This window comes from Micromonospora sp. CPCC 205558, assembly GCF_036902955.1.
GTDB lineage: Bacteria > Actinomycetota > Actinomycetes > Mycobacteriales > Micromonosporaceae > Micromonospora.
On sequence record NZ_JBAKHR010000009.1, the window covers coordinates 1 to 56,347 of the forward strand.

Genomic DNA, 56,347 nt, shown 5'->3' on the forward strand with positions numbered 1-56,347 from the left:
GGGGCAGGGCGCGCGGCGCGGGGGCAGGGCGCGCGGCGCGGGGGCAGGGCGCGCGGCGCGGGGGCAGGGCGCGCGGCGCGGGGGCAGGGCGCGCGGCGCGGGGGCAGGGCGCGCGGCGCGGGGGCAGGGCGCGCGGCGCGGGGGCAGGGCGCGCGGCGCGGGGGCAGGGCGCGCGGCGCGGGGTGGCGGGGTGTTGTCCGGGTCAGGCTGGGACGGGGTCGTCGGCGCGTCGCGCCCGGCGCAGGCCGTACAGGGTCAACAGTGCCGCCGCGACCAGGGGGCCGCCGTCGCGGACCAGGCCGTCCACGCCCAGCAGCCACCAGCACAGCGGCAGGTCCACGGCGAGCACCGCCACCGTGACGGCGACCAGCAGGCCGCGGGCCCAGTCCTTGCCCCGCATCAGGAACGCGGTGCAGAACAGCACGGCGTAGCTGGCCGCGACGCCCGCGCCGAACCAGAACAGCACGGCCGGCACTGCGGTCAGCCGACCATCCAGGATGGAACCCCCGGCCACCAGGGCCGGCACCAGCATCAGCGGGCTGTAGGTGAAGGCCGCCACCCGGCTGGTCAACAACCAGGCGCTGGCCTGCGGTCGCCGTGGAGGAGTCTCCCGCCAGGAGATGCCGTCCCGGTCGATGACGAGGCGTGGTCGGTGCCGGACCAGGTGCCCGGCCAACGCCGACGAACGGTAGAGCAGCCAGACGACCGTCACACAGAGCGCCGTGAGGATCGCGAAGCCGAGCAGGCCGGGCAACGGCGGCACCCCCTGCCGGGGCACGATGAGCCGGCCGACCGCGAAGATCGTGGTGACCGCGAGGATCAGCCCGAACGGGCGGGCCACCATCCGACCCCGTTGGACGTGCCCGATCAGCAGCAGGAAGCCGAACGAGCGCAGCAGGGCCCAGCCGGTCCGGACGGCCAGCCCGAAACCCTGCTCCGGGGCGTACCACCAATTGAGCAGCTCGACCACTACGGTGGCCGCCGCCGTCGTCGCCAGCAGGATGATGAGCACCCGGACGGCGGACGGCCGCCGGACCTGGGTCTCGGCGGCCGTCGTCATGAAATCCGATGTTGCCCGCGAAGGGCCTCGTTCACACCTACCGCTGTGGCTGTTCGGCGTCGAGGCGCGCGCGCAGCGCGTCCAACTCGGCCCAGAGCACGCCGGGCAGCTTGTCACCGAACTTCTCGAACCACTCGGTGATCATCGGAAGCTCGTTACGCCACTCGTCCGCGTCCACCTTGAGCGCGATCCGGACATCCTCCGGGGTCATGTCCAGGCCCTCGACGTCCAGGGCGTCCGGCGCGGGGACCATGCCGACCGGCGTCTCGACCGCGTCGGCCGTGCCCTCGATCCGCTCGACGACCCACTTGAGCACCCGGGAGTTCTCCCCGAAGCCCGGCCAGAGGAACGAACCGTCCGGGTCCTTGCGGAACCAGTTGACGTAGTAGATCTTCGGCAGCTTCGCCTCGTCGCCGTCGGCGCCCTTGCCCATCTCGATCCAGTGCCGGAAGTAGTCGCCCGCGTGGTAGCCGATGAACGGCAGCATCGCCATCGGATCCCGCCGGACCACGCCGACCGCGCCGGACGCGGCCGCCGTCGTCTCCGACGAGAGCGTCGCGCCCATGTAGACACCGTGCACCCAGTCGCGGGCCTCGGTCACCAGCGGGATGGTGTCCTTGCGGCGGCCACCGAAGAGGATCGCGTCGATCGGCACGCCGTTGGGGTCGAAGTACTCGTCGGCGAGGATCGGGCACTGGGTGATCGGGGTGCAGAACCGGCTGTTGGCGTGGGAGGAGAGGCCCTCGCTCTCCGGAGTCCAGTCGTTGCCCTTCCAGTCGATCAGGTGCGCCGGCGGTTCCCCCATGCCCTCCCACCAGACGTCACCGTCGTCGGTGAGGCCCACGTTGGTGAAGACGGAGTTGCCCCGGTCCAGCGTGCGCATGGCGTTGGCGTTGGTCTTCCAGTCGGTGCCGGGCGCGACGCCGAACAGGCCGTACTCCGGGTTGACCGCGTAGAGCCGGCCGTCCGGGCCGAATCGCATCCACGCGATGTCGTCACCGATGGTCTCGACCTTCCAGCCCGGAATGGTGGGCTCCACCATGGCCAGGTTGGTCTTGCCGCAGGCCGAGGGGAAGGCGCCGGCGATGTGGTGGACCTTGCCCTCCGGCGAGGTGATCTTGAGGATCAGCATGTGCTCGGCGAGCCAGCCCTCGTCCCGCCCCATCACGCTGGCGATCCGCAGCGAGTAGCACTTCTTGCCCAGCAGCGAGTTGCCGCCGTAACCCGAACCGTACGACCAGATCTCCCGGCTCTCCGGGAAGTGCGAGATGTACTTGGTGTCGTTGCACGGCCAGGCGACATCCTGCTGGCCGGGGGCGAGCGGGGCGCCGATCGAGTGCAGCGCGTGCACGAAGTCCGCGTCGTCGCCCATGGCCTCAAGGACCCGGGCGCCCATCCGCGTCATGATCCGCATCGAGGCGACCACGTACGGGCTGTCGGTGATCTCGACACCGAACATCGGGGACTCGGCCTCGACCGGGCCCATGACGAACGGGATGACGTACATGGTGCGACCGCGCATGGAGCCCCGGTACAACTCCGTCATCGTCCGCTTCATCTCGGCCGGCGCCATCCAGTTGTTGGTGGGGCCGGCATCCGCCTCGTCGACGGAACAGATGTAGGTGCGCTCCTCGACCCGGGCGACGTCCGTCGGGTCGGTGCGCGCGTAGAACGAGTTGGGCTTCTTCTCCGGGTTCAGCCGGATCAGGGTGCCGGCCTCGACCAGCTCATCGGTGAGCCGGCGCCACTCCTCGTCGGACCCGTCCACCCAGACGACACGGTCGGGGGTGGTCAGTTCCGCGACCTCACGGACCCAGGCGAGCAGTTTCGGATGGGACGTCGGGGCCTGATCGATTCCCCGCACAACAGCCGGAGCAACCATGTCACATCTCCTTGTGGTCGACGCTGACCGATCTATGGGATGCACGAGACTCGGCGGCGCGAAACGTCCGCCTTCGTGGAAACCTGGGATTGGCCTCAGCGTAAACCGGGCAGCCTTCCGAGTCAGTGGGACAGGTTGTGAAGAACTGCACAAGCTACGGCCTCGCTGCGGTATCACGAGCTGATACCCGCTTTCCCGCGCAGTTTCACGCAAATCTTGTTGTGCACCCCGGCGGAACCCTTGTTGCGGTCGGGCCGTGGACCTGCCCCGCCGACCGGTGCGGGGATTCCCGTTCCGCTGCGGCTCAGTCCTCCCAGTTGGCTACGCTCTGTGCAGGGGTCACGCACGCGGCGCAGAGCCCCTCCGGGACACCGCGCCCGCTCGCCGTTGCTGCCCCTGTGACTGGCCGACAGCCGGTAGGCTCCCTCCGTGGCAGCCACGATGACCGGGGAGCAACCGGGTTCCCGGCAGACCCGCCGAGGTCTCGTCGGCATACTGCTCGACCGCTTCGGTCATCTCCTCCGCGAGATGAGCAAGTTCGCCACCGTGGGTGGTTTCGCCTTCCTCATCGACTTCGCGCTCTTCAACTATCTGACGAGCAAGTACGGCGTCGAGGAGCTGACGGCGAAGACGATCTCCACCGTGGTCGCGGCCTCCGTCGCCTTCGTGGGCAACCGGTTCTGGACCTGGCGGCACCGCCAGCGCAACAACGCGGCCCGCGAGTACGCGCTCTTCTTCTTCTTCAACGCGGTCGGCCTCGGCATCACTGTCGCCTGCCTGGCGCTCAGCCGCTACGGGCTCGGAGCCATCTGGCCGACCGTGTTCCAGACCCGCCTGGCCGACAACCTCGCCAGCTACATCGTCGGCACCGGGCTCGCCACGCTGTTCCGATTCTGGTCGTACCGGCGGTTCGTCTTCGTCGAAGCGGGAACCCCGACCCTTCCGCAGGTGAATCCCGACCGTGATCACGGGGCGTGACCTGCCGCCCATCTCGTTCGGCCGGTGATCGCCGGCCGCACCGACTGCCCTAAGGTGTTTCGCATGCGTCTTGTCCGCCTGCTGCCTGAGCGCTGGCAGAAGTTTATCCACGAGGCGCTCAAGTTCGGCATCGTTGGCGGCATCAACACCGTCATCAATTACGCGGTGTTCAATGCCCTCGCACTGACCGTTTTCGTCAATGGCCAGTTGAAGGCGACCGTGATCGCGACCATCGTCGCCACCATCACGTCGTACCTCATGAATCGGCACTGGACGTACCGCGATCGCCCGAAATCGGCCCTTCGCCGCGAATACCTCCTTTTCTTCCTGTTCAACGGCGCTGGCCTGCTCATTGAGCTGGGCGCCGTGGCGGCGGCCAAGTACGGCCTCGGCGTACACGGCCTGCTGGCGCTGAACGTGGCGAAGACCGTCGGCGTCATGTTGGCCACGCTGTTCCGGTTCTGGTCCTACCGGACCTTCGTCTTCCAACCGGTCGCGCCGGCCGCGGACGAGGCGGCGAAGCCTCAGTCCACCTGGCACAGCATTCCCCGCGACGAGTGGGACACCATGGCGGAGATGGACCCGGTCGCCGAGTTGGCGGAATCCGTGTCCGAACTGGAGGAGTCGGAGCCCGCCCAGCGCGCCGACTACCCGCCCGGCACACCCACTCAGGGCCGGCCCACGCAACTGAGCGTCAGCCCCGCCCCCGACCTGGACGCGGAACTCGCCGCAGAGCTGCACGTCAGCACCCGTCGCGCGCCCCGCCGGTGACGACACCCGACGCCCGCTCCGGCACGGGACAACCAGCCGAGCTGTTCTTCGAGGATCTCGTCCCGGGGCTCACCGTCGACCTCGGCGTGGTCACCGTGGACGCCAACGAGATGGTCGCCTTCGCCCGCCGCTTCGACCCGCAGTGGTACCACGTCGACCCCGACCTGGCTGCGGCGAGCCGGCACGGCGGTCTGATCGCCAGCGGCTTCTACACGGTCAGCCTCTTCATGCGCGCGTACGTCGACCACCTGCTGTCCCGGGCCGCCGCGGACGCGTCCCCCGGCCTGGAGGAGCTGCGCTGGCTCGCCCCCGTGCGGGCCGGCGACCGGCTCGCGGTCCGGGTCGACGTGATGGGCGCCCGACCGTCGACCGCCCGCCCCGGGCTCGGCACCGTCAGCCTCACCGGCACCATGCTGCGCCTCGGCCCGGACGACCGGCCCGAGCAGGAGGTGCTGCGGACCCGCTTCCGTGGCTGGTTCGCCCTCCGGCCGGTCGAGGCCGACACCGCCGACGCTGGAGCTGTCGAAGCCGCCCCGACCAACGCTGACCGGCCCGAACCTGCGCGGCCCGACGCTGAGGGACCCGACGCTGAGCGGCCCGACGCCAACCGGCCCGACGCTGAGCGGCCCGGCAGCGGCCCGATCGCAACGGATCCGGCCACCGTCGGGTCGTCCGAGGGCGACCCGACGGGGATCAGCGGCTCAGCCGAGGCTCAGCGACACGACTGACCCGCCCCCGACACAACGGCAGGGGGCGGGTCACAATCGGACCGGCTCAGCTCGTGGTGTCGCGCAGCCGCTTGCCGTCCTGCATGTCGGCGAGCATGTCGCGCATCTCGTCATCGCCGAGCGAGTGCTTGTCGTGCTGTGCCTCGACCAGCTCGTACAGGGTGGTCTGCACCTTTCCGACGCCCGGCACGTCGGCGAGCACCGACTGGCCGCGCTCACCGGCCGACTCGATGGTCAGCGTCCCGCAGCCGAGCAGACGCTCGATGAAACGCTGGTTCATCGAGTGGTCGTTGACCCGGGCCAGCGGAAGGTCCCGCCGGTCGCGGGAGAAGACGCCCTTCTGGAGCAGGACGCGTTCGTTCGTGAACAGGTAGTGGGTGGTACGCCAGACCAGGAACGGCCACAGGCCGAGCCAGAGCACCGCGACCAGGGCGATCGCCCCGATCACGGCCAGCGCGATCGAACCGCCGCCGCTCTCGGGCAACAGGAGCACGCCGACCACCACCGCGGCGATGGCCAGCACCAGCACCGCGATCGGCCGGATCAACGCCTTCCAGTGCGGGTGCAGGTGCAGCACGACGTGCTCGTCCTCGGTGAGCACGTCTTCAGGAAACGCCACGGGAACCTCCAACGCGATTTTCTAGACGCGCAGACGGTAAACCCCCCAAGCACCACCACAACATCCGCCACGCGGCCCGACTCCGGCCTTCGTGATCTTGGCCGTGCTCAGCGGAGGTGCAGCACGTCGCCAGCGGCCAACGTGCGAGCGCCGGTCGCGGTGGTGATCATCAGCTGGCCGTCAGGGTCCACCCCGGTGGCGGCGCCGGTCAGGGAGTCGCCGTCGGGGAGCAGGACGCGTACCTCCCGGCCGACAGTCGCGCAGGCAGCCAGGTAGGCGTCGCGCAGGCCGCTGGCCACCGCGTCACCGCCCGCCGAACGCCAACGGTCGTACCAGTCGGCGACCGCCCGCAGCAGCGCCCGCAGCAGCGGATCCCGATCGGTGGCCGTCGCGCCGGCCAACTGCAGCGAGGTGGCCGGCAGCCCGGTCGGATTCACCGGCAGCTCGTCGGCGCGCAGCGTCACGTTGAGCCCGATGCCCAGCACGATGGCCGGCGGTTGGTCCGGCGAACGTCCGGGCACCGCCTCGGCCAGCACGCCCGCGCACTTCGCGTCGCCGATCAGCAGGTCGTTCGGCCACTTCAGGGTGGCCTCCAGCTCGGCCAGCCGGGCCACCGCCTCGACCAGCGCCACGCCGGCCAGCAACGGCAGCCACCCGTACCCGGTGGGTGCCGCCGGCAGCCAGCCGCGGTCCGGCACGGCCTCGCCGGGCCGCAACAGCACGCTCGTCGCGATGCCGGCCCGCGCCGGCGACTGCCAGACCCGACCACGCCGGCCCCGCCCCGCGGTCTGCCGCTCGGCGACCACGACCAGGCCCTCGGGCTCGTCGGCCCGGGCGGCCTCGGCCACGTCGGCGTTGGTGGAGCCCGTCTCGGCGCGCAGCTCCAGCCGGGCCCACGGCCCGTTCGGCGCGACCAACGCCCGGCGCAGCCGGGCCGCCGACAGCGGCGGGCGATCCAAATCGGTGTACGGGGAGCCCGGCATCCCGTCAGCCTACGACGGTGACCGGGGCGGCACTGAGGCGTACTGCACAGCCGCACCCACCTGAACCATCGTTATATTCCGTGGGTGACTACCGAGACCGGGACCAACATGCACAGCACGGCGGGAAAGCTGGCGGACCTGGAGCGCCGGGTCGACGAGGCGGTGCACGCCGGGTCAGCGCGCGCCGTCGAGAAGCAGCACGCCCGGGGCAAGAAGACCGCCCGCGAGCGGATCGAGATGCTCCTCGACGAAGGCTCCTTCGTCGAACTCGACGAGCTGGCCCGGCACCGGTCCACGGCCTTCGGGCTGGAGCGCAACCGCCCGTACGGTGACGGTGTGGTCACCGGCTACGGCACGGTGGACGGCCGGCAGGTGTGTGTCTTCGCGCAGGACTTCACGGTCTTCGGTGGCTCGCTCGGCGAGGTCTTCGGCGAGAAGATCGTCAAGGTGATGGACCTGGCCATGAAGATCGGCTGCCCGGTGGTCGGCATCAACGACTCCGGTGGCGCGCGCATCCAGGAGGGCGTCGTCTCGCTCGGCCTCTACGGCGAGATCTTCTTCCGCAACGTCCGGGCCTCCGGCGTCATCCCGCAGATCTCGCTGGTGATGGGGCCCTGTGCCGGCGGCGCGGTCTACTCCCCCGCGGTCACCGACTTCACCGTGATGGTCGACCAGACCTCGCACATGTTCATCACCGGCCCGGACGTGATCAAGACGGTGACGGGCGAGGACGTCGGCATGGAGGAGCTGGGCGGCGCGCGTACGCACAACTCCCGCAGCGGCAACGCGCACTACCTCGCCAGCGACGAGGAGGACGCGGTCGACTACGTCAAGGCGCTGCTGTCGTACCTGCCGTCGAACAACCTCGACGAGCCGGTCGTGGTCGAGGCCCCCGCTTCGCTTGAGGTCAATGACGAGGACCGCGAGCTGGACACCCTGATCCCGGACTCGGCCAACCAGCCGTACGACATCCACACGGTGATCGAGCACGTCCTCGACGACGGGGAGTTCCTGGAGGTCCAGCCGCTCTACGCGCAGAACATCGTGGTCGGCTACGGCCGGGTCGAGGGGCGACCCGTCGGTGTGGTCGCCAACCAGCCGATGCACTTCGCCGGCACCCTGGACATCGCCGCCTCGGAGAAGGCCGCCCGGTTCGTGCGCACCTGCGACGCGTTCAACATTCCGGTGCTGACCTTCGTCGACGTGCCCGGCTTCCTGCCCGGCACCGGTCAGGAGTGGGACGGCATCATCCGCCGGGGCGCCAAGCTCATCTACGCGTACGCCGAGGCGACAGTCCCCAAGGTCACCGTGATCACCCGCAAGGCGTATGGCGGGGCGTACGACGTGATGGGCTCCAAGCACCTCGGCGCGGACCTGAACTTCGCCTGGCCAACCGCGCAGATCGCGGTGATGGGCGCGCAGGGCGCGGTGAACATCCTCTACCGCTCCGAGCTGGCCGGCGCCGAGGACCCGGCGGCGGTCCGGGCCGAGAAGATCGCCGAGTACGAGGACACCCTGGCCAACCCGTACGTGGCGGCCGAGCGTGGATACGTCGACGCGGTGATCCCGCCGCACGAGACACGTACGCAGATCGTCCGGGCGCTGCGCGTCCTGCGGACCAAGCGGGAGACCCTGCCGCCCAAGAAGCACGGCAACATCCCGCTCTGAGGCCGCTTTGCGGACCGGGGGTCAGCAGGGCGGGTTGGCGGCGGCGCACATCCGGGCCGCCGCCGCCACGGCGAGCTGCACGAGTTCCGCCTCGGTGCCCCCCGCTCGGGCACGGAGCACCGAGACGGTGTCGCCGACCCGGACGATCGCCATCAGCATGGGCGACGGATCGTCGCCGAGCGGCTGCCCGGTCTGCACGTCCCGGGGGGCGGTGAGCGAGTCCCGCAGGATGGCGGCGTCGTCCCCGGCGAAGCCCCGCTGCACCACCGCCCACCGGTGGATCGCCTCCATCGTGCGGATGCCCTCTGCCGTCCTCACCTGCCCGACGCTGCGCCACTCGGCGCAGGGTGCGACCAACTCGTCCAGTTCGGTGAAGAGCTGCGTGGCCGCTTCGGGCACCATTCGGAAGAGATCCTGCGTCAACACGCTCTTGCTCTGCGTGGCAACGCTCGGAGACTGCTTGTGCATCAGGGTCTGCGAGCGGGACAGGATGGACATCTTCCGGCCGTCCGAGCGCCCCTGGCTCGTCCGGCAGTCGTCGAGCTCGTAGTCCAGTTGGACCGGCGCACCGAGCCCGGAATCGCTGAGCCGCACTTCGACCTGCTGCGGCAGGTCGGTTGGCTGCAACAGGGCGTCGGTGGTGATCTCGTGCCGGGTCGGCGCGGCCGAGGGCGCGGCGGCCGGCAGGGCCGGCGACGGCGACTTCCTCGGCGCGGCGACCGCCACCGCGGAGACCCCGGCAAACGCCAGCACGACGGTGGCCACCACGATCTTGCGCTGGCTGCGGCGACGGGCCCGGGAGCGGATCTCCTCCGGGCCGAGCCAGCGCACGTCCTGCAGGTCGCGCTGAATCTGTTCGACGAGCGTCGGGTCGTCACGCATCGGTAGCCTCCTCCAGCTCAGAGACGGCGAGCAGGCCGGCGAGCGCGGTGCGCCCCCGGGAGAGTCGGGCCTTGACGGTGCCCACCGGCGCCGCGGTCTCCCGGGCGACCTCGGCGACCGGCATGCCCATCAGGTAGTAGAGGGCGATGGCGACGCGTTGCTCCTCGGGCAGTCGGCGCAGGGCGGTGACCACAGCGACGGTGTCGGGGCCCGGCCCGGGAACCGTCTCGGTGGCCCCGTGTCGCAGGTAGGCGCGGGCCCGGCTACGCAGGCTGCGCCACCGGCTGACGGCGATCCGGCTGGCCACCACCCGCACCCACGCCTCCGGGTCGTCGTACTCGCTGACCGTCGACCAGCGCTGCCACGCCCGGACGTACGCCTCCTGCACGGCGTCCTGCGCCTCGCCCCGATCGCCGGTGAGGGCGTAGACGAACCCGAGGAGTCGTTGCCGACTCCCCCGGTAGAACTCGTCGAACCCGTCGACGTCCGGCACCCGCTACCTCCCCGTGTCGGTCGGTGGGAACACGCACCGGGCGGGGTGGTCGGTTGCCCGGGTCAGGCGATCATCTTTTCCAGGTCGGTGAGCGGGAACGCGCCAGCCCCGATCCGCTCCCGGACCGCCCGGCGTACGGCCCGCTGCACCGCGACGTTGACCGGCGTCGGTACGCCGTGCAGCCGGCCGAGCAGCGCGACCTCGCCGTTGAGGTGGTCGACCTCGGTCGAGCCGGTGCCCCGGGCCAGGCTCTGCCAGGTGGAGCCGCCGGATCGGGCCTCCCCGTCGACCGGGCGCTGCCCCACCAGGTCGCCACGTTCGGCCTTCTCCTCCGCCGGCGAGGTGTGTGCGATGCCGGCGGCGGCGAGCGCGGCGACGCCTTCGGCGCGTACCCGCTCGGCCAGCGTGTCCGGGATGTCCCGGCCGAGCAGCGCCTGTAGACCGTTGCCGAGGTTGCTGAGCAGCTTGCCGTACTTCCAGCGCAGCACGTCGCTGCGGACCGGGGCGACAAAGCCGGCGGCGGTCAGGTCGGCGGCGATCGCCCGGTCGGTGTCGTCCGCGCCCCCGGGGTACCGCCCGATGTGGAGCATCCCGGGATGCGGGTAGCCGTTGGCGACCACCACGCCCGGGTCCAGGTGGGTGGCGGGCAACCAGACGCAGACCGGGTGCACGTCGGCGAAGAGGCGCAGCGCGGCCCGCTCGTTGGCCACCCCGTTCTGCGCGGTCACCAGCGGCAGACGTTCGCCCGCCGTGCCGCCGCCGACCACCGGCGCGTCCACCCAGTCGGCCAACGCGCTGGCGGTGTCCTGCGACTTCACGGTGAGGATCAGCACGGTGTCCGCCGGCAGCGGCTGGTCAGTGGGGCGGTCCACCGCCGCGAGCCGGGCGGTGACCTCGCCGTCGGGCTGCCGCAGGGTCAGACCCCCTGCGCGGATCGCGTCCAGGTGGGCACCGCGGGCCACCAGTGTCACGTCCCGGTCGGCCTGGGCCAGCCGTACGCCGATGGTCCCGCCGACCGCACCCGCCCCGATAATCACGTATCGCATGGCCTCATTCTGCCCGCCCGTGCGCCACCCGCCCGGTGCGCCGCCCGCCGGTTGCCGTCCGCCTCCCGTCAGCCGGTCAGGCCGGCGTCGGTGAGGAACGGGCCGGCGAGCAGGAGCGCGCCGGCGATCAGCGCCGCCAGGTTGACCAGGGCGAAGACGCTCACCCAGAAGAACGCCGGGAACGGGGTGAGCCCGCCGAGCTGGTCGGCGTCGGAGGCGGGCATCCGGCCCCGCGCGCGCAACCGTTGCAGCTCGACCACCGGCCGCACCCCACCGAGCAGCAGAAACCACACCCCGGTGTACGCGAACGCGGCCTGCACCTGCGGCGTCGCGTACCAGGAGACGGCGAACACCAGCGCGCCGGTGACCAGCACCGACACCACGCCGAAGACGTTGCGGATCATGACGAGCATGGCCAGCAGCAGCGCAACCGCCACCCAGAGCAGCAGGGTGATCCGGTTGCCGCCGAGCAGCCAGGCACCCGCCAGCCCGACCAGCGGTGGTGCGACGTATCCGGCGAGCAGGGTGAGGATCATGCCCGGCCCGGTGGGGCGGCCGGCGGAGAGCGTCAGCCCGGACGTGTCCGAGTGCAGCCGGATGCCGCGCAGCTTGCGGCCGGTGAGCAGGGCGACCAGGGCGTGCCCACCCTCGTGCGCGATCGTGATGGCGTTACGGGCGATCCGCCACGGCAGTCGGGTGGAGACCACCACCAGCGCGACCGCCCCGGTGATCAGCACCAGCAGTGCTGGCGGGTCCGGCTGCGCACCGAACAGTGTGTCCCAAAGATCGCCCAGCCCGTCGATCGACATCATGGGGCGCGAGCCTACCGGCGGCGTTCCGTGTCGCTCCCGAGGCACCGGCTCGTATCCTGTGAAACTGATCGGGTGGCGAGTGAAGCGGGAGGTGAGCGCTGATGAGTGCGGAACCCCTGGGACACCACGTCGGGCTCTGGACCGAGGCCGACTACTTCGCCCTGGGTGAAACCCCGGACCGGATCGAGCTGCTCGACGGGAGCCTGATCGTGAGCCCTGCCCCGAGCAAGCGGCACCAGTTGGTGTCGTGGGAACTCGTCTACAGCCTGCGTCGAGCTGTGCGACCACAACCCCTGCTCGTCTTCGAGGCGGTCAACGTTCGGCTCGGGGTGGATCGGATCGCCATCCCCGACGTGGTCGTCGCGGACACCGACGACGAGGGCACGGCGGTGGAGGCTGCCGAGGTGGTGCTCGTCTGCGAGATCGTCTCGCCCGGCAACGCCGCCGCCGACCGCCTGGTCAAGATGCAGCTCTACGCCATTGCGCGAATCCCCTGGTACCTGCTGGTCGAGCAGGACGGGGACGCACACTCGTTGCGGCTGTTCCGGCTGGACGGCGAGCACTACGTCGAGGACCAGGTGGCCAAGCCCGGTGAGACGCTGACCGTCGTGGAGCCGTTCCGCTGGCAGCTCGACCCGGCCACACTGCGCTGATCCGTCCCGCGCCGGTCGGCGGACCTCCACGGCCTGTCAATGAAGCTTTTTTCAGTCACCCTTGTGATCTAGGGCACTTACCTCCAAAGATGAATGTCGATAGAGCGACGTCCTTGGAGGCACTCATGGCCCGTACCTCATCATCGCTGCGCCGCGCGCTCGCGGCCGGCCTCACCGTCCTCGCCACCGCGGCGGCGGCCCTGGTCGCGACCGCCGGACCGGCGGCCGCCGCCACCACACCCGGTGTCGACGTCTCCCGCTACCAGGGCACCATCAACTGGACCAGCGTCCGCAACGCGGGCATCCAGTTCGCCTTCATCAAGGCGACCGAGGGCACCAGCTACAAGGACCCGAACTTCAACGCCAACTACGTCAACGCGTACAACGCCGGGGTGATCCGCGGGGCGTACCACTTCGCCCGCCCGAACATCTCCGCCGGCTCCACCCAGGCCAACTACCTGGCCTCCAACGGTGGCGCCTGGTCGGCGGACAGCCGCACCCTGCCGGCGGCACTCGACATCGAAGGCAACCCGTACAGCGGCGGCTACTGCTACGGGCTCAGCACGACCGGGATGCGCAACTGGGTGCAGGACTTCCTGAACACCTACCGCTCCCGCACCGGCCGGTACGCGGTCATCTACACCACCACCAGCTGGTGGAACCAGTGCACCGGCAGCTGGACCGGGCCGTGGGCGAACCACCCGCTCTGGCTGGCCCGCTGGGCGAGCGCACCCGGCGCCCTGCCGGCCGGCGCTTCGGTGTGGAGCTTCTGGCAGTACACCAGCACCGGCGCGGTCTCCGGGATCAGCGGCAACGTGGACCGCAACTACTGGAACGGCGACCGTAGCCGCCTGATCGCGTTGGCCAACAACACCTGACCGGGCCGTTGGCGGCAGCGGGATCGACGGTCACCACACGGTCGACAATCGGTCCGGCTGCCGCCACACCACCGGGTACGGGTCAGGCCCGTCGCCGGCTCAACGCCCGCGCCACGGCGTCCTGGCGAGCCAGCGCGCTCCGGCGGGTCAACCGCCAGGCAGCCGCGCCAACGCCGGCAACGATCACGACGCCGAGCAGTGCGACGAGCACCGAAAGCCCCGCGCTGACCAGCAGCAGGATCGCGTCGCCGAGCGCCACGAGCATCCACAGTGCCAGCCGGGGCCGAGTGTCCCTCCGTCGGTAACCCATGTCGTGCCTCCTTCCGTCGTCGAAGGTCAATTACCCAGGACGACGGAAGGTCATGCGAAGAGTTTCAGTCCCGGCGGTCGGGCTCGAAACCGGCGGCGATCCGGTCGAAGTTCGGCAGGTTGGCCTGCCAGTCCTTCTCGGCGATCTCCCACCGCAAGGCGTACCCCCGGTTCTTGGCCGTCACGAACCCCCGGTTACGGACGTGGATCCGCTGCCCGTCCCGAGTCTCCAGCCACTCCCAGTCAGCGCACGTCTTCCAGAAGTTGCAGCGTTCGATACCGATCTTCTGGTAGTCGTTGACGATCGTCTTGCGGTCCGGTTCGATGCGCTGCCAATCCTTGTACGCGTCGTCCTTCGGCGTCGGCGTCCACTGCACGAGTAGCTCACCCGGCCCGTTGGACTGGCCGAAGACGACCGTGTCGCTGCGGGCGCTGCGGCGCACCCAGCCGCTGGGCAGCGGCAGGGAGAAACCGGCGGGATCCTTGTGCAGCTTCCAGCCCGCCGGCAGAGCGTTCGGGTCGACCGAAGGGGTGGCCGAGGCCGACGGGGTCGGCGCACCGGTGGTGGGCGTCGGTGGCGCCGCAGCGGACGTCGGAGCGGCCCCCGAGGTCACGGCAGCACCGGTCGGGTCGGCCTGCGGGGTCTTGTCGCCGTCCCCGCTGGTCAACATCGGCACGACCACCGCGAGGCCGATCAGCAGCAGGGCCACCACCGCCCCGATCAGCAGGTTGCGTCGGGTGTTGTTCGGCTTCGTGCCATCCGAGGGCGGCACCGGCGCACGGCCAGCCGGGCTCACCGGCGGCATGAGCGACGTCGGCGTGGGCGGTTTGCGCTGCTCCGGAGCAATCGGCGGCCCGTCGACAACAGTTGGCTCGTCGTCGACGTTCGTCGTACCGTCGCCGCCCGTGTCGGGCACGGCCGTGACCTTCGCGGTCGGGTCGGCAGCGGTCGGCTCGGCAGCGGTCGGGGCAGCCTCGGACGGTCGGTCGACCGTGGCGGTCGGCTCGGCCGGCGTCGCTACGGTCGGGTCGGCTGGCACCAGCGCAGTCGGGTCGGCTGTCGCACCGGAGGAAACGACGGCCGTCGGCGTGGCATCAGCGGCCGGGGTCGCAGCGGCGGCGGCGGAGGTGGTGGCGGGCGTCGCGGCAGCCGGCGGCGGCGACACCGGCCGGTCGACACTCTCGGCCGGTCGCGGGGCCGGCACCACCGGCAGGCGCGGCTCGCGTGGACCGTTCGGGCCAGGCCGGCGTACGCCATCGAGCAGTGAGATGCCCCGCGACCGCTTGCCCCCGGCGCGGCGCAGCAACCGCTCCGCCACCTCGGCGGTGATCCGCTCGTTCGGGTCCTTGCGCAGCAGCCCGTTGAGGACGGCCTTGAGCGGACCGGCGTTCTTCGGCGGCGGAATCGGCTCGGTGGCCAACGCGGCCAGGGTGCCGATCGCCGACGGCCGGGCGTACGGCGACTTGCCCTCGACCGCCGCGTAGAGCGTCGCGCCCAACGACCACAGGTCGGCCTCCGGCCCGGCCGTGCCGTCCCGGGCCCGCTCCGGCGAGATGTACGCGGGCGAGCCGAGCACCATGCCGGTGCGGGTCACGTTGGGGTCGCCGGGGATCGTGGCCAGACCGAAGTCGGTCAGCACCACCCGGCCGTCCTCGCCGAGCAACACGTTGCCGGGCTTCACGTCGCGGTGCATGACACCCGCCTTGTGCGCCGCGCTGAGCGCACCCAGCACGCCCAGACCAATCTCCACAGTGCGGGCAACCGAAACCGGGCCGTCCTCGGCGAGAGTGTCCTGCAACGACCTCGACGCCACGTACTCCATGACGATCCACGGATCGCCGTCGGTGCGCAGCACGTCGAAGATGCGCACCACGTTGGCGTGGTTGAGCCGGGCGATGGCCCGCGCCTCCCGCAGCGAGCGCTCGCGCATCTCGCGGCGCTCCTCATCGGTGAGACCGGGCGGCGGCACCAACTCCTTGATGGCGACGTCGCGGTGCAGCACCTCGTCGCGCGCCTTCCACACCCGGCCCATGCCCCCCTGGCCGAGCGGCGACAGAAGCCGGTATCGGTCAGCGACGAGTTGGGGAAGCGCGTTCGACATCGGTGAGACGGTACCCGGACCCGCTGACGCTCACACCGCCGGCACGCCACTGTGCGTTCCCCGTAACTTCCGGCCGCGTACCCTGGCGGCATGTCTGCCGAAGAGCCGCTGTTCCGGGTCGTCCGCGGCGTGCCCACCGCCGAGGAGCTGGCCGCTCTGGTGGGGGCGATCATCATCCGGTCCCGTCCGACCACCACCCCCGCGCCGGCGGCGGCGTCCGCCTGGGTCCGCAGCGGCCGACCGGGCAACTCCCGTGGTTGGCGCGCCGCCGGCCTACCCCGCTGACCCGACCCGCCGTGCGGGGGCTGCCAGGGTGGCGGGGAGCCGTTAATCTCACTCAGGGAAACGGTGCCGCTACGGGTAGGGAGGATCCATGATCCCCGAAGAGGACCGGCCAGCACCCTGGCTACGCGGTTACGGCGGCATCGAAGCCGACATCAGCCAGCTCAGAGAGTTCGCCGACCGGCTCGCCGCCGAGGTCGAGAGCAACTATGCGCCACACCTGTCGTACATCGCCGAAGACATGTCCGCGAAGCTGCCCAACCCGTGCGACGCCTTCATCGAGCTGGTCGCCTTCCTGCACGCACATCACGAGACGCAGCAGGCCACCGCCGACATGGTGTACGCCGTCCGAGGCGCCACCGGCCACCTGGCCGCCGCCGCCGACCAGGTCGCCACCCACTACGCCGACAGCGACGCCTTCACCGCCGCCCGAGTGGTGGACGTGCAGCGAGCCCTCGGCAACCCTTTGAACATGCTGCCCGGCGGCCCCGCCTCGATGCTGACCGACCCGACCAGCCCCGACGCCGAAGGACCGGTGGTGCTGCCGTGATCGAACGGGGCACCGGCCGCACCTCCGGCCTCACCGACTGGCAACTCATGGACGTCCACAGCATGTGGGCCTGCCTGCAAGACCACGACACCGCCAACCACTGGAAGCAGGTCGCCGGCTGGCGCAAGGTCTGCGACCTGGCGCAAACCCACCTCGGCCGCCTCCAGCAATACCGACGCGGCCTCGCCGAGGCATGGCCGCCCGAAACCAGCGCCGCCTCCCGCACGTACCTCGCCGAACTCGACGCACTCATCGACAAGGTGCAGCGCACCCACGACGCCGCCGCCGCGAACTACACCGCGCTTTCCGCCGCGACCCAGGCCATCGGCACCACCCGGGCCGCACTCCGCAAGATCCACGAGGAGTACGCGACCAAATACCAGCAGAAGCAGGCGTACGAGGCGATGGCCGCCGACCCGAAAGCGGTGATGGGCAACCGGGTCACCCAGCCGCCAGTTGCTGACGGGGAGTTGGAACGGCTCAACGTTCAGGCCCGGTCGATGATGTTCAACCTCAGCGGCGAACTACAACAAGCCCAAGCAACCCTCCAAAAACCACCGCCGCGACCCGCTCCTCGCGTCGACGAGGAAGGGACTGCCACGACAGCAGCCGCAGCGCCCGTAATTCCCCCTATTGTTCCGGTGCCCATTCGATCAGCTGCGCGAATTCCGTCACCCATTGGATCTTCCGTGGACTCACCCGGCGGCCAGCCGCCGATTACAGGGGGGGTTGGCCCTGTTCTCGGTGGGGTTCTTGGTGGGGCACCAGCAATGCCACTACCCACAGTTCAAGAATCGCCGCGCGGCCAACAGATAGCGCCTGTCAACCAGCCACCCGGCATGGGATCACCCCCGAACCTCGGAGGCATTCCTAACGCCTCAAAGATCCTTAGACCGCCAACTGAGCAGCGCGGGCCGGCGGGGCCACCATTACCGAAGGAGCCAAGATCCAACGGGGGTGGTGCGCCCCCAACACCTCGGGCAATGCCATCAAGTGGCTTGATCGGTGGGGCACCCGGTCTTGGCTTTGGTCAACCTAACAGCGTCCCGGCTGCGCCGCGCCGGGTCAATCCGGTTGGAGGTGTCATTGGCGGTGGTAGCGCTGGGACAGCGCCAACAGGAGGGGCAGGCTCGCGACCAAGCGCTCCGCGCCCTCTCGGTAGCGTCGGCGGCATGTCGCCAATTGGTGGCGCCCCGGGCACTGGAGCCCATTGGCACACGGGTGCCCCACCTACCCGTCCTGGCCGATGGATTCACAGTGGCGGCGACGGCGAGTCCGACCGATGGGACCCGGATCATCCGTGGAGGACCGAGCAAGGAGTCCCACCTGTAGTACTCCCTCCCGACGAGGACGGCCCAATCGACCCGGGCCCCGCTCTCGGCCTTCCTCGGTGAAGTCATACCTCGCCTTCCCCCTCCTGTTGGCATTGAGCCTTCCGGGAGGAATTCCAGAGCCTGCGTTACAAGCACACGTCAACTACACCTGGGCCGAGCAATGGCATCTCAATTTTCTGAGAGTCACCAACGCGCACAAGGTCAGCCAAGGCGATGGGGTCGTTATTGCACTTCCCGATAGTGGCGTAGATCAACATCCGGACCTAAGAGGCAACCTACTTCCGGGCAAGGACGTAATCGCTGGAGGTAGCGGTGATGGATTGGTCGACAAAGACGGTCACGGCACAGGAATGGCCGGCTTAATCGCAGCCCACGGAAACGAAGGTTCAGGCACTCTCGGCATCGCACCAAAAGCCAAGATACTGCCGATATTCTGTTCACCTCCGGGCAAGGACGGCGATTCGGAATCGTTGGGAGCGGCAATAGAGTATGCGATCAGCGCGGGCGCTGATGTTATTAGCATTTCAATCGCCGGCGGGGTTAGCGCCCGCCTGCAACAGGCAGTCAGAATGGCCTTGCAAGCTGACATTGTCGTTGTTGCCGCCGCCGGCAATGCGCCTTGGACACAAATGGTAGGTTATCCCGCACGATACCCGGACGTTATCGCTGTCGGTGGAATCGACCGAGACGGGAAGCGGGCCGCCGTCTCCGTCACTGGGCCGGAAATTGACGTGGTTGCCCCCGCCGTCGACATCTACAGCACGAGCATCGACGGCAAGTACCGCAAAGGCACCGGAACATCTGACGCGACGGCGATCGTGGCGGGTGCGGCCGCGTTGATCAGGTCGAAGTACCCCTACCTGCCGGCCCGAGAGGTCGCGCACAGGCTTACCGCCACCGCCGTCGATAAGGGCCCTCCTGGGCGTGACGACGAGTACGGCTACGGCGTGATCGATCTTGTGGCGGCGCTGACGGCAGACGTACCGCCGCTGGGGTTTGAATCGGTGAGCGCTCCGGCCGGTGCTGGCCCGACCACGACGGCTGCCGCCCAGCCGGGCGACGATGGCGATGGCGCGACCGCCCGTGGCCTGGCCACCCTTGGGTTGATCGTGGCTGCCGGCGTGGGATGGGTCGTGATAGCGCGCCGCCGCCGGCGTGGTGATGATCCGCCGCCCAGAATCAGCCGCTGATCGATCGACGGCGCGCTGATCGACTCGGATTTCTTGATGTCGGGGTGTCCGGGACGCGCGGGGATACCGCGGTTTCCTGAAACGCGAGTGGATCAAGGAATCCCCGTCCGCCGAGCCACCGCGAACGCCGCAACCACCGGACCAACGCGACCACCGAGCCGACGAGACACCACGACCACCGAGCCACCGCAACCACCGCAACCACCGCAACCACCGAGGCGACAAGACCACCGCGACTGCCGCGCACGCCGGGACGCCGGGACCGCCGAGCCCTCGCGACCGCCCGACGCTTGGGCGGGCGCAAAGCGGGGTGTCGGTTTTGGTGGAGGGGTGGGCGGTAACGTCGGGATCGTGTCTGAGACTTTGCCGCTCCGCCTCGTGCTCGCTTCGGCGAGCCCTGCCCGTCGTAAATTGCTCCAGGCTGCTGGCGTTGAGCCGGAGGTGCTGGTCAGCGGAGTGGACGAGTCCCTGGTGGTGGCCGAGAGGGCCGAGGAGTTGTGCCTGGAGTTGGCTCGCCTGAAGGCGCAGGCGGTGTTGACCCGACTGAACGCGACCGCCGATCAGCGGACCTTGGTGATCGGCTGCGACTCGGTGCTCGCCTTCGACGGGGAGATCCTCGGCAAGCCGACGGATGCGGCCGACGCGACCCGGCGGTGGCGGCGGATGCGGGGGCGTAGCGGCGTGCTGCACAGCGGACACAGTCTGATTGATCTTGCCGAGGGGAGGCGCGCGGAGGCGGTCGCGTCGACCACGGTCCACTTCGCTGACGTCAGTGACGACGAGATCGCCGCGTACGTGGCCACGGGCGAGCCGCTGGCAGTGGCGGGCGCGTTCACGATCGACGGGCTGGGTGGGCCGTTCGTGGAGCGGATCGAGGGTGACCCGGGGACGGTGGTCGGGTTGTCGATGCCGCTGCTGCGCCGCCTTCTCGCCGAGTTGGATCTGCGGATCACCGACCTGTGGACGAAGGTCGCGCCGGGCGGCCAATCTGTCGAGCCGCTCGGTAACGTCCGGTCATGACCACCAAGTCGATCCCGCTCACCGACGAGCTGCACGCCTATCTTGTCGCACACGGCTCCCCGCCGGACGAGATCATCCGGGACCTGGCCGAGGAGACCCGGTCGGTGCTGCCGGAGCACGCCACCATGCAGGTGGCGCCGGAGCAGGCCGCGTTCCTGACGTTTCTCACCCGGCTGCTCGACGTGCGGCAGGCCGTCGAGGTCGGCACGTTCACCGGGCTCTCGTCGCTGGCGATCGCCCGCGGGTTGCCGGCGGGTGGGCGACTGACCTGTTTCGACATATCGGAGGAGTTCACCGACATCGCCCGCCGCTACTGGGCGCGGGCCGGCGTGCAGGATCTGATCGACCTGCGCATCGGCCCCGCCGCTGACGGGCTGCGGGAGTTGCCGCACGAGCGGCACCTGGACTTCGCGTTCATCGACGCGGACAAGACCGGCTACCCGATCTACTGGGCGGAGCTGGTGCCTCGGATGCGTCCGGGTGGGGTGATCGCCGTCGACAACGTGCTGCGTGGTGGGCGGGTCATCGCTCCCCAGGATGCCGGGGACCGGGCCATCGCCGCGTTCAACGACGAGGTCATCGCCGACGTACGGGTCGACCCGGTGATGCTGCCGATCGCGGACGGCCTCACCCTCGCCCGGGTCCGCTGACCGCCGACAATCGCTGACCGCCGAACACGGATATTGGGGTGCCCCCACCGGGGGACACCCCAATATTAAGGAACAGCGAGAGCCAGCGTCAGCGGACGCTGCGGGCGAACTGGCGGGCGGCCCAGTAGACGCCCAGCGCGGCGAGGACCGCGGTGATGCCGAGGCCCTGCCAGACCTTGTCGCTGCCCAGGTCACCGGCGAACAGCGCCCGGGTGCCGTCGACCGCCCAGGAGAACGGGTTCCAGTTGGCGATGCCCTGCAACCAGCCGGGTGCGAAGGTCAGCGGCAGCAGGATGCCGGAGAGCAGCAGCACCGGCTGCGCCACGGTGTTCATCAGCGGAGCCAGCGCGTCCTCGCTCTTGACCTTGAGGGCGACACCGTAGGAGACGGCCGAGGTCATGAGGGCGATCAGGGCGAGCATCAGGTACGCCAGCAGCAGGTCCCCGATGAACACCCGCAGGTCGAACAGGAGCGCGAGCAGCGTGATGATGACCGCCTGCACGATGAGGGAAACCACGTCGCGCAGCGAGCGGCCGAGCAGCAGGGCGAGCCGGCTGATCGGGGTGACCCGGGAGCGTTCGATGACGCCGGCTCGCAGCTCGGCGATCAGGCCGAAGCCCTGGAACAGGCCACCGAAGATGGCCAGCAGCACCAGCAGACCCGGTACGAAGATCTTGTAGGCGGCGGCCTGGGTGGGCGCGTTCAGTGCGGGCTTGAGCAGCGGGGCGAAGAGCAGCAGGTACATGACCGGCTGGAACACGCCGACGAAGACCCAGACCGGGTTGCGCAGCAGGAGTTGGGTTTGGCGCTGAAAGATCAGCCACGTGTCACGGGCGAATTTCATGAGAGTCGTCTCCGGGGTCAGGACTCGCGCAGCGAGCGGCCGGTCTTGGTGAGGAAGACGTCGTCCAGGCTGGGTCGGTGCAGCTCGATCGAGCGCAGCTCCAGCCCGGCGTGGTCGAGTCGGCGCAGCACCTGCGGAATGGCTGTGGCGCCCTCGTCGACGTAGAGGCGCAGGCCGCCCTCGTCGACGGTCTCCAGCTTGTTGACGAACGGTTCGCCGTCGAGCGCCTTGGCGGCTTGCGGGGTGGCGGCCAGGTCGAGACCGACCAGCACCACGTCGCCGGAGATCTCCCGCTTGAGCTCGGCTGGCGTGCCCTCGGCCACCACCTCGCCGTTGTCCATGATCGCGATCCGGTCGCAGAGCGCGTCGGCCTCGTCCAGGTAGTGCGTCGTGATGAAGACGGTCATCCCGTCGCTGCGGAGCCGCCGGATTTCGTCCCACATGTGGGCGCGGCTCTGCGGGTCGAGGCCGGTGGTCGGCTCGTCCAGGAAGACGATCTTCGGCTCGTGGATGATGCCGAGGGCGATCTCCACCCGGCGACGCTGGCCGCCGGAGTAGGTCTTGCACTTGCGGTCGGCGTACTCGGTGAGCTGGAAGGCGTCCAGGGCGCGGGCGGCGCGGAGTTGCGCGTCGGCCTTGCTGATGCCGTACATCCGGGCGTGCAGCACCAGCTCCTCGCGGGCGGTGGACTCGTCCCAGGTGCTGCCGCCCTGCGGGACGTACCCGATGCGGCGGCGCACCTCGGCCGGGTCCTTGCGCAGGTCGGCGCCGGCGATTGTGGCGTCGCCGCCGTCCGGCTCGATCAGCGTGGCGAGCATCCGCAGCGTGGTGGTCTTGCCGGCGCCGTTCGGGCCGAGGAAGCCAAAGATCTCGCCCCTGGCAACGTCGAGGTCGACGCCCCGCACGGCGTCCACCGTCTTCGTCTCTCGACCCGCGCGGGAGCGGAACGACTTCCGCAGCCCCCTGGTCTCGATCATTTCTGCTCCTGGTCGTTCGGGCCGGTCGGGCCGGCCGTCGAGTGGGACGACGCCGGACGGCGCACTCCCCCGCTGTGCCACCAGCAGGCTAACGCGATATAGCTTTTTTAGTCAACGTTGATTATTCCGCGCCGGTGTCGGGCGACTCCAGGCCGTCCCTCCACCCGGACCAACCCTGCGCTTCATCCAGTTCAGCGGGCAGGTACGACACTCCGGAATCGATCCGCTCCGCAATTCGCTCGCACCAGTTCATCTCCGCCTCGGCCCGCGCCGACCACAGCTCGAACATCCAGCCGACGTGCGCCGGCTTGCGGTTGCGCACCCAGTCCGACTCGAGCGAGGCGCGCATCGACTCCACACCGGCGCGCAGCAGATTGGCCCGGTTACGCAGGGCGGCGGCCGCCTCGGCGCGCGGCATGGCCGGCAGGAAGGAGAAGGCCGCCACGAACGGGTCGGCGGGCTCGCTGATGTTCCACCAGAGGTTGCGCAGCAGCGTCTCGAACTCGTCCTCTCCCTTGGCGGTCACCTCGTACGTGGTGCGCGCCGGACGCGCGCCGACCTGCTCGGTCGCGACGGCACGGAGCAGCCCTTCCTCGGTGAGCTTGCGCAGGGCGTGATAGATAGATCCGGGTTGCACGTTCGCCCACTTGTCGGCGCTCCAGCTCAGCAGCTCGCGGCGCACGTCGTAGCCGTGCACGGGCTGCATCCACCGCACCAGACCGAGAATCATCATTCGAGTCGAAGACACCCGATAAGCGTAATAGCCAAGTTTGACTAAACCGTGGCAGGTGCAGTGCGGCATCCCACACTGAGCGATCGTTAGGGCCACCGTGGGCGGCCGATACACTCCCCGTCAGTAACCTGCCCGGGAGGAGCCACGAAGGTGCGCAAGGTACTCATCGCCAACCGCGGCGAGATCGCCGTCCGGGTGATCCGCGCGTGCCGCGACGCCGGCCTGGGCAGCGTCGCCGTGTACGCGGACTCCGACCGCGACGCCCTGCACGCCACCCTCGCGGACGAGGCGTACGCGCTCGGCGGGGACAGCGCGACCGAGACCTACCTGCGCATCGACAAGCTGCTCGACGTCGCCGCCCGGGCCGGCGCCGACGCCGTACACCCGGGTTATGGCTTCCTCAGTGAGAACGCCGACTTCGCCCAGGCCGTCATCGACGCCGGGCTGACCTGGATCGGCCCGACCCCCCAGGCCATCCGCGACCTGGGCGACAAGGTCACCGCCCGACACATCGCCCAGCGGGCCGGCGCGCCGCTGGTCCCGGGCACCCCGGACCCGGTGGGCAGCCCGGACGAGGTGATGGCGTTCGCGGTCGACCACGGCCTGCCGGTGGCCATCAAGGCCGCCTTCGGTGGCGGTGGGCGCGGCCTCAAGGTCGCCCGCACGATGGAGGAGATCCCCCAGCTCTTCGAGTCGGCCACCCGGGAGGCGGTCGCGGCGTTCGGTCGCGGCGAGTGCTTCGTCGAGCGGTACCTCGACCAACCCCGGCACGTCGAGGCGCAGGTCCTCGCCGACCAGCACGGCAACGTGATCGTGGTGGGCACCCGGGACTGCTCGTTGCAGCGACGCCACCAGAAGCTCGTCGAGGAGGCGCCCGCGCCGTTCCTCACCGACGCCCAGCGCGCGCAGATCCACGAGAGCGCCAAGGCGATCTGCCGCGAAGCCGGCTACCACGGCGCCGGCACTGTGGAATACCTGGTCGGTGTCGACGGCACCATCTCCTTCCTGGAGGTCAACACCCGACTTCAGGTCGAGCACCCGGTCACCGAGGAGACCGCCGGCATCGACCTGGTGCGCGAGCAGTTCCGGATCGCCGACGGCGAGAAGCTGCGGATCACCGAGGACCCGACGCCGCGCGGGCACGCGATCGAGTTCCGGATCAACGGCGAGGACCCGGGCCGCAACTTCCTGCCGGCCCCCGGCACTGTCACCGCGCTGCGTCTGCCCAGCGGGCCGGGTGTGCGGGTCGACACCGGCATCTCGGCCGGCGACGTGATCGGCGGCAACTTCGACTCACTGCTCGCCAAGGTGATCATCACGGGTGAGACGCGGACCGAGGCGCTGGAACGCGCCCGCCGCGCGCTCGACGAGATGGTCCTCGACGGGATGGCCACCGCACTGCCGTTCCATCGGCTCGTGGTGCGGGACGAGGCGTTCACAGCTGAGCCGTTCACCGTGCACACCCGGTGGATCGAGACGGAGTTCCACAACACCGTGCCGCCGTTCACCGCCGCCGCCGGCGCCGCCGAAGCGCCGGCCGAGCGCGACACCGTCGTGGTCGAGGTGGGCGGCAAGCGCCTGGAGGTCAGCCTCCCCGCCGGCTTCGGCGGGAGTACGACCACCGCGGCACCCGCCTCCCGCAAGCCGACCCGGCGCGGCGGCGGCGCCAAGGCCGGTGCCCCGGTCGGCGGCGACACGCTCACCTCGCCGATGCAGGGCACCATCGTCAAGATCGCGGTGGCTGACGGCGACACCGTGGCCGAGGGTGACCTGGTCGTGGTGTTGGAGGCGATGAAGATGGAGCAGCCGCTGCACGCGCACAAGGCGGGCACGGTCAGCGGTCTCAGCGCCGAGGTCGGTGCCGTGATCACCGCTGGCGCCCCCATCTGCACCATCGCCTGAGCACCGGCGGGCAGTCTGTGCCGGACCGGCGGGCAGTCTGAGCCGGCCGGCGGCAGTCAGCGGAGGGTTTCGGCGGCGACCGCGCGGACGGCGGCGGTCAGGGCGTTCAGCAGATCGGACTCCAGCCGCCAGTGCTGCCAGTAGAGCGGGACGTCCAGGTGTCGGCCCGGCGCGAGGTCGACACAGCGGCCGGCGGCGAGGTCGGCCTGAGCGATCTGTTCCGGCACCAGACTCCAACCCAGCCCGAGCCGGATCGTCTCGCTCAACGCCGGCACCGACGGCACGTAGTGCACCGGCGGGTCCAGCGGCCGCCCGGCCACCGACCGGATGAAGCGGTGCTGCACCCGGTCCTTCCGGTCGAAGAGCACCAACGGCGTGCTGGCCAGCGCGGGGGCGGTCAATCCGCCGGCGAAGTGGGACGCCGCGAATTCCGGCGTCGCCAACGCGTGGTAGCGCATGGCTCCGAGCCGCAGCACCCGGCAGCCCTGCACGGCCTCCCGTTGGGCGGTGACCGCCGCCGTCACCGAGCCGTCGCGGAGCAGCGCGGCGGTGTGGTCCTGATCGTCCTGCCGCAGGTCGAACGAGAGGCCGGCCCGCTGTGGCAACCGGGCCAGCGCGGCGGGAAACCAGGTGGCCAGTGAGTCGGCGTTGACCACCACGGCGACCCGGATCCGGCCGCCGCCGCCGAGCGGGCCGCGGGCCTCGGCCAGCGCCTCCCGTTCGAGCAGCGTGAGCTGGCCGGCCAGGCGCAGCAAAGGGCGACCGGCGTCGGTTGCCACACACGGCCGGGCGCGGCGGACCAGCACCTGACCGACGGTCTCCTCCAGCGCCTTGATCCGTTGGCTCACCGCCGACGGGGTGACGTGCAGCAGTCGGGCCGCCGCGTCGAAGCTGCCCTCCGCCACCACCGCCGCGAGCGTCCGCAGCTGCGCCGAGTCGAGATCATGCATCAGCAAAGCTTAAGTTGCGTCAAAATCTTTAGTTGGACTGGTGGCTTTCGACGGCTCTAGCGTCGAGCCCGTGCTCACCTCCGCCGTCGCCGGCTTCTCGATCTCCATCTCGCTCATCGTCGCCATCGGCGCCCAGAACGCCTTCGTCCTGCGCCAGGGGCTGCGCCGCGAGCACGTCGTACCCGTGGTGCTGACCTGCGCCGCGTCGGACGCGGTGCTGATCATGGCGGGGGTGGCCGGGGTCGGTTCGCTGGTTACCGGCCGACCGGGCCTCCTGACGGCGATCCGCTTTGGCGGTGCCGCCTTCCTGCTCTGCTACGCGGGGCTCGCCGCCCGCCGCGCCCTGCGACCCGGCGCCCTGTTGCCCACCGAGCGGCCGCCGGCCACGTTGGGGGCGACCCTGCTCGCCTGCGCCGCCTTCACCTACCTGAACCCCCACGTCTACCTGGACACCGTGCTGCTCCTCGGCGGCGTGGCCCAACAACACCCACACCGGTGGGTCTTCGGTGCCGGCGCCGTGCTCGCCAGTGTGGTCTGGTTCACCGCGCTCGGCGTCGGCGCGCGGCGCCTCGCACCGCTGCTCGCCCGTGCCGTCGCCTGGCGGGTGCTGGACGCGGTCATCGCCGTCGTGATGGCCGGGCTCGCCGTGGCGCTCCTGGTGAGCTGACCGGTTGGCTCCCGGCCGGGCTGTCCGTGGTTCTGGCTTGCCCGGCGGGCACCGACGACGCCACCGGGACCAGCGCCGACGGCGGTGCGAGTGTTTTCCGCGACCACCGGCGGTGGAAATGACTGGCAGCGGGAATGATTGCCGGGTGCGGTTCCTTCACGGCGCGGTCCCCGCGCACGACCTGACCTATACCGACGTCTTCATGGCGCCGGCCCGCTCCGACCTGGGTTCCCGGCTCGACGTCGACCTCTCCACCGGCGACGGGACCGGCACCACCATCCCGCTTGTGGTGTCGAACATGACCGCGGTCGCCGGACGACGGATGGCGGAGACGGTCGCCCGCCGGGGCGCCATCGCGGTGATCCCGCAGGACATTCCGATCGAGGTGGTGGCGAATGTCGTCGCCTGGGTCAAACAGCGCCACCTGGTCTACGACACGCCGATCACGCTGGGCCCGACCGACACCGTGGGCGACGCCATCCACCTTCTGCCCAAGCGCTCGCACGGCGCGGTGATCGTGGTCGACGACGCCGGCCGGCCGATGGGCGTGGTCACCGAGGCGGACACCACGGGCGTGGACCGGTTCGCTCAGCTGCGGCATGTGATGTCCACCGAGCTGCACACCGTCCCGGCAGACGCGGATCCGCGTACCGGTTTCGATCTGCTCTCGGCAGGCCGTCGCCGACTCGCCCCGGTGGTGGACACCGAGGGCCGACTGGTCGGCGTGCTGACTCGACAGGGCGCGTTGCGGGCCACCCTCTACACGCCGGCCGTGGACGACCGCGGCCGGCTTCGGATCGCGGCGGCGGTCGGGATCAACGGTGACGTGACCGGCAAGGCCTCTGCGCTGCTGGAGGCGGGGGTGGACACGTTGGTCGTGGACACCGCGCACGGCCACCAGGCACGGATGATCTCCGCACTCCAGGCGGTCCGCAAGCTGGACCCGGGGGTGCCGGTGGCGGCCGGCAACGTGGTCACCGCCGAAGGCGTACGCGACCTGGTGGAGGCGGGTGCGGACATCATCAAGGTCGGCGTCGGCCCCGGCGCGATGTGCACCACCCGGATGATGACCGGCGTCGGCCGGCCGCAGTTCTCGGCGGTCCTCGACTGCGCGGCCGCCGCCCGCCAACTGGGCCGGCACGTGTGGGCCGACGGCGGGGTGCGGCACCCCCGGGACGTGGCGCTCGCGCTCGCCGCCGGCGCGTCGAACGTCATGATCGGCTCCTGGTTCGCCGGCACCTACGAGTCCCCCGGTGACCTGTACACCGACGCGGACGGTCGGCGGTACAAGGAGAGTTTCGGGATGGCCTCGGCTCGGGCGGTCAGCGCCCGAACCGCCGACGACAGCCCGTACGACCGGGCCCGTAAGGCGGTCTTCGAGGAGGGCATCTCCTCGGCCCGAATGCACCTGGACCCAGCCCGTCCCGGCGTCGAGGACCTGATCGACGAGATCATCGCGGGCGTACGTAGCGCCTTCACCTACGCCGGTGCCCGGGACCTGACCCAGTTCCACGAGCGGGCGATCGTCGGCGTACAGAGCGCCGCCGGCTTCACCGAAGGAATGCCCCTCCCGACAAGCTGGTAACCCGCCCCCGCCCACTCTGGTTGATCATGAAGTTATTGCCTCCCGCACCGGCGTGTCGTGGCAATAACTTCATGATCAACGGAGGAGAGGCGGGGGGCAGGGGGCAGGGGCGGGGTGGGGTTTAGGTTGTCAGGCGGCGCAGGACTGCGCGGGCTGCTTCGCGGGGGTCGTCGCCAACCCGGTCGGGTAGTGCGCCGGCCAGCCAGAGGGTGGCGAAGCCGTGCGCGATCGACCAGGCTGCGAGCGCGTGCCGGTCGGTGTCGGCGGGTGCGCCACCGGTGGACCGAGCCGCCACCCCGGAGCGGAGTGCGGCACCGGCCCGACCTCGGGCGGCGATCAGCTCGGCGTCGTCGGCCCGGTAGAGCTCCGGCCGGAACATCACCTCGAAGTACGCGCGGCGCGTGACGGCGAAGTCGACGTAGGCGACGCCGGCCTCCAGCAGGTCGCCATCCGCCTCGGTCAACGCCTGGGTCAGCAGGTCGAACCCCTGGGCTGCGAGCGCGGTGAGCAGACCCGCCTTGTCGCCGAAGTGGTGGGCGGGCGCGGCGTGCGAGACGCCGGCCCGACGAGCCAGGTCGCGCAGGCTCAGCGCGGCGGGCCCGACCTCCTCAACGGCCTCCAGCGCCGCGGCGAGCAGGGCGCGGCGCAGATCGCCATGGTGGTAGGTCCGCGTATCGGTCATGCCCGAACCCTATCTTGCCATTGACAAGATGCCACCATGGAGGGCAATCTTGCCACTGACAAGTTTCCCCCTGAGGAGGATCCCGATGGCACCCCTGATCGCCTTGATCGTCGGCACCGCACTCGCCCGGATCGCCGGCCTGGCCGGCATCACCGCACTGGACGGCTGGATTTCCGCGCTGCGCGTCGGGCTGGCCGTGATGTTCACGCTGACCGCTGTCGCGCACTTCGCCGGTCGACGCCGCGCCGGATTGATCGCGATGGTCCCGCCCCGACTGCCCCGGCCGGACCTGCTGGTCACCGTCACCGGCGTGCTGGAGCTGGTCGGCGCGATCGGCCTGCTGCTGCCGGCGACCGCCCGGGTGGCGGCGGCCGGACTCGGCCTGCTCATGCTCGCCATGTTCCCGGCCAATGTCTCGGCCGCCCGTCGCCGGCTGGCCCTCGGCGGCCGGCCGGTCACCCCGCTCGGGCAGCGCACCGCCCTGCAGATCGTGTTCGTGGCCGCCGCCACGGCAATTTCGTTTGGTGCCTGACTATCAGGGGGCTAATCTGCCTGTCGTGGAACTCGTGACCCTCCAGGACGTGCCGCTCGGCCGACTCCTGGTGGTGGCCGGGCACCTCGTCGGGCAGCGGTGGAACCGCTATCTCGCCGAAGAGCACGGCCTCACCCAGGCCGGCATGATCACCCTGATGACGCTCGCCCGACACGGCGAGCTGCCCCACCGGAAGGTCGCCGAGAAGGGGTTCGTCCGCCCGGCGACGCTGACCGGCATCGTCGACACGCTCGAGCGCGACGGTCTGGTCGAACGGCAGCGCGACGACAGCGACCGGCGCAGCATCCGACTCGCCATCACCCCCGCCGGGCGGGAGCGGGTGGCCGCGCTCGACGCACTCATGCACTCCGGACGGCCACTCACCTCGGTCGACGCCGACCCGGCGAAGGCCAAGGTGATCCGGGAGTTCCTGCTTGAGGTCATCGGCAGCGGAGACGACCCGCGGATGACCGGACGCCCTACCGAAACGAAGGACCCGGCGTGCTGATCCGACTCCTGCGCGGCCAACTGCGCACCTATCAGAGACCGTTGCTGGCGGTCGTGCTGCTCCAGTTCGTGGGCACCATGGCCTCGCTCTACCTACCCAGCCTCAATGCGGACATCATCGACCGGGGCGTGGCCCGGGGCGACACCGACTACATCGTGCACACCGGCGGCTGGATGCTGCTGGTCAGCCTGGTCCAGATCGTCTGTTCGATCGCCGCCGTCTACCTGGGCGCCCGGGTCGCGATGGGCTTCGGCCGGGACGTACGCGCCGAACTGTTCGGACACGTCAACCGCTTCTCGGCCCGCGAGGTGGCCCGGTTCGGGGCGCCGTCGCTGATCACCCGCAACACCAACGACGTGCAGCAGGTGCAGATGCTCGTGCTGATGAGCTGCACGATGCTGGTCGCCGCACCGATCATGAGCGTCGGCGGGGTGTTCATGGCACTGCGCGAGGACGTCGGGCTCTCCTGGTTGATGCTGGTCAGCGTGCCGGTGCTGGCCATCGCCCTCGGCGCGATCATCCGCCGGATGGTGCCGGGCTTCCGGCTGATGCAGACCCGCATCGACACCGTCAACCGGGTGCTGCGGGAGCAGATCACCGGCATCCGGGTGGTCCGCGCGTTCGTCCGCGAGCCGTACGAGACGGACCGTTTCGCCGTCGCCAACGCCGACCTGACCGCCACCGCGCTGCGTACCGGTCGGTTGCTGGCGTTGATCTTCCCGGTGGTCATGCTGGTGCTGAACGTCTCCAGCGTGGCGGTGCTCTGGTTCGGCGCGCAGCGGGTGGACGCCGGTGCGATCCAGGTCGGCGCGCTCACCGCGTTCCTGCAGTACCTGATGCAGATCCTGATGGCGGTCATGATGGCCACCTTCATGCTGATGATGGTGCCGCGGGCGGCGGTCTGTGCCGAGCGGATCGTCGAGGTGCTGGACACCGACTCCTCGGTGGTCCCGGCCAGCGCGCCGGTCACCGAGCTGCCCACCCGGGCCGAGCTGGAGCTGCGCGGGGTGCGCTTCCAGTACCCGGGCGCGGTGGAGCCGGTGCTGCGCGACATCTCCTTCCGGGCGACACCGGGCACCACCACGGCGATCATCGGCAGCACCGGCGCGGGCAAGACGACCCTGCTGTCGCTGATTCCCCGCCTGGTCGACGTCAGCGCCGGCGCGGTGCTGGTCGACGGGGTGGACGTACGGGAGTTGGCGCCGGACGAGCTGTGGCGACGTATCGGCCTGGTGCCGCAACGGCCGTACCTGTTCACCGGGACGGTCGCCAGCAACCTGCGCTACGGCAACCCGGACGCCACCGACGAGGAGCTGTGGACCGCACTGGAGATCGCCCAGGCCCGGGACTTCGTGGCCCAGATGCCCGGCGGGCTGGACGCCCCGATCGCGCAGGGCGGCACCACCGTCTCGGGTGGGCAGCGGCAGCGCCTGGCCATCGCGAGAGCCCTGGTCCGGCAGCCGGAGATCTACCTCTTCGACGACTCGTTCTCCGCGCTCGACCTGGGCACCGACGCCCGCCTGCGAGCGGCACTGCGGCCGGTCACCGCGCAGTCGGCGGTGGTGATCGTTGCCCAGCGGGTGTCCACGATCATCGACGCCGACCAGATCATCGTTCTGGAGAACGGAGGGGTCGTCGGAGTGGGACGACACGCCCAGTTGTTGGAAACCTGCCCGACGTACGCCGAGATCGTGGCCTCGCAGCAGACGACGGAGGTGGCGGCATGAGCGAGCGTGACGAGCCGCGCGGCGCGGCCGTACCCAGTCAGAAGCCGGCCGCCGACGGACGGACGCCGGATGAGACCGTGCGGCAACCCGGCGGGGAAACCGCGCCGGGGACCGGCAGCGGCGCGGCGACGCCGAAGCGGCTCCCACCCGGCCGGCAGGGCGGTGGCCCGCCGTGGATGGGCGCCGGGATGCCCGCCGAGAAGTCGATGAACTTCGGGCCGTCGGCCCGCCGTTTGCTCGGCCGGCTGCGCTCGCACCGGCTGCACCTGGCCGCGATCATCACGTTGGCCGTGGTGAGCGTCGGGTTCAGCGTGGCCGGGCCGAAGATCCTCGGCCACGCCACCGACCTGATCTTCAGTGGGGTGATCGGCCGCCAACTGCCCGCCGGCACCACCGCCGAGCAGGCCGTCGCGGCGGCCCGGGCCAGCGGCAACAACAGCTTCGCCGACATGCTGGCCCGGATGGACGTGGTGCCCGGGGTGGGCATCGACTTCACCGCCCTGAGTCGGGTGCTGCTGCTGGCGCTCGGGCTCTACCTGGCGGCGAGCCTGCTGTCCTGGTGGCAGGGCTGGCTGCTCAACGGGGTGGTCCAGCGCACCGTGCTGCGGCTGCGCGCCGAGGTGGAGGAGAAGCTCAACCGGCTGCCGCTGCCCTACTTCGACCGGCAACCGCGCGGAGAGTTGCTCAGCCGGGTCACCAACGACATCGACAACATCTCCACCAGCCTCCAGCAGACCCTCAGCCAGCTGCTCACCTCGCTGCTGACCGTCATCGGGGTGCTGGCCGTGATGTTCTGGATCTCGCCGGTGCTGGCCCTGGTGGCCCTGGTCGCGGTGCCGTTGTCGGTGCTGGTCACCCAGCGCATCGCCAAGCGCTCGCAGAAGCAGTTCATCGCCCAGTGGACGCACACCGGTGAGTTGAACGGCCAGATCGAAGAGGCGTACACCGGTCACGAGCTGGTGAAGGTCTTCGGCCGGCAGCGTGAGGTCGAGGCCGCGTTCCACGCGAAGAACGAGGAGCTGTTCCGGGCCAGCTTCGGGGCGCAGTTCATCTCCGGGATCATCATGCCGTCGATGATGTTCATCGGAAACCTGAGCTACGTGGCGATCGCCGTGGTCGGTGGCCTACGGGTCGCCTCCGGCACGATGAGCCTCGGCGACGTGCAGGCGTTCATCCAGTACTCCCGCCAGTTCACCCAGCCGCTCACCCAACTCGCCTCGATGGCCAACCTGCTCCAGTCCGGGGTGGCGTCGGCCGAGCGGGTCTTCGCGGTACTCGACGCGGACGAGCAGACCCCCGACCCGGTCGAACCGGCCCGGGTCACGGACCCGCACGGCCGGGTCGAGTTCGAGCACGTCTCGTTCCGCTACGAGCCGGACAAGCCGCTCATCGACGACCTGTCGCTGGTCGCCGAGCCCGGGCACACCGTGGCCATCGTCGGCCCGACCGGCGCCGGCAAGACCACACTGGTCAACCTGGTGATGCGGTTCTACGAGCTGGACGCCGGCCGGATCACGCTCGACGGGGTGGACATCACGACGATGCGCCGCGACGACCTGCGCGGCCGGATCGGCATGGTGCTGCAGGACACCTGGCTGTTCGGCGGCACCATCCGGGACAACATCGCCTACGGGCGGCCGGACGCGACCGAGGAGGAGATCCTCGCCGCGGCCCGGGCCACCTTCGTGGACCGGTTCGTGCGCAGCCTGCCCGACGGCTACGACACCGTCATCGACGAGGAGGGCAGCAACGTCAGCGCCGGCGAGAAGCAGCTCATCACCATCGCCCGGGCGTTCCTCGCCGAGCCGTCCCTGCTGATCCTCGACGAGGCCACCAGCTCGGTGGACACCCGCACCGAGGTGCTGCTGCAGCGGGCGATGGCCGCGCTGCGCTCGGACCGGACCAGCTTCGTCATCGCGCACCGGCTCTCCACCATCCGCGACGCCGACCTGATCCTGATGATGGAGAACGGTCGAATCGTCGAGCAGGGCACCCACGAGCAGTTGCTCGCCGCCCAGGGCGCGTACCACCGGCTCTACCGCTCACAGTTCACCGGCGCGGTGGTCGACGAGGAGCCGGCCGCCCAACCGGCGTCGGTCTAGAGCATGTGGCAGCGCCCCGGGACGGCGGGCCGGTCAGTCCTCCGGCAGGAGGTCTGCCGCGCGAGCGGCGACCTGCCCGCCGATCAGGGCGAGCGCGGCGTCGACGGGCATCGGGGCCAGGGCGTGGCCGCCGCGCAGACGCAGCGCGAGGTGCCCGTCGGCCGCCTCCCGGGCACCCAACACCCCGAGGTACGGGACGCGGCGGCGGGCCGCGTCCCGGACCCGGGCGCCCAGCGAGCCGGCGGCGTCGACCTCGACCCGCAGGCCTGCGTCGCCCGCCCGTCGGGCCAGGTCGGCCGCCGCGTCGGCCTGGCCGTCGTCGACCGGCAGCAGCACCAACTGGACGGGCGCGTACCAGGCCGGGAACGCCCCCTCGTGCACCTCGATGAGGTACGCGAACAGCCGCTCCATGCTGCCGACCAGGCTGCGGTGCACCATGACGGGGCGACGCCGGCTGCCGTCCGAGTCGGTGTACGACAGGTCGAACCGTTCCGGCTTGTCGAAGTCCACCTGGATGGTGGAGATGGTCGACTCCCGGCCAGCGGCGTCGACGATCTGAATGTCGATCTTCGGGCCGTAGAAGGCGGCCTCCCCCGGTGCCTCGACGTACTCCACCCCGGCCAGCGCCTCCCGGAGCAACTCCTCGGCGCGGGCCCACTGCGCGTCGTCGCCGACGTACTTCTCGCCCGGGCCGCGCAGCGACAGCCGGAACCCGGCCGGCCGGACGCCGAGCGCGGCGTGCGCGGCACGGATCAGCCCGAGGATCTCGACGACCTCCGCGCCGACCTGCTCGGGGGCACAGAAGGTGTGCGCGTCGTTGAGCGAGATGGCGCGCACCCGGGACAGCCCGCCGAGCACCCCGGAGCGCTCCGAGCGGTACATCCCGCCCAGCTCAGCGATCCGCAACGGCAGCTCCCGGTAGGAACGGCCCCGCGCCCGGAAGACCAACGCGTGGTGCGGGCAGAGCGCCGGCCGGAGCACGAACTCGTCGTCGGCACTGAGCCGCATCGGCGGGAACATGTCGTCGGCGAAGTAGCCGAGGTGACCGGAGAATTCGAAGAGTTCCCGCTTGCCCAGCGGCGGCGAGTAGACGTGCTGGTGGCCGGAGCGGCGCTCCAACTCCCGGACGTACTCCTCGACGGCGTGCCGGGCGGCGGCGCCGGCCGGCAGCCAGATCGGCAGGCCGGCGCCGGCCAGCGGATCGGAGACGAAGAGGTCCAACTCGCGGCCGAGCCTACGGTGGTCGATCATGTCGGGCTCCTGGATCGGGTACGACCCGGAGGCGATCTGGGCTCCGAACGGCGCGCGGCCCTCGGGGGCGGATCGCCCCGGGGCCTGGTCGACGGTGGTTACGTCAGAGCGGCGCGCCGGGGATACCCGGCGTCGTGGTCCTCGCTACCGCGCTGCGCATCTGGCGACCGTACCCGCGCGACGATCGGGGGCGCACCCGAAATTACGACTGAGGGGTGGGCCGCCGGCGCGGGACCCGCCGGCGGCCCTGGCGGCCGAATCGTCAGGAACGGGGGACCCGACGGGCGTGGCCGCGCCGACAACGGTACGCCGACGAACGCCGATCCGCCGCCCGCCTCGAACGGGTGGACCCAGCCCTCGAACCCGTCACCCGGCAACGACCAGTCTCGTTGTAGCTGGGTGGCCCAGTGGTGTCGACGGTCACGACGGGCCAGGGCCGTCCACCGTGACGGCGGACACGACGTCAGGCTCAAGACACCCAATCGGCCGCATCCGGCGAGGTGGCAGGCGTGCCCGAACTTCTGACTGACGTCGCGTCGCCGACGTGGGCGTACCTGGTGCTGATCGCCCTGCTGATCGCGGACGCCTTCGTTCCGGTGATTCCCACCCAGATCGTCATGATCACCAGTGGTGCGCTCACCGTGTACGGCGGGCTCAGCCTGCCGGTCACCATCGCCGTCGGCGCGCTCGGTGTATTCGCCGGCGACCTGGCCTGCTACCTGCTCGGGCGCAGCGCGCCGGACCGGCGGCCACCCCGGCACGCCGAGTTGAGCCGCGCCCGCCGGGTGGCCAGCCGGGTCACCCAGGGGCTGCGACAACCCGGGCCACTGGTCATTCTGCTCTGCCGGTTCGTGCCCGGCGGCCGGATGGCGGCCTGCTTCTCGGCCGGGCGCAGCCGCTACCCGTTCCGCCTGTTCGTGCTCTATGAGGCGGTCGCCGCTCTGGGCTGGGCCACCTACGGCGCCCTGGTCGGGCACCTGGGCGGCACCGCACTGACCGAGTCGGCCTGGCGGCTGGCCATCATCGCCACCGCCGCGGCGGCCGGCTTCGCCGCAGCCGGCTGGGCCATGACGCTGGTCAGCGCCCGCCACGCCCGCCACGCCGCCCCAGTCGCCACAGTCGCCACAGTCGACGTCCCCATCGACTGAGCCGCGATCTTGCACTTACTGTCCCGACAAAAAGGGCGATCCGCTCATCTGGACGACCGAAAGTGCAAGATCGCGGAGGAGTTGTCGGGGGGCCTCTAGGGGTGGTCCCGGGGTCCGAATTCGGTGGGCGTCCCGGATTCGGCTGGGGTGTCCACGGCGACAGGCTGAGGTATGCCTGGAACCCGGAGTACTGGCCTGCTGGCCCTGGGCGGGATCGCCCTGGCCGCGCTGCTCACCGTGATCGGCCACCTCGAAGTCAACGACGACCTCGACCCTTGGGCGTTGACAGTCAGCGACTTCGCGGTCTCCGACCGGGGTGGCGTCATCGACATCGCCATGGTGGTGCTCGCTGTCGCCACCGTGGCGCTGCTCTACGGGCTGCGTCGCGCCACGCCGGCACGGCCCGGCAGGGCAGCCGAACTGCTGCTCGGCGCGTGGGTGACCGGGCTGCTGCTGGCCGCGGTGGTGCCGACGAACGAACCGGGCACCGCCATGACCTTGGCGGCCTACGTGCACCGGTACGCCTCGGTGGTCGCCTTTCTGGCACTGCCGGTGGCCGGTTGGCTGCTCGCCCGTCGGTCCGAGTTGGCGCCGGTCGCCCGCACGCTACGCGCCCTCGTCCTGCTGAGTCTGGCCCTGGCGGCGGCGATGATCTGGTCCGCCTACCCCGGCGACCGTCTGCTGATCGGCCTGGCTGAGCGGCTGCTCATCGTCACCGAGGTGGCAGTGCTGGCGACCATCGCGCTGACCCAGGCCCGCGCGGCCGTCGATCATGGAGTTGTGGCGCCTCACCAAAGGGGGCATCGCGGCGTGAACCGCCCACCACAACTCCATGACCGACGAGAAGGGGCGGCTACTCCAGCTCGTGCAGCATGAGCTGGCGGGCCGCCTCGGTGATCGAACCGGACAGGCTCGGATAGATGGTGATGGTCTGCGCCAGCTCGTTGACGGTGAGGTTGTTCTCCACCGCCATGGTGATGGGCAGGATCAGCTCGCTGGCCTTCGGAGCGACCACCACACCGCCGATCACCTGACCGCTCGCCGGCCGGCAGAACAGCTTCACGAAGCCGTCGGAGAGGTCGTCCATCTTGGCCCGGGCGTTACCGGCCAGCGGCAGCATCACCTGCCGGGCCGGCACCTTGCCCGCGTCCACCTCGTCCTGCGAGACACCCACGGTGGCCAGCTCCGGATCGGTGAAGACGTTCGCCGCGACGGTACGCAGCCGCAGCGGGCGGACCGCCTCGCCGAGCGCGTGCCACATGGCGATCCGGCCCTGCATGGCGGCGACGCTGGCCAGCAGCAACACCCCCGTGCAGTCGCCGGCGGCGTAGATGCCGGGCACGTTGGTCCGGGAAGCACGGTCGACTGTGATGTAGCCGCCCCGACCCAGCTGCACCCCGTACTCGGTCAAACCCAGGTTGGCCGTGTTCGGGATCGAACCGACGGTGATCAGCGCGTGCGAGCCGGTCACCTTACGGCCGTCGGAGAGCTCCACCTCGACGCCGTCGGCGGTACGCCGGACCGCGTCGGCCCGGGAGTTGTTGAGGATCTCCATGCCCCGGTTGCGGAACACCCGCTCGATCGCGGAGGCGGCGTCGGCGTCCTCGTGGGGCATCACCCGGTCCCGACTGGAGACCAGGGTCACCTCGACCCCCATCGCCAGGTACGCGCTGGCGAACTCCGCACCGGTCACGCCGGACCCGACCACGATCAGGTGCTCGGGCAGCTCCGGCAGGTCGTACACCTGTCGCCAGGTCAGGATGCGCTCGCCGTCCGGTACGGCGGTGGGCAGCTGGCGGGGGGTCGAGCCGGTGGCCACCAGCACGGTGGACGCGTCGATCGAGTACTCCTCGCCACCGTCGGCGGGGCTGACGACGACCCGGTGGGTGTGCCCGAGGGAGTCCTCGCCGAGCCGGGCGGTGCCGGCCACGAACGTGACCCCCGCCTTCAGCAGCTTGGCGTGGATGTCCGCGGACTGCGCCAGGGCCAGCCGCTTGACCCGCTGGTGCACCGCCCGCGCGTCGACGGTGACCGCCTCCAGGCCGTCCGAGTGCACCCCGAACTCCTCGGTGTCCCGGTAACCGGTGACCACCCCCGAGCTGGCGATGAAGGTCTTCGACGGTACGCAGTCGGAGAGCACGCAGGCGCCACCGGCGCCGTCGGCCTCCACCACGGTGACATCGGCGTCCAGCTGGGCGGCGACCAGTGCCGCCTCGTACCCGGCCGGCCCCCCGCCGATGATCACGATCCGGCTCACAGCATTCGCCCTTCGTCCATGCTCACATTGACTTTCTTCTCCCGAACGCACTCGACACGCACTGTCGTATTCTCCCCCACCCGTCGGCCGGGCTATCGTCATCGCCGTGCGTCATCACGCCGCCTACGGCTCAAATCTCGACCCCGCCCGGATGCGCGCCTACTGTCCGCATTCGCCGATGGTGGGCACCGGCTGGCTGGAAGGCTGGCGGCTGACCTTCGCCGGGGCGGACGTGATCGGCTGGGAGGGTGCGGTGAGCACCCTGGTCGAGTCTCCCGGTGACCGGGTCTTCGTGGCGCTCTACGACATCCACCCGTACGACGCGGGCCAGCTCGACGAGATCGAGGGGGTGACCGCCGGCACGTACCGCAAGCTGCACGTGCGGGTCTCCACCCTCGACGGCGACGTGACCGCGTGGATCTACGTCTTCAACGGGTACGAGGGCGGCCTGCCGACCTCGTGGTACCTGTCGGAGATCGCGAACGCCGCCGAGAAGGCGGGCGCACCGGACGACTACGTGACCGAGCTGCGGGCCCGCCCCACCGGCACCGCGTCGGCGTAGCAGCGCGTATCGCACCCGTTCAGTCTGCTACCGCTGTCGACCGCAACGCCGGTCGGGCCGGACCGGCGTCGTCAATCACACACCGGCCGCCGGGACGGAACGTTCGTACATGTCGGTCCACTGGGTTTCCCGCAGGCCCACCGACCGGTAGAGCGACAGCGGTGCGGTCGGGTTGGTGAGGTCGACGCCCAGGCCGGCCGCCTTCCGCCCCTTCTCCGCGTACCGTGCGAAGGCCCGGCGCAGCAGGGCCGCACCCACCCCGTTGCGCCGGTACGCGGACAGCACCGACAGGCTCTTCACCCAACCCGACTGTTGGTCGAGCGCCTGGTCCGAGGACTGCAACGCGCCGACCGGCACCCCGTCCACCTCGGCGACGAACCACTCGTCCCAGGCGGTCAGGTCGCCGATCCGGGCCCGCCACCGCTCGTACGACAACGGCTCGTGGTCCGGGGTGTCGCCGAAGGCGGCCTCGTAGATCCGGTGGAACTGCGCCAGGTCGGCCTCGTCGTCCGGGCGGACCTGGCGCACCGTCACGGCCGGTGGACCGGCCGGCTCGTCGGGCAGGTCGTCCAACGGTCGGCTCATCCGGACGTACCGCTTGACGCGGGCGAACCCGAGCGTGCGCAGGGCGCGTTCCCAGTCCCGTTCCGGCGCGAAGACCGCGCAGCGGACGGTGAGCGACGGCAGCCCCCGCTCGGCCGCACGCTCGGCGACCCGGTCCAGTTGGCGAACCAGCAACGGCGCGCGGACGGCGGCAGCGCGCCCCGGATCGACGTAGACCTCCACGAACTCCCGGCCCACCCCGGTCGGGTTGTCCAGAGTCGCCCAGCCGACCACGGTGTCGTCCGGGTCGATCGCCAACCAGGAATCGCGGGCCGGGTCGAAGTAGGGGGCGGTCAGGGCCGCCGCGACGTCCTCGGCGTCGAAGTCGGGATGGCCGACGGCGAAGGTGTCGGCGGCGTGCACCACCGCGAGGATCGCCGGCACGTCGTCGAGGGTGGGCCGGCGCGTTGTCCAACCAGCGGGAAGGGTCACGGCAGGACATCCTGGCAGCCGAGCGGCCGGGGCGCCGCCCATTTTCTGGCTGGCGGGAGGCTCAGGCCAGGTCGACCCGGGTGCGGTGCAGCAACTCCACCAACTCCGCGCCGTCGGCGGGGCCGAGGGCGGTGAACGCCGGCGCGGCCAGCCGGTTGGTCACCGCCTCCGCCCAGAGTCGGCGGCGCACCAGCGGCCCGATCGGCGGGTACGGCGGCGGCCAGCCGCAGGCCACCGCCCCGGCCTCGCCCTCCGGCCCGGCCAGCACGGCCTCCAGCGGGGTCATCCCGGCGGCGCGTACCGCCAGCAGGTAGGCGCCGGTGAAGTGTTCCCGGAGCAGCCGCAGCCCGGCGGCGCTGCGGGCCCCGGGAGAGAGATCCGGGAGCGGCATGGCCCGCCACGCGGCGAAGAGCGGCATCCCGCTGGCCTCCGCCGCGACGACGGCCCGCTCGACGAGCGCCGCAAGGCGTTCGGCACCGGGCAGGGGGCCGAGTAGCTGCGCCCCCCACCGGCAGCATTCGGCGAGGCTCGCGGCGGCCACCTGGAACGGTGGGACGACCCGGGCGGCGGCGTCCCAACCGTCGGCGACCGCGTCCGGGGAGATGAACCCGAGGGCGGCGGCGGCCGTCTCGGCCCGCACGTCGCCGAGCGCGCCGGCCCGGCCACTGATGTAGAAGGCCCACCCGGAGATGCCGAGCAGTCGGGCCCGGCGCAACGTGGTCGGGTCCCGGCTGAAGGCGTCGCCCAGGTCGAGCACGACGGGCTTGCTGGCGGCTGCGACCTGCTCCGGAGTCACCGGGGTGCCCCCCTCGGGCGACCCGACCCGCCGAGCACGACCACGCCCCGACCCACGGCCACCCACCGTGCACGGCCCGTGCACTCGTCGTCGTCCATCAATGGTCAGTCTGCCGCGCCACCGCCCGCGTCCGCATCCCCCTCTTCGGCCGCCAGTGCCTCGACCGCCGCCTCGACCTCCCCGGCGCGCCGCCGAGCCACGGTGACCGCACGCTCGGCTGCGCGCCGAGCGAGTTTGGCCCGGCTGAGATCCTGCTCGGCGACCGCGCGCCGCCGCTCCAGCTCGGCCAGCTCCGCCTCAAGGCCATCGAGTACGGCCGCACCGTCGCGCTCCTGCCCGGTCGCCTCGGTCAGCTCGGCCTCGGCCCGCTCCTGGTCGGCCCGGGCCTTCGCCAACTCGCGGTCCAGGGCGCGGCGCTGCCGGGCGCGCTCGGCTCGGGCCGCCCGCTGCGCAGCCCGCTCGGCACGCTCGGCTGCCCGATCCGTACGGGGTGCCGCCTCGGGACGGCCCCGCTGGGCGCCCGGTCGACGGGCCGGGCGTTCCTCCTCGGGCTCTTCGTCATCGCCGGTGACCAGCCGCAGTTGTGGCCGGGGCACCTCACCGAAGCCGGCGTAGCTGGCCGCCCGCAGCAGGCGACCCGCCCGCACCTGCTCGGCGACCTCGGCATCGGAGAACGCCGCGTTCAGCGTCGCCTCCACCTCGGCCAGGGGCAGCCGGTTCGCCGGTGGCGCGTCCGGCTCGGCAGCGGCGAGCTTGCGAACCTCGGCGACCAGGGCACCGACCACCGCCCGGCGCTGCGCCGACAGCTCCCGCAGTCGGGGCCCGCGCAGCTCCCGCTGGGCGGACCGCAGGGCATCGGCGAGCTGCACCAGATCGGTGACCAGCTCCGGACGTCGGATGGCGAGCAGGTTCACCAACCAGGCGGCCACCGTCGGACGACGCAGCCGGGCCAGTTGTCGGGCGGTGGCCGGGTCGCCGGCCCGGCGGGCCTCGGCCACGGCGGCCTCCCGGGCGGCCACGAACCGATCCGGTGGGGTGCGGTAGAGCTGCTGCACCAGCTCCGTCGACGGGCCGGGCATCGGGTCAGACGTCCACCCGGCTACCGGGCTCCAGTCGCTGGTACTCGGTGCCGGACAACGCGGCGTACTGCCGGTCGAGCACGCCCAGCCCGATGTCGTTGAGCAACGCGTCGTGCAGGGCGTACGCGCGCCGCGGCGCGACCGCGCGGATGAAGTCGACCACCTCGGAGAACTTCGACCAGGGGGCGTGGATCGGCGCGAAGAGCGTGTCGACGGGGGTCTCGTCGGGCACCACCAACGAGTCGCCCGGGTGGTAGACCACGTCGTTGATCAGGTAACCGAGGTTGTCGACCACCGGAATGTCGGGGTGGATCACGGCGTGCCGCCCCCCGTACGCCCGCACGGCCACCCCGGCGGCGGTGAACGACTCGCCGACGCTGACCGGGCGCAGCGCGTCGGCCGCGTCGCCCAGCGCCTCGGCGAGCGAGGCGGGCCCGTAGATCGGGAACGGCTGCCGGTCGAGCTGGAGGCGCACCGCTGCCAGGTCGAGGTGGTCGGGGTGTGCGTGGGTGATCAGCACCGCGTCCGCGCCGTCCAGCGCCGCCGTGGTGTCGCTGAACACCCCGGGGTCGACGACGAGCACTCCCCCGTCGTGTTCCACCCGAAGGCAGGAGTGGGCGTACTTGGTGAGCCGCATCGTGACTCCTCGATTATCGAATCGTGACGTCCTCAGCGCAGTCTGCCGGAACCAGTGGGCGTGTGCGTCACGTCCGAGCTATCGCCACACCGGTTGACGACGATGGGAGCGGGGATGGACGGACGGGTGGGACGACGCCGCAGTGCGCTGCTGGCGGCTGCCGCACTGGCGGCGGCGTTGGCGTTGACGGGCTGCGGGGCCGGCGACAGCGGGGCCGAGGACAGCGCCGCCGTGCCGGCCGGGGCGCCAGCGGCCAAGGACGGCGGGGTGGGCCGGGACGCCGCCGCGGGCGCACCGGAGGGGGCCGGTGCCGGAGCGCCGGACCTGAGGGTCGACCAGCGGGCGATCATCTACACCGGAACGATGCGGGTGCAGGTGGACGATGTGGACTCGGCCGCCCGGGAGGCCGCCGCCGCGGCAACCCGGGCCGGTGGCTTCGTGGGTGGGGATCAGCGGCACAGTGCCGACGCCGACGCGGTGGCGGAGTTGGAACTACGGGTGCCTGCGGCGAAGTTCACCGGCGTGGTGGAGGAGATCGCGAAGCTCGGTCGGCAGCAGAGCCGGGAGATCAACACTCAGGACGTCACCGAGGAGACCGTCGACCTGGATGCCCGGATCACCAGTCAACGTGCCCGGGTGGAGAGTGCCCGCCGGTTGCTGGCCCGGGCCACCTCGATCACCGACCTGGTGTCGCTGGAGAACGAGCTGGGTCGCCGGGAGGCGGACCTGGCCTCGCTGGAGGCCAAGAAGCGACGCCTGGCCGACCTGACCGCCCTCTCCACGATCACCGTGTCGCTGGCCGGACCGGCGGCGAAGGCCACCGAGGAGAAGACCGAGACCGGCTTCCTGGTCGGGCTCAGGGGCGGCTGGAAGGCGTTCGTCGTCTCGATGACCATCCTGCTCACGGTGCTGGGCGCGTTGCTGCCGTGGCTGGTGGCGTTCGGCGTACCGGTGGCGGTGCTGCTGGTGGTGCTGCGCCAGCGGCGCAGGTCCGCGGCTCTGGTCGCGCCGGTCAGCGCGCCGCCGCCAGTGCCCGCAGCGCGGTCTGCACCATGACGCGTACGCCGACACCGATGGCTCGCTCGTCCACGTCGAAGCTGGCCCGGTGCAGGTCGACGTTGGGGCCGGAGCGACCTACGCCGAGGCGGGCGAGGGCGCCGGGGACGTACTCCAGGTACCAGGAGAAGTCCTCGCCGCCCATGCTCTGCGGTGTCTCGGCGATCCCCTCCGGGCCGAGCGCGGCGGAGGTGGCGGCGGTCAGCACCTGGATGGCGCGGGAGTCGTTGCACACCGGCGGACGGCCGCGCAGGTATTCCAGGTCGACGGTGGCCCCGGTCGGCGCGATCACGTCCCGCACCACCTGAGCGACGATCTTGGGAGCCTGCTCCCAGGTGTCGCGGTCCATCACGCGGAGGGTGCCGGAGGCGCTCGCCTCGGACGGGATGACGTTGTAGCGGGTGCCGGCCGAGGCGTGGCCGAAGACCAGCAGCAGGCCGCTGTTGGCCGGCACCCGGCGGCTGACCAGGGCGGGCACCTCGGTGATCAGCCGACCGAGCGCGTCGACCAGGTCGACTGTCAGGTGCGGACGGGCGGTGTGCCCACCCGGGCCGGAGAGTCGGACGGTCACGTTGTCGGCGGCCGCGGTGATCGGGCCGACCCGCAGGCCGACCTTGCCCACCGGCAGGTTCGGGTCGCAGTGCAGCGCGAAGATCTGCACCACGTCGTCCAGGCCGCCGGCCTCAATGACCTCCAGCGAGCCGCAGGGCAGGATCTCCTCGGCCGGCTGGAAGATGAGCCGGACCCGGCCGTCCAGCTCGCCGAGGTCGGCGAGCTGGGCCAGCAGCATGCCGACGCCGAGCAGGATCGAGGTGTGCACGTCGTGCCCGCAGGCGTGGCAGACGCCCTCCACGGTCGACCGGTACGGGACGTCCTTGGGGTCGTCGAGCGGCAGGGCGTCGATGTCGGCGCGCAGCGCCACGACCGGGCCGTCCGGCACACCGTTGACGTCGCAGATCACGCCGTTGCCCTTGGGCAGCAGGCGCGGGTTCAACCCGGCCAGCGACAGCTCCCGGGCGATCAGCGCGGCCGTCTCGAACTCGTTGCCGGAGAGCTCAGGGTGCGAGTGGAGGTGACGGCGCGTAGCGATCAGCCCCGGTACCCGGAGCGCGAGAAGGTGGTCCAGCTCGCGGGGCAGGGGCTGGGATCCGGGTGGCGTCTCCGGCCAGGACGACGCCAGCTGGCCACCCGTGGGCAGCGTCAACGCACTCGTCACGTCGAATTCTCGATCACTAGGAATGGATGGATCATCGGGGACAGCAGACAGCCTAGACCTCCGACGGTGACGCTGCGCAACCTCGTTACGGTAATGATCGGAGCGCACAGAGTCACGTATGCCCTGCTGAGGGCGCTCGCCAAGGCGGGGGACAGCAGGTAGATCACGGTCGAATGCCGTCATCAGCCCCTCACCTCCTACAACGCGTAACCGATCGCGGCGGTCACGAATCCCGGCACCAGTCGGAGCCTCGTTGCCAAATTGTCGCATTAGTCGGGGTCATGAACTGACACTCCGACAATTAGCCGACCACACTCCGCAACGAGCCGGATAAGGACGCTCACACGCACCCACCCACCGTGGGCGCACAGGGTGTGCGTCCCGGCTCAACCCACCGGATACCCGCTGAGCCCGAAGGACACACCGCGCCCTCGGGGCCGCAGTCGTGACCGCGCGATCAGAACCGGTCGGTGGGCCGGTACAACCCCCACACCTCGCGCAGCGTCCCGCACACCTCACCCACGGTCGCCCGGGCCCGCAGCGCCTCCTTCATCGGGTACAGCACGTTCTCCGTACCCTCGGCGGCGGCCCGGAGATCGGCGAGCGCCCGCGCCACCGCGTCGGCGTCCCGCTCGGAGCGCAGCCGGGCCAACCGATCAGCCTGGGCAGCCTCGATCGTCGGGTCGACCCGCAGCGGCTCGTACGGCTCCTCCTCGTCCACGGTGAACCGGTTGAGCCCGACCACCACCCGCTCGGCCGAGTCGATCTCCTGGGCGATCCGGTACGCGGACTGCTCGATCTCCCGCTTCTGGAACCCGGCCTCGATCGCGTCCACCGCCGAGCCGTGGTCAGCAACCCGCTCCATCAACTCGACGGCGGCGGCCTCGATCTCGGCCGTCATCGCCTCCACCACGTACGACCCGGCGAACGGGTCGACGGTGGCGGTCAGGTCCGTCTCGTAGGCCAGCACCTGCTGGGTACGCAGCGCGAGCCGGGCCGCCTTCTCGGTGGGCAGCGCGATCGCCTCGTCGAAGCTGTTGGTGTGCAGCGACTGGGTGCCGCCCAGCACGGCGGCCAACCCCTGCACCGCCACCCGGACCAGGTTCACCTCCGGCTGCTGCGCGGTGAGCTGCACGCCCGCGGTCTGGGTGTGGAACCGCAGCATCATCGACTTCGGATCCTTGGCGCCGAAGTCGTCGCGCATCAGCCGGGCCCAGATCCGCCGGGCCGCGCGGAACTTCGCCACCTCCTCCAGCAGCGTGGTGCGGGCCACGAAGAAGAACGACAGTCGGGGCGCGAAGTCGTCGACGGCGAGCCCCGCGGCCAGCGCCGCCCGGACATACTCCACGCCATTGGCCAGAGTGAACGCGATCTCCTGCGCGGGCGTCGCGCCGGCCTCCGCCATGTGGTAGCCGGAGATGGAGATGGTGTTCCACTTCGGCACCTCCTTGCGGCAGTACGCGAACGTGTCGGCCACCAGGCGCAGCGACGGCTTCGGCGGGAAGATGTACGTCCCCCGGGCGATGTACTCCTTGAGGATGTCGTTCTGGATGGTGCCGTTGAGCGCCGTGCCCGGCACCCCGTTCTCCTCGGCGACGAGTTGGTAGAGCAGCAGCAGCACCGAGCCGGGCGCGTTGATGGTCATCGAGGTGGACACCTTGTCCAGTGGGATGTCGGCGAAGAGCAGCCGCATGTCCTCGATGGAGTCGATCGCGACGCCCACCTTGCCCACCTCGCCGTGCGCGATCGGCTCGTCGGAGTCGTAACCCATCTGGGTGGGCAGGTCGAACGCGACCGAGAGGCCCATCGTGCCGGCCCGCAACAACTGGTGGTACCGCGCGTTGGACTCGGTGGCGGTGCCGAAGCCGGCGTACTGGCGCATGGTCCACGGGCGGGAGGTGTACATGGTGGGGTAGACACCCCGGGTGTACGGAAACTCACCGGGGCCGCCGAGCCGGGAGTCCAGGTCCTCCGGAAGGTCGGCCTCCGTGTAGACGCCATTGATCGGGAAACCGGACTCACTTGACCGCCGTTGGTTCATCCCCGGATGGTAGGACGCCTGGCCACGTCGCCGGGTGAGGGATACCGCACAGTGCGTCCCGACCGGTCGACACCACGTGAACGACAGGGCACGTTCTGTCGACTTCGATAAACGTCCGTCGCGTCGGCTTTCGCATCGGGCGTCGGAACCAGCAAGATAGGGGGGTTGTGTCCCAGCCCCCCTCGATTTCCCCCGGTGGCTTTTCTGTGACTCAGATCCCGACGTGGAGCGGCGGACCAGTTAGTCCCGCCAACGGACGAGCGGCGCCCGGCACCACCATTGGTGACCGGTACTCGCTGCGGTCCTCGGTGGGCAACGGCGGCATGGGCACGGTGTGGCGCGCCACAGACACGCTGCTGCGCCGTGACGTGGCGGTGAAGGAGGTCGTCCTGCCCCCGGGGCTGGCCCCCAGCGACCGTGACGCGATGTACGAACGCACCCTGCGGGAGGCCCGCGCCGCCGCCGCCATCCAGCACCCCGCCGTGGTGCAGGTGTACGACGTGGTCACCGAGGCCGGCCGGCCGTGGATCGTCATGGAGCTGCTGGACGCCCGCAGCCTCGCCGACATGGTGATCGAGGACGGGCCGGTCGCGCCCCGCGCCGTTGCCAAGATCGGCATCGCGCTTCTCGGCGCGTTGGAGGTCGCGCACGCGATCGGCGTACTGCACCGCGACGTCAAACCCGCCAACGTGCTGATCTGCGCCGACGGGCGCTGCGTGCTGACCGACTTCGGGGTCGCCCGAATGCCCACGGACGTGCAGCTCACCACCCCCGGCATGGTGCTCGGCTCGCCGCACTTCATCTCGCCCGAGCGGGCCATGGGCCAGGAGTTCGGCCCGCCCAGTGACCTCTTTTCGCTGGGTGTGACGCTCTACACGGCGGTCGAGGGGCGGCCCCCGTTCGACAAGGGCGACCCGATCGAGACCATGCACGCCGTGGTGGAGGACCCTCCCGCCCCACCGCAGCGCAGCGGCCCGCTGACCCGCGTGCTGATGGGTCTGCTGGAGAAGGACCCGGCGCGCCGACTGGACGTGCACACCTCCCGGGCCATGCTGCGCGAGCTGCTCGCCGGCCCGCTGGGCAGCACGGCGACGGCCGTGCACTCCGTCACCGACCCGTACGCCGTGGTGCCGGTGCAGCAGCGCCCCGTGCCCGTCCTTCCACCGGCCCAGCCGGAGCCAAAACCGGACAGCCAGATCGGTGGCCCAGCGATGCTGGCCCCGGGTGAGTCGCTGACCGACCGGCTGTCCGCGCTGCGGCGGGGCAAGCGTTCCCAGGCGGCTCGCGCGGCCGGCGCCGGCGGGCTCGACGAGACCAGCGCCGACGCGTTGGCCGGCCCGCTGCACACGCCGACCGGCGCGATGCCGGCCGGCGGCCGGCCGCCGGCCGGGCGCACCTACGGCGGCAACGCGGACGCCACCCAGCGGGTGGACGCCGGCGGGCACCCCGACGCCACCCAGCGGGTCAGCTACGGCAACCCGGCCGATGCCACCCAGCAGGTCGGGTACAACGGCGCACCGGAGGCCACCCAGCGCGTCGGCGGCACCTACGGCGGCGGCAACCAGTGGTCCGTGCCGGGCACCGGCCAGCCCTGGGCCACCGCGCCCGCCGCTTCGGGCGGCAACGCTCTGGACAAGGTCCGGGCCACCGGGGGTCAGCTCGTCACCACGGTCAAGGGCTGGCCGCGCAAGGTGCAGCTCGCCGCAGCCGGCGGGTTGGTCGTCGTGCTGCTGCTCACCGCGGTGGCGCTCTCCGGCGGCGACGACGACACCCCGCCGAGCACACCGGCGGCGCAGCCCAGCCCGTCCGCCTCGGCGGCCCCCACGGTCGAGATGCAGGAACACACGGCCCGCGGGATCCAGGTCATGGTGCCGAAGGGCTGGAAGAAGGCCACCGGCGGCTCGTACACCGACTACATCGACCCGGAGGACAGCGGCCGTAAGGTCCGCATCATCACCGAGAAGTGGTCCAGCAGCTCGGCCCGGTGGGCGGAGACGGCCGAGAACGGCCTCAAGACCAGGAGCACCTCCTGCGTCAAGCCGTACAACCAGGTCTCCTCCTCCACCGAGACCGAGCTGGCCAGCAAGCCGGCCGCCGAGTTCGAGTACACCTGCGGCGAGGGTGACGCGATGCGACACGGCGTCTGGCGGGGCGTGGCGCAGGACGGCAAGGCGTACTCGTTCTACCTCACCGCCACGGACGCCAAGTTCGCGGAGAGCAAGCCGATCTTCGACGAGATGGCACGGACGTTCCAGCTCACCGGGAACGGCTGAGCCGGAGGGAACCCGCAGGGGTGATCCGTCGCCGTGCTATCAAGAGGCATGGCGGCGGACACCTCTGACATCGACGACATTCGCGAGCAAGCCCGGCGCTGGCTGGCCGACGACCCCGACCCGGCCAGCCGGGACGAGCTGACGGCGGTGCTCGACGGGCTGCCGGCGAGCGCCCCGGAGCTGGCCGACCGGTTCGCCGGCCCGCTGACCTTCGGCACGGCGGGCCTCCGCGGTCCGCTGCGCGCCGGCCCGAACGGCATGAACCTCGCCGTGGTCACCCAGGCCGCTGCCGGCCTGGTCACCTGGCTCGCGGCCCAGGGTGGCACCGGCCCGCTGGTGATCGGGTACGACGCCCGGCACGGCTCCCGGGAGTTCGCCGAGCGCACCGCCCAGGTGGCCACCGGCGCTGGCCGACCGGCGCTGCTGCTGCCCCGCCCGCTGCCCACCCCGGTGCTGGCGTACGCCGTACGTCACCTCGGCGGGGTCGCCGGAGTGATGGTCACGGCCAGCCACAACCCACCGCAGGACAACGGTTACAAGGTCTACCTGGGCGCGGAGCTGGGCGGCGAGTTGGGCGCGGGTGCGCAGATCGTGCCACCCGCCGACGCCGGCATCGAGGCGGCCATCCGATCGGTCGGCCCGCTGACCCAGGTGCCGCTGGGCGAGCCCGGTCAGGTGCTCGGCGACGACCTGGTCGCGTCGTACGTCGAACGGGCCACCGCGGTGATCGACCCGGACGGGCCACGGGACCTGACGGTGGCGTACACCCCGCTGCACGGTGTGGGCGCGGCAGTGCTCACCGCCGCCTTCGTCCGCGCCGGCTTCCCGACCCCCGGTGTGGTGCCCGACCAGGCCGAGCCGGACCCGGCGTTCCCGACCGTGTCGTTTCCCAACCCGGAGGAGCCGGGTGCGGTGGACCGGTTGATCGCCCTGGCCGACTCCACCGGCGCGGACCTCGCCATCGCCAACGACCCGGACGCCGACCGTTGCGCGGTGGTCGTCCGTGCGGGCGCGCCAGCGAGCGCGAGGAGTGAGCTTGCGAGCCCCGCAGTCGGGAGCGAAGAACAGCACGGCTGGCGGATGCTGCGCGGCGACGAGGTGGGTGTCCTGCTCGCCGACCACCTGATGCGTCGGGGGGTGACCGGGCTCTACGCCACCACCATCGTGTCGTCGTCGCTGCTGCGGGCGATGTGCGCGGCCCGGGGCCTGCCCTACGACGAGACGCTGACCGGCTTCAAGTGGATCGTGCGGGCCGGCGGCGGGAGCGCGCCGCTGGTCTTCGGCTACGAGGAGGCCCTCGGCTACTGCGTGGCCCCGGAGCACGTCCGGGACAAGGACGGCATCACCGCCGCGCTGACCGTGGCGGAGTTGGCCGCCGGCCTGAAGACGCAGGGTCGTACGTTGACCGATCGGTTGGACGAGCTGGCCGCCGAGTTCGGCGTGCACCACACCGACCAGCTCTCCGTCCGGGTCGACGACCTGCGGGTCATCGCCGACGCGATGGCCCGGATCCGGGCCGCCACCCCGGCTGCCCTGCTCGGGCAGCCGGTGGACAGCGTCCGGGACCTGCTGCCCGAGTCGGACGTGGTGATCCTGCGTACCGCGGTGGCCCGGGTGGTGATCCGCCCGTCCGGGACCGAGCCGAAGCTCAAGGCGTACCTGGAGGTGGTGGAACCGGTCGCGGACGGAGATGTCCGGACGGCCCGCAGGCGGGCGGCGTCGGCGGTGGCCGAGCTGCGCGCTGAGGTCAGCGCCGCCCTCGGCATCTGAACCACGCGGCACCCATCCCGACGATCAGCGGCGCGGGCCGAGCGCCTGGTCGACGGCGGTCGCCAGGGCGGCGACGACCAGGCCGACCGACGGGCGGACCACCGAGTCGTCGGTGCTCACCTCGCCGGAGAACCCGGCGCCGGTGGCGATCTCCGTCAATCGGCGGCGGGCGTCGGCGGCGGCCTCGCCGCTCACCCCGAGCGCGGACTCCATCCGGAGCACCACGACCAGGGTGGCCAGCGCGGCGGTGCGCTCGTCCGGGGCTGCCACGCCGGTCAACGCCTCGGCCAGCCGCTGCCGGGTCTCGGCCTCGACGGAGGAGTCCACGACCGGGTAACGGTGCACGTGGATGAAGCCCAACTCGGTCTCGTCGACGTCCCGCACGACGCCCTGGCGGCACAGATCGGCGAGGATCCGGTCGCGCAGGCCGTGCCGCAGACGCTGCACCCAGGACGCCGGGGTGTGTGGAGTGTCGGCGGCGATCCGGCTGAGGACGTCGTCGCTGAACGGCTCGCCGATCGGCGTCGGGTCGATCACCGTCACGGCCCCGTCGGCGTACGCGATCCGGCCGGCCAGGGCCAGCTCGACCAGCACCGCGGCGGCCATGCCCAGGTCCAGGCTGATCCGCGGCATGGTCGCCTTGCCGGTCGTGTCGTCGTAGGCGAGGAGCAGCAACTCCTCGGCGAGCGCAACACCAGTCATGGCCGGAGACGGTAGCGGGTCCGCGCACCCCGCGCACGGACCCGCCGGACCCGGCACCGACCGGGTCTCACCTCAGAAGCGGGGCATGCCACCGAACTGGCGGTCACCGGCGTCACCGAGCCCGGGGACGATGAACATGCGGTCGTTGAGCCCGTCGTCGATCGAGGCCGTGACCAGGCGCAACGGCAGGCCGGAGCGCTCCAGCCGCTCGATGCCGACCGGGGCTGCGAGCACGCAGAGCACGGTGATGTCGGTGCAGCCACGGTCGGCCAGCAGCCGACAGGAGTGCTCCAGCGAGCCACCCGTGGCCAGCATCGGGTCGAGCACCAGGACCGGCAGCCCGGTCAGGTCACGCGGCAACGACTCCATGTACGCGCGCGGCTCGTAGGTCGCCTCGTCGCGGGCCAGGCCCACGAAACCCATCGAGGACTCCGGCAGCAGGCCGAGCGCGGCGTCCGCCATCCCCAGGCCGGCGCGCAGCACCGGGACCAGCAGCGGCGGGTTGGCCAGCCGGGTGCCCTCGGTGCCGGTGACCGGCGTCTGCACCGGGTACCGCTCGACGGGGAAGGTGCGCGCCGCCTCGTACACCAGCATGGTGGTCAGTTCGTGCAGCGCGGCCCGGAACGTCGAGGAATCGGTGCGCGCGTCCCGCATGGCGGTCAACCTGGACTGGGCCAGCGGGTGGTCAATGACGTGTACGTCCACGATCGCTCAACCTACCGGTCCGTAGGGCTCGGCGGTGCGGGTGCGGTCGGACCAGGGACGCCGCTCACGTCGGAGCACCACCGAGCGCTCGTGAGCAAGATCACTCGGCGGTTCGGTGCGTAGACTTCTCGGCATGACGGCGACAACGACGTCGGCCCGGTCGGACCTCTCCGAGCTGGGACGATCCGAGACCGCTCTGCGGACCTTCCTGCACGGCCTGCCCGGCGTGGACCAGGTCGGCGCGGAGCAGCGGGCGGCACAGCTCGGCACCCGCTCCATCAAGACCACCGCCAAGGCCCAGGCGATCGACCTGGCGATCCGGATGGTCGACCTGACCACCCTGGAAGGGGCGGACACCCCGGGCAAGGTGCGCGCGCTCGCTGCGAAGGCGCTGCGCCCCGACCCGGCCGACCCGTCCTGCCCGCACGTCGGCGCGGTCTGCGTCTACCCGCTGATGGTCCCCCACGTGGCCGAGGTGCTGCGCGGAAGCGGTGTGCACCTGGCCAGCGTGGCGACCGCCTTCCCGTCGGGCCAGGCGCCGTTGGAGATCAAGCTGGCCGACACCCGGGCCGCCGTCGCGGCCGGCGCCGACGAGATCGACATGGTCATCAACCGGGGCGCGTTCCTGGCCGGGCGGTACAAGGAGGTCTACGACGAGATCGTGGCCACCAAGGAAGCCTCCGGGGATGCCCACCTCAAGGTGATCCTGGAGACCGGCGAGCTGGCCACCTACGACAACGTCCGGCGGGCCTCGTGGCTGGCCATGCTGGCCGGTGGCGACTTCATCAAGACCTCCACCGGCAAGGTCCCGATCGCGGCGACGATGCCGGTGAGCCTGGTGATGCTGGAAGCGGTCCGCGACTTCCGCGAGGCGACCGGGCGGCAGGTGGGCGTGAAGCCCGCCGGTGGCATCAAGACCACCAAGGACGCGATCAAGTACCTGGTGATGGTCAACGAGACCGTCGGCCCGGACTGGCTCGACCCGGACTGGTTCCGCTTCGGCGCGTCCAGCCTGCTCAACGACCTGCTGATGCAGCGCACCAAGCTGACGACCGGCACCTACTCCGGTCCCGACTACTTCACCCTGGACTGATAGCCGATGTTCGAATACGCCCCCGCCCCCGAGTCCCGCTCGGTGGTGGACCTCAAACCCTCGTACGGGCTGTTCATCGACGGCAAGTTCGTCGACCCGACCGACGGTGGCAGCTTCAAGTCGATCAACCCCGCCTCCGAGGAGGTGCTGGCCGAAGTCGCCGAGGCCGGCGCCGAGGACGTGGAGCGCGCGGTGCGTGCCGCCCGGAAGGCGTACGACAAGGTCTGGGGTCCGATGCCGGGCCGGGACCGGGCGAAGTACCTGTACCGGATCGCCCGGTTGATCCAGGAGCGCTCCCGGGAGCTGGCCGTCCTGGAGTCGCTGGACAACGGCAAGCCGATCCGGGAGAGCCGCGACGTCGACCTGCCGCTGGTCGCCGCGCACTTCTTCTACTACGCCGGCTGGGCCGACAAGCTGGAGCACGCCGGGTTCGGCCCCGACCCGAAGCCGCTGGGCGTGGCCGCGCAGGTCATCCCGTGGAACTTCCCGCTGCTCATGCTGGCCTGGAAGATCGCCCCGGCGCTCGCGGCCGGCAACACGGTGGTGCTCAAGCCCGCCGAGACCACCCCGCTGACCGCGCTGCTCTTCGCCGAGATCTGCCAGCAGGCCGACCTGCCGGCCGGTGTGGTCAACATCCTCACCGGCGCCGGCGACACCGGTCGCGCGCTGGTTGAGCACGCGGGCGTGGACAAGGTCGCCTTCACCGGCTCCACCGAGGTCGGCCGGGCCATCGCCCGGTCGATCGCCGGCACCCGCAAGAAGCTCACCCTGGAACTGGGTGGCAAGGCCGCCAACATCGTCTTCGACGACGCGCCGATCGACCAGGCCGTCGAGGGCATCGTCAACGGCATCTTCTTCAACCAGGGGCACGTCTGCTGCGCCGGCTCCCGACTGCTGGTCCAGGAGAACGTGGCCGACCGGGTGCTGGAGTCGCTGAAGCGGCGGATGGCCCAGCTCCGGGTCGGCGACCCGCTGGACAAGAACACCGACGTCGGCGCGATCAACTCGGCCGCCCAACTGGAGCGGATCCGCGAGCTGTCCGACGCCGGCTCGGCCGAGGGCGCCGAACGCTGGTCGCCGCCGTGCGAGCTGCCCGACCGCGGCTTCTGGTTCGCGCCGACCATCTTCACCGGCGTCACCCAGGCACACCGGATCGCCCGCGAGGAGATCTTCGGCCCGGTGCTGTCGGTCCTCACGTTCCGCACCCCGGCGGAGGCCGTGGAGAAGGCCAACAACACGCCGTACGGGCTGTCGGCCGGGATCTGGACCGACAAGGGCTCCCGGATCCTGTGGATGGCCGACCGGCTGCGCGCCGGCGTCGTCTGGGCCAACACCTTCAACAAGTTCGACCCCACCTCGCCGTTCGGTGGGTACAAGGAGTCGGGCTACGGTCGCGAGGGCGGCCGGCACGGGCTGGAGGGGTACCTCAATGTCTGAGCGGGTCGCGGTACGCAAGACGTACAAGCTCTTCATCGGCGGGAAGTTCCCGCGCAGCGAGTCGGGACGGTCGTATCTCGTGCAGTCCTCGAATGTGTCACTGGCCTCCCGCAAGGACGCCCGGGACGCGGTGGTCGCCGCCCGCGCCGCCGTCAAGGGCTGGGCCGGCGCGACCGCGTACAACCGGGGTCAGATTCTCTACCGGGCCGCCGAGATGCTGGAGGGCCGCCGCGAGCAGTTCGTCGCCCTGGGAATTCCCTGCGACGAGGTGGACGCCGCGGTCGACCGTTGGGTCTGGTACGCCGGCTGGGCCGACAAGCTGGCCCAGGTGTACGGCGGCGCCAACCCGGTCGCCGGCCCGTACTTCAACATCTCCGCGCCCGAGCCGACCGGCGTGGTCGCGGTGGTCGCCCCGGAGCGTCCGGCGCTGCTCGGCCTGGTCAGCGTGATCGCCCCGGCGATCGTGACCGGCAACACGGTGGTGGTGGCGGCCTCCCCGAGCGAGCCCCTGGCGGCGGTGACGCTGGCCGAGGTGCTGGCCACCTCCGACCTGCCCGGCGGTGTGGTCAACATCCTCACCGGCGCGATCACCGAGACCGCGCCGACGTTGGCGGCGCACATGGACGTCAACGCGATCGACCTGACCGGGGTCACCGACGCGGGGCTCGCCACCGATCTGGAGGTCAGGGCGGCGGAGAACCTCAAGCGGGTGCTCCGACCGGCCCTGGCGGACCACGACTGGACCGTGGACCCGGGGGTGGCGCCGATGACCGCGCTGTTGGAGACGAAGACGGTCTGGCATCCCAAGGGGGTGTGATTCGTTCTCGGCCTTTGGGGTTTTCCGGGGGAGCCCCACCCGCTCCGGGCGGTCAGGCTTGATCCCTGCGCGGGCGGGGCTCCCCCGGAAAACCTGACGTGGGCCGGGCTCGTCGGGAGGGTCAGCTCCCGGGTGCTGCCTTGGGTTGGGTCGCCTGCTCCTGCTCCTGCTCCTTGATCGCGCAGTTTCCTTGATGTAGTGGCTTCCTGGTGGCTGGAGGCCACTACATCCTTGCTCTTGTGGGGATCTTGACCGGCGGGGCCCGCGGGCAGCCGGGGGTCTACTACCGGGGGTAGGATTAGTTTGTGACTCGGTTGGGCGATCTTGAGCGTGCGGTGATGGACGTGCTGTGGGACGTGGTTCCCGGCACGTC

General features: G+C 71.0%; 54 protein-coding genes (1 of these 54 cut by a window edge). 28 read left to right on the plus strand and 26 right to left on the minus strand.

Features of this window, described 5'->3' with window-relative positions; translation table 11 throughout:
- Positions 1–202 precede the first annotated feature (202 nt).
- Both V6U86_RS12495 and V6U86_RS12500 read right to left on the minus strand, forming a co-directional pair.
- Entirely contained in the window at positions 203–1,060 is an 858-nt protein-coding gene (locus V6U86_RS12495) for a hypothetical protein (RefSeq protein ID WP_334502308.1), read from the minus strand.
- A 37-nt stretch (positions 1,061–1,097) separates the two neighbouring features.
- Positions 1,098–2,942, minus strand: a complete 1,845-nt coding sequence (locus V6U86_RS12500; protein ID WP_334502311.1) for a phosphoenolpyruvate carboxykinase (GTP) — start codon at positions 2,940–2,942, stop codon at positions 1,098–1,100.
- Positions 2,943–3,383: 441 nt separating this feature from the next.
- Between V6U86_RS12500 and V6U86_RS33370 the strand changes: the two genes are divergently transcribed.
- The 3 genes from V6U86_RS33370 to V6U86_RS12515 all read left to right on the plus strand — a co-directional run bounded on the left by V6U86_RS33370 (position 3,384) and on the right by V6U86_RS12515 (position 5,419).
- The gene (locus V6U86_RS33370) at positions 3,384–3,920 is read left to right on the plus strand and encodes a GtrA family protein (RefSeq protein ID WP_442934935.1); all 537 of its coding nucleotides are present in this window, start codon (positions 3,384–3,386) and stop codon (positions 3,918–3,920) included.
- A 63-nt stretch (positions 3,921–3,983) separates the two neighbouring features.
- Positions 3,984–4,691, plus strand: coding sequence for a GtrA family protein (locus V6U86_RS12510; RefSeq protein WP_334502847.1), 708 nt, complete (start codon positions 3,984–3,986; stop codon positions 4,689–4,691).
- Positions 4,688–5,419 carry a MaoC/PaaZ C-terminal domain-containing protein gene (locus tag V6U86_RS12515; RefSeq protein ID WP_334502313.1) on the plus strand — a complete coding sequence of 244 codons (732 nt, stop codon included), beginning with the start codon at positions 4,688–4,690 and terminating at the stop codon, positions 5,417–5,419. The genes V6U86_RS12510 and V6U86_RS12515 overlap by 4 nt, the downstream gene beginning before the upstream one ends.
- 46 nt (positions 5,420–5,465) lie before the next feature.
- Here V6U86_RS12515 and V6U86_RS12520 read toward each other — a convergent pair whose 3' ends face one another.
- Both V6U86_RS12520 and V6U86_RS12525 read right to left on the minus strand, forming a co-directional pair.
- Positions 5,466–6,038 (minus strand): PH domain-containing protein, encoded by a 573-nt coding sequence (locus tag V6U86_RS12520; RefSeq protein ID WP_130407298.1) that lies wholly within the window; start codon positions 6,036–6,038, stop codon positions 5,466–5,468.
- A 107-nt stretch (positions 6,039–6,145) separates the two neighbouring features.
- Positions 6,146–7,021 carry a biotin--[acetyl-CoA-carboxylase] ligase gene (locus tag V6U86_RS12525; protein WP_334502318.1) on the minus strand — a complete coding sequence of 292 codons (876 nt, stop codon included), beginning with the start codon at positions 7,019–7,021 and terminating at the stop codon, positions 6,146–6,148.
- 84 nt (positions 7,022–7,105) lie between these two features.
- On the opposite strand from V6U86_RS12525, the gene V6U86_RS12530 reads away from it, so the two are divergent.
- The gene (locus V6U86_RS12530) at positions 7,106–8,689 is read left to right on the plus strand and encodes an acyl-CoA carboxylase subunit beta (protein ID WP_334502320.1); all 1,584 of its coding nucleotides are present in this window, start codon (positions 7,106–7,108) and stop codon (positions 8,687–8,689) included.
- A 21-nt stretch (positions 8,690–8,710) separates the two neighbouring features.
- Here V6U86_RS12530 and V6U86_RS12535 read toward each other — a convergent pair whose 3' ends face one another.
- The 4 genes from V6U86_RS12535 to V6U86_RS12550 form a co-directional block, all read right to left on the minus strand.
- A complete protein-coding gene (locus tag V6U86_RS12535) occupies positions 8,711–9,571 on the minus strand; it encodes a hypothetical protein (protein ID WP_334502322.1) in 861 nt (286 codons plus the stop codon).
- Positions 9,564–10,064 (minus strand): SigE family RNA polymerase sigma factor, encoded by a 501-nt coding sequence (locus V6U86_RS12540; RefSeq protein ID WP_334502324.1) that lies wholly within the window; start codon positions 10,062–10,064, stop codon positions 9,564–9,566. Before V6U86_RS12540 ends, V6U86_RS12535 begins: the two co-directional genes overlap by 8 nt.
- 62 nt (positions 10,065–10,126) lie before the next feature.
- Positions 10,127–11,110 (minus strand): ketopantoate reductase family protein, encoded by a 984-nt coding sequence (locus tag V6U86_RS12545; protein WP_334502326.1) that lies wholly within the window; start codon positions 11,108–11,110, stop codon positions 10,127–10,129.
- A gap of 68 nt (positions 11,111–11,178) precedes the next feature.
- Entirely contained in the window at positions 11,179–11,922 is a 744-nt protein-coding gene (locus V6U86_RS12550; protein ID WP_334502328.1) for a M50 family metallopeptidase, read from the minus strand.
- A gap of 101 nt (positions 11,923–12,023) precedes the next feature.
- Between V6U86_RS12550 and V6U86_RS12555 the strand changes: the two genes are divergently transcribed.
- Together V6U86_RS12555 and V6U86_RS12560 are read left to right on the plus strand one after the other, a co-directional pair.
- Positions 12,024–12,575, plus strand: coding sequence for a Uma2 family endonuclease (locus V6U86_RS12555; RefSeq protein WP_334502331.1), 552 nt, complete (start codon positions 12,024–12,026; stop codon positions 12,573–12,575).
- A 125-nt stretch (positions 12,576–12,700) separates the two neighbouring features.
- Positions 12,701–13,453: a GH25 family lysozyme gene (locus V6U86_RS12560; RefSeq protein ID WP_334502333.1), complete on the plus strand. Its 753-nt coding sequence runs from the start codon at positions 12,701–12,703 to the stop codon at positions 13,451–13,453.
- Positions 13,454–13,535: 82 nt separating this feature from the next.
- Here the strand turns inward: V6U86_RS12560 and V6U86_RS12565 are convergent, their stop codons facing one another.
- Positions 13,536–13,763 carry a hypothetical protein gene (locus tag V6U86_RS12565; RefSeq protein WP_334502336.1) on the minus strand — a complete coding sequence of 76 codons (228 nt, stop codon included), beginning with the start codon at positions 13,761–13,763 and terminating at the stop codon, positions 13,536–13,538.
- Positions 13,764–13,827: 64 nt separating this feature from the next.
- Positions 13,828–15,864 carry a serine/threonine-protein kinase gene (locus V6U86_RS12570; protein WP_334502339.1) on the minus strand — a complete coding sequence of 679 codons (2,037 nt, stop codon included), beginning with the start codon at positions 15,862–15,864 and terminating at the stop codon, positions 13,828–13,830.
- 90 nt (positions 15,865–15,954) lie between these two features.
- Here V6U86_RS12570 and V6U86_RS12575 point away from each other — a divergent pair, with 90 nt between their 5' ends.
- Together V6U86_RS12575 and V6U86_RS12580 are read left to right on the plus strand one after the other, a co-directional pair.
- Positions 15,955–16,149, plus strand: a complete 195-nt coding sequence (locus V6U86_RS12575) for an acyl-CoA carboxylase subunit epsilon (protein ID WP_334502342.1) — start codon at positions 15,955–15,957, stop codon at positions 16,147–16,149.
- 88 nt (positions 16,150–16,237) lie between these two features.
- Complete coding sequence (locus V6U86_RS12580) at positions 16,238–16,696, plus strand: hypothetical protein (protein WP_334502344.1); 459 nt, start codon at positions 16,238–16,240, stop codon at positions 16,694–16,696.
- A 292-nt stretch (positions 16,697–16,988) separates the two neighbouring features.
- Here the strand turns inward: V6U86_RS12580 and V6U86_RS12585 are convergent, their stop codons facing one another.
- A complete protein-coding gene (locus tag V6U86_RS12585; protein WP_334502346.1) occupies positions 16,989–17,132 on the minus strand; it encodes a hypothetical protein in 144 nt (47 codons plus the stop codon).
- A gap of 954 nt (positions 17,133–18,086) precedes the next feature.
- On the opposite strand from V6U86_RS12585, the gene mycP reads away from it, so the two are divergent.
- The 3 genes from mycP (at position 18,087) to V6U86_RS12600 (ending at position 20,890) form a co-directional block, all read left to right on the plus strand.
- A complete protein-coding gene (mycP, locus tag V6U86_RS12590) occupies positions 18,087–19,220 on the plus strand; it encodes a type VII secretion-associated serine protease mycosin (RefSeq protein ID WP_442934929.1) in 1,134 nt (377 codons plus the stop codon).
- 351 nt (positions 19,221–19,571) lie between these two features.
- On the plus strand, positions 19,572–20,240 hold the full coding sequence (locus tag V6U86_RS12595) for a Maf family protein (protein WP_334502348.1): 669 nt from the start codon (positions 19,572–19,574) through the stop codon (positions 20,238–20,240).
- Entirely contained in the window at positions 20,237–20,890 is a 654-nt protein-coding gene (locus V6U86_RS12600; protein ID WP_334502350.1) for an O-methyltransferase, read from the plus strand. The genes V6U86_RS12595 and V6U86_RS12600 overlap by 4 nt, the downstream gene beginning before the upstream one ends.
- A gap of 88 nt (positions 20,891–20,978) precedes the next feature.
- Here V6U86_RS12600 and V6U86_RS12605 read toward each other — a convergent pair whose 3' ends face one another.
- The 3 genes from V6U86_RS12605 to V6U86_RS12615 all read right to left on the minus strand — a co-directional run bounded on the left by V6U86_RS12605 (position 20,979) and on the right by V6U86_RS12615 (position 23,444).
- Positions 20,979–21,734 carry an ABC transporter permease gene (locus V6U86_RS12605; RefSeq protein ID WP_334502352.1) on the minus strand — a complete coding sequence of 252 codons (756 nt, stop codon included), beginning with the start codon at positions 21,732–21,734 and terminating at the stop codon, positions 20,979–20,981.
- Positions 21,735–21,751: 17 nt separating this feature from the next.
- Entirely contained in the window at positions 21,752–22,711 is a 960-nt protein-coding gene (locus V6U86_RS12610) for an ATP-binding cassette domain-containing protein (protein WP_334502354.1), read from the minus strand.
- A 121-nt stretch (positions 22,712–22,832) separates the two neighbouring features.
- On the minus strand, positions 22,833–23,444 hold the full coding sequence (locus tag V6U86_RS12615; RefSeq protein WP_334502851.1) for a PadR family transcriptional regulator: 612 nt from the start codon (positions 23,442–23,444) through the stop codon (positions 22,833–22,835).
- 150 nt (positions 23,445–23,594) lie between these two features.
- On the opposite strand from V6U86_RS12615, the gene V6U86_RS12620 reads away from it, so the two are divergent.
- Complete coding sequence (locus tag V6U86_RS12620) at positions 23,595–25,346, plus strand: acetyl/propionyl/methylcrotonyl-CoA carboxylase subunit alpha (RefSeq protein ID WP_334502356.1); 1,752 nt, start codon at positions 23,595–23,597, stop codon at positions 25,344–25,346.
- 56 nt (positions 25,347–25,402) lie between these two features.
- On the opposite strand, the gene V6U86_RS12625 is transcribed toward V6U86_RS12620, so the two are convergent.
- Positions 25,403–26,296 (minus strand): LysR family transcriptional regulator ArgP, encoded by an 894-nt coding sequence (locus V6U86_RS12625; RefSeq protein ID WP_334502357.1) that lies wholly within the window; start codon positions 26,294–26,296, stop codon positions 25,403–25,405.
- A gap of 70 nt (positions 26,297–26,366) precedes the next feature.
- Here V6U86_RS12625 and V6U86_RS12630 point away from each other — a divergent pair, with 70 nt between their 5' ends.
- Positions 26,367–26,963: a LysE/ArgO family amino acid transporter gene (locus V6U86_RS12630; RefSeq protein ID WP_334502359.1), complete on the plus strand. Its 597-nt coding sequence runs from the start codon at positions 26,367–26,369 to the stop codon at positions 26,961–26,963.
- A 145-nt stretch (positions 26,964–27,108) separates the two neighbouring features.
- Positions 27,109–28,548, plus strand: a complete 1,440-nt coding sequence (locus tag V6U86_RS12635; protein ID WP_334502361.1) for a GuaB1 family IMP dehydrogenase-related protein — start codon at positions 27,109–27,111, stop codon at positions 28,546–28,548.
- Positions 28,549–28,669: 121 nt separating this feature from the next.
- Here the strand turns inward: V6U86_RS12635 and V6U86_RS12640 are convergent, their stop codons facing one another.
- Positions 28,670–29,230 (minus strand): TetR/AcrR family transcriptional regulator, encoded by a 561-nt coding sequence (locus tag V6U86_RS12640; protein ID WP_334502363.1) that lies wholly within the window; start codon positions 29,228–29,230, stop codon positions 28,670–28,672.
- Positions 29,231–29,315: 85 nt separating this feature from the next.
- Between V6U86_RS12640 and V6U86_RS12645 the strand changes: the two genes are divergently transcribed.
- The 4 genes from V6U86_RS12645 (at position 29,316) to V6U86_RS12660 (ending at position 34,099) form a co-directional block, all read left to right on the plus strand.
- Positions 29,316–29,762 (plus strand): DoxX family protein, encoded by a 447-nt coding sequence (locus V6U86_RS12645; protein ID WP_334502366.1) that lies wholly within the window; start codon positions 29,316–29,318, stop codon positions 29,760–29,762.
- A 25-nt stretch (positions 29,763–29,787) separates the two neighbouring features.
- Positions 29,788–30,270, plus strand: a complete 483-nt coding sequence (locus tag V6U86_RS12650) for a MarR family winged helix-turn-helix transcriptional regulator (protein ID WP_334502368.1) — start codon at positions 29,788–29,790, stop codon at positions 30,268–30,270.
- Positions 30,264–31,997 (plus strand): ABC transporter ATP-binding protein, encoded by a 1,734-nt coding sequence (locus tag V6U86_RS12655; RefSeq protein ID WP_334502371.1) that lies wholly within the window; start codon positions 30,264–30,266, stop codon positions 31,995–31,997. The genes V6U86_RS12650 and V6U86_RS12655 overlap by 7 nt, the downstream gene beginning before the upstream one ends.
- A 188-nt stretch (positions 31,998–32,185) precedes the next feature.
- Positions 32,186–34,099 carry an ABC transporter ATP-binding protein gene (locus V6U86_RS12660; RefSeq protein ID WP_334502854.1) on the plus strand — a complete coding sequence of 638 codons (1,914 nt, stop codon included), beginning with the start codon at positions 32,186–32,188 and terminating at the stop codon, positions 34,097–34,099.
- A gap of 33 nt (positions 34,100–34,132) precedes the next feature.
- Here V6U86_RS12660 and thrS read toward each other — a convergent pair whose 3' ends face one another.
- Positions 34,133–35,350, minus strand: a complete 1,218-nt coding sequence (gene thrS / locus V6U86_RS12665) for a threonine--tRNA ligase (protein ID WP_334502373.1) — start codon at positions 35,348–35,350, stop codon at positions 34,133–34,135.
- Positions 35,351–35,859: 509 nt separating this feature from the next.
- Here thrS and V6U86_RS12670 point away from each other — a divergent pair.
- A complete protein-coding gene (locus tag V6U86_RS12670; RefSeq protein ID WP_334502375.1) occupies positions 35,860–36,498 on the plus strand; it encodes a DedA family protein in 639 nt (212 codons plus the stop codon).
- 171 nt (positions 36,499–36,669) lie between these two features.
- A complete protein-coding gene (locus V6U86_RS12675; RefSeq protein ID WP_334502377.1) occupies positions 36,670–37,374 on the plus strand; it encodes a DUF998 domain-containing protein in 705 nt (234 codons plus the stop codon).
- On the opposite strand, the gene V6U86_RS12680 is transcribed toward V6U86_RS12675, so the two are convergent.
- Positions 37,352–38,755 carry an NAD(P)H-quinone dehydrogenase gene (locus tag V6U86_RS12680; protein WP_334502379.1) on the minus strand — a complete coding sequence of 468 codons (1,404 nt, stop codon included), beginning with the start codon at positions 38,753–38,755 and terminating at the stop codon, positions 37,352–37,354. The two genes, V6U86_RS12675 and V6U86_RS12680, sit on opposite strands and share 23 nt — an antisense overlap.
- Before the next feature lie 106 nt (positions 38,756–38,861).
- Here V6U86_RS12680 and V6U86_RS12685 point away from each other — a divergent pair, with 106 nt between their 5' ends.
- Positions 38,862–39,317 (plus strand): gamma-glutamylcyclotransferase, encoded by a 456-nt coding sequence (locus V6U86_RS12685; protein ID WP_112588201.1) that lies wholly within the window; start codon positions 38,862–38,864, stop codon positions 39,315–39,317.
- Between the two features lie 75 nt (positions 39,318–39,392).
- On the opposite strand, the gene V6U86_RS12690 is transcribed toward V6U86_RS12685, so the two are convergent.
- The 4 genes from V6U86_RS12690 to V6U86_RS12705 all read right to left on the minus strand — a co-directional run bounded on the left by V6U86_RS12690 (position 39,393) and on the right by V6U86_RS12705 (position 42,864).
- Entirely contained in the window at positions 39,393–40,352 is a 960-nt protein-coding gene (locus V6U86_RS12690; protein WP_334502387.1) for a GNAT family N-acetyltransferase, read from the minus strand.
- 61 nt (positions 40,353–40,413) lie between these two features.
- Positions 40,414–41,148 (minus strand): SCO6745 family protein, encoded by a 735-nt coding sequence (locus tag V6U86_RS12695; RefSeq protein ID WP_334502390.1) that lies wholly within the window; start codon positions 41,146–41,148, stop codon positions 40,414–40,416.
- Between the two features lie 104 nt (positions 41,149–41,252).
- Complete coding sequence (locus tag V6U86_RS12700; RefSeq protein WP_334502392.1) at positions 41,253–42,227, minus strand: hypothetical protein; 975 nt, start codon at positions 42,225–42,227, stop codon at positions 41,253–41,255.
- A gap of 4 nt (positions 42,228–42,231) precedes the next feature.
- Positions 42,232–42,864 (minus strand): MBL fold metallo-hydrolase, encoded by a 633-nt coding sequence (locus V6U86_RS12705; RefSeq protein ID WP_334502394.1) that lies wholly within the window; start codon positions 42,862–42,864, stop codon positions 42,232–42,234.
- A gap of 93 nt (positions 42,865–42,957) precedes the next feature.
- Between V6U86_RS12705 and V6U86_RS12710 the strand changes: the two genes are divergently transcribed.
- Complete coding sequence (locus V6U86_RS12710; protein WP_334502396.1) at positions 42,958–43,920, plus strand: DUF4349 domain-containing protein; 963 nt, start codon at positions 42,958–42,960, stop codon at positions 43,918–43,920.
- Here the strand turns inward: V6U86_RS12710 and V6U86_RS12715 are convergent.
- Both V6U86_RS12715 and V6U86_RS12720 read right to left on the minus strand, forming a co-directional pair.
- The gene (locus tag V6U86_RS12715) at positions 43,877–45,136 is read right to left on the minus strand and encodes an amidohydrolase (protein WP_334502398.1); all 1,260 of its coding nucleotides are present in this window, start codon (positions 45,134–45,136) and stop codon (positions 43,877–43,879) included. The two genes, V6U86_RS12710 and V6U86_RS12715, sit on opposite strands and share 44 nt — an antisense overlap.
- 457 nt (positions 45,137–45,593) lie before the next feature.
- Complete coding sequence (locus V6U86_RS12720; protein WP_334502400.1) at positions 45,594–47,177, minus strand: acyl-CoA mutase large subunit family protein; 1,584 nt, start codon at positions 47,175–47,177, stop codon at positions 45,594–45,596.
- A gap of 206 nt (positions 47,178–47,383) precedes the next feature.
- On the opposite strand from V6U86_RS12720, the gene V6U86_RS12725 reads away from it, so the two are divergent.
- Together V6U86_RS12725 and V6U86_RS12730 are read left to right on the plus strand one after the other, a co-directional pair.
- Positions 47,384–49,450 carry a serine/threonine-protein kinase gene (locus tag V6U86_RS12725; RefSeq protein ID WP_334502403.1) on the plus strand — a complete coding sequence of 689 codons (2,067 nt, stop codon included), beginning with the start codon at positions 47,384–47,386 and terminating at the stop codon, positions 49,448–49,450.
- 48 nt (positions 49,451–49,498) lie between these two features.
- Positions 49,499–51,220, plus strand: coding sequence for a phospho-sugar mutase (locus tag V6U86_RS12730; protein ID WP_334502405.1), 1,722 nt, complete (start codon positions 49,499–49,501; stop codon positions 51,218–51,220).
- Between the two features lie 24 nt (positions 51,221–51,244).
- Here the strand turns inward: V6U86_RS12730 and V6U86_RS12735 are convergent, their stop codons facing one another.
- The gene (locus V6U86_RS12735; RefSeq protein ID WP_334502407.1) at positions 51,245–51,922 is read right to left on the minus strand and encodes a GOLPH3/VPS74 family protein; all 678 of its coding nucleotides are present in this window, start codon (positions 51,920–51,922) and stop codon (positions 51,245–51,247) included.
- 72 nt (positions 51,923–51,994) lie between these two features.
- The gene (upp, locus tag V6U86_RS12740; RefSeq protein WP_334502410.1) at positions 51,995–52,627 is read right to left on the minus strand and encodes a uracil phosphoribosyltransferase; all 633 of its coding nucleotides are present in this window, start codon (positions 52,625–52,627) and stop codon (positions 51,995–51,997) included.
- Positions 52,628–52,760: 133 nt separating this feature from the next.
- Between upp and deoC the strand changes: the two genes are divergently transcribed.
- The 4 genes from deoC to V6U86_RS12760 form a co-directional block, all read left to right on the plus strand.
- Positions 52,761–53,720: a deoxyribose-phosphate aldolase gene (gene deoC, locus V6U86_RS12745; RefSeq protein WP_334502411.1), complete on the plus strand. Its 960-nt coding sequence runs from the start codon at positions 52,761–52,763 to the stop codon at positions 53,718–53,720.
- A 6-nt stretch (positions 53,721–53,726) separates the two neighbouring features.
- Positions 53,727–55,157: an aldehyde dehydrogenase family protein gene (locus tag V6U86_RS12750; protein ID WP_334502413.1), complete on the plus strand. Its 1,431-nt coding sequence runs from the start codon at positions 53,727–53,729 to the stop codon at positions 55,155–55,157.
- Positions 55,150–55,974, plus strand: a complete 825-nt coding sequence (locus V6U86_RS12755; RefSeq protein WP_334502415.1) for an aldehyde dehydrogenase family protein — start codon at positions 55,150–55,152, stop codon at positions 55,972–55,974. Before V6U86_RS12750 ends, V6U86_RS12755 begins: the two co-directional genes overlap by 8 nt.
- A 305-nt stretch (positions 55,975–56,279) precedes the next feature.
- Positions 56,280–56,347 carry the 5' end (the start) of a BlaI/MecI/CopY family transcriptional regulator gene (locus tag V6U86_RS12760; protein ID WP_334502418.1) on the plus strand. The gene runs 406 nt beyond the window's last position, so the window shows 68 of its 474 coding nt (coding positions 1–68); its start codon is at positions 56,280–56,282; its stop codon lies off the right edge, out of view.

Excerpts from the sequence above, each read along its gene's own strand:
- V6U86_RS12610 (WP_334502354.1), bottom strand. The coding sequence starts at position 22,711 with ATGATCGAGACCAGGGGGCTGCGGAAGTCGTTCCGCTCCCGCGCGGGT.
- V6U86_RS12570 (WP_334502339.1), bottom strand. The coding sequence starts at position 15,864 with ATGTCGAACGCGCTTCCCCAACTCGTCGCTGACCGATACCGGCTTCTG.
- V6U86_RS12545 (WP_334502326.1), bottom strand. The coding sequence starts at position 11,110 with ATGCGATACGTGATTATCGGGGCGGGTGCGGTCGGCGGGACCATCGGC.
- V6U86_RS12550 (WP_334502328.1), bottom strand. The coding sequence starts at position 11,922 with ATGATGTCGATCGACGGGCTGGGCGATCTTTGGGACACACTGTTCGGT.
- V6U86_RS12565 (WP_334502336.1), bottom strand. The coding sequence starts at position 13,763 with ATGGGTTACCGACGGAGGGACACTCGGCCCCGGCTGGCACTGTGGATG.
- V6U86_RS12675 (WP_334502377.1), top strand. The coding sequence starts at position 36,670 with ATGCCTGGAACCCGGAGTACTGGCCTGCTGGCCCTGGGCGGGATCGCC.
- V6U86_RS12535 (WP_334502322.1), bottom strand. The coding sequence starts at position 9,571 with ATGCGTGACGACCCGACGCTCGTCGAACAGATTCAGCGCGACCTGCAG.
- V6U86_RS12705 (WP_334502394.1), bottom strand. The coding sequence starts at position 42,864 with ATGCGGCTCACCAAGTACGCCCACTCCTGCCTTCGGGTGGAACACGAC.
- thrS (WP_334502373.1), bottom strand. The coding sequence starts at position 35,350 with ATGATCGACCACCGTAGGCTCGGCCGCGAGTTGGACCTCTTCGTCTCC.
- V6U86_RS33370 (WP_442934935.1), top strand. The coding sequence starts at position 3,384 with ATGACCGGGGAGCAACCGGGTTCCCGGCAGACCCGCCGAGGTCTCGTC.
- V6U86_RS12750 (WP_334502413.1), top strand. The coding sequence starts at position 53,727 with ATGTTCGAATACGCCCCCGCCCCCGAGTCCCGCTCGGTGGTGGACCTC.
- V6U86_RS12735 (WP_334502407.1), bottom strand. The coding sequence starts at position 51,922 with ATGACTGGTGTTGCGCTCGCCGAGGAGTTGCTGCTCCTCGCCTACGAC.
- V6U86_RS12605 (WP_334502352.1), bottom strand. The coding sequence starts at position 21,734 with ATGAAATTCGCCCGTGACACGTGGCTGATCTTTCAGCGCCAAACCCAA.
- V6U86_RS12600 (WP_334502350.1), top strand. The coding sequence starts at position 20,237 with ATGACCACCAAGTCGATCCCGCTCACCGACGAGCTGCACGCCTATCTT.
- V6U86_RS12495 (WP_334502308.1), bottom strand. The coding sequence starts at position 1,060 with ATGACGACGGCCGCCGAGACCCAGGTCCGGCGGCCGTCCGCCGTCCGG.
- V6U86_RS12525 (WP_334502318.1), bottom strand. The coding sequence starts at position 7,021 with ATGCCGGGCTCCCCGTACACCGATTTGGATCGCCCGCCGCTGTCGGCG.
- V6U86_RS12500 (WP_334502311.1), bottom strand. The coding sequence starts at position 2,942 with ATGGTTGCTCCGGCTGTTGTGCGGGGAATCGATCAGGCCCCGACGTCC.
- deoC (WP_334502411.1), top strand. The coding sequence starts at position 52,761 with ATGACGGCGACAACGACGTCGGCCCGGTCGGACCTCTCCGAGCTGGGA.
- V6U86_RS12625 (WP_334502357.1), bottom strand. The coding sequence starts at position 26,296 with ATGCATGATCTCGACTCGGCGCAGCTGCGGACGCTCGCGGCGGTGGTG.
- V6U86_RS12615 (WP_334502851.1), bottom strand. The coding sequence starts at position 23,444 with ATGATGATTCTCGGTCTGGTGCGGTGGATGCAGCCCGTGCACGGCTAC.
- V6U86_RS12640 (WP_334502363.1), bottom strand. The coding sequence starts at position 29,230 with ATGACCGATACGCGGACCTACCACCATGGCGATCTGCGCCGCGCCCTG.
- V6U86_RS12575 (WP_334502342.1), top strand. The coding sequence starts at position 15,955 with ATGTCTGCCGAAGAGCCGCTGTTCCGGGTCGTCCGCGGCGTGCCCACC.
- V6U86_RS12560 (WP_334502333.1), top strand. The coding sequence starts at position 12,701 with ATGGCCCGTACCTCATCATCGCTGCGCCGCGCGCTCGCGGCCGGCCTC.
- V6U86_RS12720 (WP_334502400.1), bottom strand. The coding sequence starts at position 47,177 with ATGAACCAACGGCGGTCAAGTGAGTCCGGTTTCCCGATCAATGGCGTC.
- V6U86_RS12645 (WP_334502366.1), top strand. The coding sequence starts at position 29,316 with ATGGCACCCCTGATCGCCTTGATCGTCGGCACCGCACTCGCCCGGATC.
- V6U86_RS12580 (WP_334502344.1), top strand. The coding sequence starts at position 16,238 with ATGATCCCCGAAGAGGACCGGCCAGCACCCTGGCTACGCGGTTACGGC.
- V6U86_RS12510 (WP_334502847.1), top strand. The coding sequence starts at position 3,984 with ATGCGTCTTGTCCGCCTGCTGCCTGAGCGCTGGCAGAAGTTTATCCAC.
- V6U86_RS12660 (WP_334502854.1), top strand. The coding sequence starts at position 32,186 with ATGCCCGCCGAGAAGTCGATGAACTTCGGGCCGTCGGCCCGCCGTTTG.
- V6U86_RS12700 (WP_334502392.1), bottom strand. The coding sequence starts at position 42,227 with ATGCCCGGCCCGTCGACGGAGCTGGTGCAGCAGCTCTACCGCACCCCA.
- V6U86_RS12755 (WP_334502415.1), top strand. The coding sequence starts at position 55,150 with ATGTCTGAGCGGGTCGCGGTACGCAAGACGTACAAGCTCTTCATCGGC.
- V6U86_RS12555 (WP_334502331.1), top strand. The coding sequence starts at position 12,024 with ATGAGTGCGGAACCCCTGGGACACCACGTCGGGCTCTGGACCGAGGCC.
- V6U86_RS12730 (WP_334502405.1), top strand. The coding sequence starts at position 49,499 with ATGGCGGCGGACACCTCTGACATCGACGACATTCGCGAGCAAGCCCGG.